Below are 56,034 nucleotides of genomic sequence, written 5' to 3' on the forward strand. Positions count from 1 at the left end.
GGTACTGCAGGGGGGACCCTGTGGGAGAGTAGGACGCCGCCGAACAATCATTCCAAAGAACCCCCACCCGATTTCGGGTGGGGGTTCTTTGCGTTCCAGGGCGATGAAAGAGGCCCTTTGCAGGGCCCTTTCCCTGCGGGCTATTCCTCCGGCTCCGTCGTCGCCTGGCCCGAAGGCGCCGGCTCCGTCGCCGCCGGGGCAGCGGGCGAAGGATCCGAAGGCGCGGACTCCGACGGCGCAGGCTCCGACGGCGTGGGCGACGAAGGTGCTGCGGGTGCCGCAGGCATCGCGGCCGCCGTGGGTGTCGCGGGCGCGGTGGGCGTTGCGGGGTCCGCCGGCGAGGTCGGAGCCGCCCTGCCCCAGGCGGGGCGGCTCTCCCAGCGGTCGGGGGTGTTGGTGAGAGGAGTGACGTTACTGCCGTCGCTCCCCATGACGTAGAGGTCGGCGTTCCCGTCCGCGGGGGCCTGGGCGAAGACGATGGACCTGCCGTCCGGTGCGTACGAGGCGAGGCCGTAGAAGACGCCGGACGGGCCGGGGGTGAGCGCGCCGATGGCGGTGCCGTCGGCGTGCATGGTGTAGATGCCGCCGCCGGGGGTGAACTCGGGCCCCGCCGGGAAGGTGGTGAAAACGATCTGGGTGCCGTCCGGTGACCAGCCGGCGCGCTCGCCGGCGCGGAGCTCCCAGGGGGTGAGCTGGCGCAGACCGGTGCCGTCGGCGTTGACCGTGAAGATGGCCCGGCCGTTGGCGGGCTGGCCGCTGGCGCTGGTGCGGTACTCGAAGGCCAGCTGCTTGCCGTCGGGGGACCAGCTGGGGCTGGTGACCTGGCCGGAGTAGGGCTTGTCGTTGGTGAGGAAGGTGAGTCGCTGGACGCTGGTGCCGTCCGGGCCCATCACGTAGATGTCGGAGTACTGCGCCTGCCCGGTCGCGGGGTCGAGCGAGCCCCAGGAGCGGTTGAAGGCGAGCAGCTTGCCGTCGGGCGAGAACGCGGGGTGGCTCTCCTGCTCGTTGACGCAGTCGGCGGCGCCCTCCTCGCAGAGCGGGCCGAGCTGGTGGGCGCCCTCGCCGTCCGGGCCGGCGAGCCAGACCCGTGCCGAGGCGGTGCCGGCGGTGGACCGGTCGAAGGCGATGGTGGCGCCGTCGGGGGACCAGTCGGGGTTGTCGTCGCGCGCGCCCTGGGGAGGCTGGGTGAGCTGGTGCTCGTTGGTGCCGTCGGGCCCGATCGTGAGGATGGCGCTGGCGTTGCGCCGGGTGTCGAGGAAGATCCGACTGGCGATCGACCCGTTGCGGGCGGTGGTGGCTGCGGCATCACCGGCCGGGGCGCTCGGCGCGGAGGCCGGGGCGATCACGGCTTCGGGGGTGGGGGTCGCCGTGGGCGGGTCCGCCCGGATCTCGCTGAGCGGGATCTCGCCGGGCTCGGCGCCGCACCCGCTCAGCAGCGATCCTGCGATCAGCGCGCCCGCACAGGCGCAGGCACGGGCAGCGGTCGTGAGCGTCAGCCGTTTGCCGGTCATCCGCGTGTCAACTCCGTATCCGACTCAGGAGGCCCCCGGGGAAGCTGTCACTGTGTCAGATCGGAAGCGCGGGTGACCGGGCGACACGCGACGGTGCGCGGTCGCTCGGTCACACGGAGTACGGCGTGTCGGCGGGCGCCGGCTACTTGCCGGCGGCGCGGCGCTCGGCCTTCGCGGCGTTCTCCGCCTCGTCCTCGGCCTCGGCCACCTCCAGGGTGGGGGCCGTGCCGCCGAGCTGGGCGGGCAGCCACCAGCTGTCCTCCGGCCCGGAGGGCTTGCCGGGGTAGTCGCGCTGGGCGCGGTCGAGCATCTCGCTCATCGCGGCCCGCAGCCGGCGGGTGACCATCACGGGCTTGTCGGTGGGGGCCAGCTCGATCGGCTCGCCGATCATGATGGTGACGGGGACGTGGCGCTTGGTCAGGGTCTTGGGGCGGCCCTTGGTCCAGAGCTGCTGGGTGCCCCAGAGGATGACGGGCAGCAGGGGCGCGCCGGCGTCGGCGGCCATCCGGGCGGCGCCGGTCTTGAACTTCTTCAGCATGAAGGAGCGGCTGATGGTCGCCTCGGGGAACACCCCGACCACCTCGCCGGCCCGCAGGGCGGCCACGGCGGCCTCGTAGGCGGGCTGGCCGTCGGCGCGGTCGACCGGGATGTGCTTCATGCCGCGCATCAGCGGGCCGGAGACACCGTGCTTGAAGACGTCGTCCTTGGCCATGAACCGGGTCTTGCGCTTGCCGCCGCGGTAGGCGCCGAGGCCGGCGAAGAGGAAGTCGAGGTAGCTGATGTGATTGCTCACCAGCACCGCTCCGCCCTTGGCGGGGATGTTCTCGGCGCCGACGATCTTGATCCGCACGTCGAGCGCGCGGAAGACGGTCAGCGCTGCACCGATCACCGGCGGGTACACGAACTCTGCCACGGTCAGTCCTGACTTCCACGGGCGGGTGGGCCCGGTACGGCGGGACCCGTGCCGTACGTGGGGGCCGACCGAAGGCGCGGCACGCCGCGGCGGCCACGGGTGATACACGGAGATGATCCCCCGAACGAGTGCCCGCTGTCACCTGAGGCGGGCCGTCAAGCGAAATATCAGCCGGTGATCATGTGATGAACGCGGTGGGTGCCGGCGGGGTCGCTCAGGTGGTCGCGTCCAGCCGGCCCCGGGCGCGGCGGAGCAGCAGGTACGTCTCGCAGCCGAGGCAGTAGCCGAAGGCGGCGTTGAGGAAGGCCGCGGCGAGGGCGACGGCGGTGGCGAGCAGGCCAAGCCAGGTCACCCCGGCGACGTAGCCGAGCGTGCCGACGGCGGCGAAGACCAGGCCCACGCCCTGGGCGAAGCGGGGCGGGCGCTCGTCCTCGGTCTCGGTCGGCGGCGCGAGACGGGGGCGGATCAGTCGGCGGTACAGCAGTCCGTACGGGGAGTAGCGCAGCCCGGCGATGGCACCGAGGGCGAAGACGGCGGCCTGCAGGGCGAGCAGGACGCCGCTGCCGCTGATCAGGGCGGCGGCGAGGACGAGGGTGGTGAGCACGGCGGCGAAACGCGGGCCGCGGGGGTCGATCTGCACGGGGGCTCCGGAGGTGGGGGCGCGGCGGGGCGGGCGGCGGGGCGCGTCAGCGACAGCGCGAGGCCGTGGCCCGGCACAGGTCGACCACCAGGCGGGCGGTCAGCAGCGGCTGTGCGGGGCGGTCGGAGTCCACCCGGCGATGCTACGCGGCCCGGGCCCGGTGGTCGACCTTCCGGTCGGGGCCGGGCTGCTTGTCGGTGGCCGGTGGGGCTGGCGCAGACTGGTGGGCATGACCGGGTTGGTGGTGTGCGCTGCCGTGCTCGCGGTGGCGAGTGCGTTCGGGCTGCTGCGGGCCCGGCGTGACGGGAGGATGAGGGTGCGGACGAAGGACGGGGCGGTACGGCTGTCGGAGGCCGAGCTCGGTACGGGACTGGGCGAGCGGGCCACGCTGGTGCAGTTCTCGACCGCCTTCTGCCAGCCCTGCCGGGCCACCCGCCGGGTGCTGGGCGAGGTCGCGGGCATGGTCGACGGTGTGGTGCACGTCGAGCTGGACGCCGAGGCGCAGCTGGAGCTGGTCCGCCGGCTGGAGATCCTGCGGACGCCGACCGTGCTGGTGCTGGACGCGGGCGGCCGGGTGGTGCGGCGGGCGGCCGGTCTGCCGCGGCGGGCGGATGTGATCGCGGCCCTGGGCGAGGCGGTCTGACCCGGACCCCGCGCCGGGTGCGTGGGGGGCGGCTCGCGACGGCCGGGTCCCGGCCGGGCAGCGGTGGCGGCAAATCTCACAGGGGATGTGCCGCGCAGTCAGGGGGTAGCGGCAGCGGGCTGGGGCAGGATGGGCGGGGACGGCAGTGCAGCCGTCCCGCCGCTCCCGCCCGGCCCGGGCCCCCTGGTCGTCGCGGGTGCCGTGCGGGGCGTTCGGACGGGCCCGGCAGCGTAAGCTACTGGCCAGTAGTGACCCTTGGAATACTGGCGAGTATGCTGCCAGGAAGTTCCGGACCGGCACGGGAACACGCTGCCCGGAGCGGGTGCGTGCCGAGTTCGCGCCCGCTTGCACAGCCGCAGCCGCCGGACGAGACCAGTACAGGAGACAAGGCCGTGAGCTTGAGGATCGTTGTCTGTGTGAAGCACGTGCCGGACGCGACGGGTGACCGTCGTTTCGCGGACGATCTCACCACTGACCGGGAGGGTGTGGACGGCCTTCTGTCGGAGCTGGACGAGTACGGCGTGGAGCAGGCGCTGCGGATCGCGGAGGCGAACGAGGGCGCCGAGGTCACGGTGCTGACGGTCGGCCCGGACGATGCGAAGGACGCGCTGCGCAAGGCGCTGTCGATGGGCGCGGACAAGGCGGTGCACGTCAACGACGACGACATCCACGGCAGTGATGTGATCGGGACGTCGGCGGTGCTGGCGAAGGCGCTGGAGCAGACCGGGTTCGACCTGGTGATCGGCGGGATGGCGTCGACGGACGGCACGATGGGTGTGCTGCCGGCGCTGCTGGCGGAGCGGCTGGGTGTGCCGCAGGTGACGCTGCTGTCCGAGGTGTCGGTGGAGGGCGGTGTGGTCCGCGGTCGCCGGGACGGCGACGCGGCGACCGAGCTGGTGGAGGCCGCGCTGCCGGCGGTGGTCTCGGTGACGGACCAGTCGGGTGAGGCCCGGTACCCGTCGTTCAAGGGGATCATGGCGGCGAAGAAGAAGCCGGTCGTGTCGCTGGACCTGGACGACCTGGGGATCGAGGCGGACGAGGTCGGCCTGGCGGGTGCGTGGACGGCGGTGGAGTCGGCGACGGCGCGCCCGGCGCGTACCGCGGGCACGGTCGTCAAGGACGAGGGCGAGGGCGGCCGACAGCTCGCCGCGTACCTCGCCGAGCAGAAGTTCATCTAATCCCACCCGTACGGGCATCCAACGATCGATCAGGAGCAACGAATCATGGCTGAGATCCTGGTTCTCGTGGACCACGCCGACGGTGTGGTCCGCAAGCCGGCCCTCGAACTGCTGACCCTGGCCCGCCGGATCGGCGAGCCCTCGGCCGTCGTCCTGGGCGCCGGTTCGGCCGCCGCCGACATCGCCGCCAAGGCCGCCGAGTTCGGCGCGGCCAAGGTCTACGTCGCCGACGGCGCCGAGTTCACCGACCAGCTGGTCGTCCCCAAGGTCGACGCGCTGACCCAGATCGCCAAGGCCGCCGACACCGGCGCCGTCCTGGTCACCTCCTCCGGCGAGGGCAAGGAGATCGCGGCCCGCGTCGCGCTGCGCCTGGGCTCCGGCATCATCACCGACGCCGTCGACCTGGAGGCCGGCGACGGCGGCCCGGTCGCCACCCAGTCGGTGTTCGCCGCGTCCTTCCAGGTGAAGTCCAAGGTCTCGCGCGGTGTGCCGGTCATCACGGTCAAGCCGAACGCCGTCGCCCCCGAGGCCGCCGCGGCCGCCGGTGCGGTGGAGAACGTCGCCGTGGCCTTCACCGGCAACGCCGCCACCGTCACCTCCCGCACCCCGCGCGTCTCCAGCGGCCGCCCCGAGCTGACCGAGGCCGCCATCGTGGTCTCCGGCGGCCGCGGCGTCGGTGCCGCCGAGGGCTTCGGCGTGGTCGAGGACCTCGCGGACGCGCTCGGCGCGGCCGTCGGCGCCTCGCGTGCCGCCGTGGACGCCGGCTGGTACCCGCACAGCAACCAGGTCGGCCAGACCGGCAAGCAGGTCTCCCCGCAGCTCTACGTCGCGGCGGGCATCTCCGGTGCCATCCAGCACCGGGCCGGCATGCAGACCTCGAAGACCATCGTGGCCGTCAACAAGGACCCGGAGGCCCCGATCTTCGAGCTGGTCGACTACGGCGTGGTCGGCGACCTGTTCGCCGTCCTGCCGCAGCTCACCGACGAGGTGAAGAGCCGCAAGGGCTGAGTGTGAGCGCATAGCGCCGACGCGCAGCGAGGAGGGCGTGGCACCGGGTACCCGGTGCCACGCCCTTCGGCGTCTGCCGGTGCCGCCGGGGAGGCCTCGCCGTGGCTGCCCGGACGGCGTCCGCGGGGGCGCCGCCGGTGGTGCGCGGCCGCCTCGGGCGGGGTCGGGGCTGGCCGTAGAGTCGGCCGCAGACCGGATATCGCAAGCGACGGTGAGGGCAGAGGGCATGACACTGTTGACGGCACTTCAGGGCGGCTTCGGGGACTCCGGTGACGCGCTGCGGATCGATGGAAGGGCGCTGTCACGCGAAGGGCTGCTCGGCGCGGCGACCGCCGTGGCCGACCGGGTGGCCGGCGCCCCCGCGCTGGCCGTACTCGCCCGGCCCACCGCGGAGACCGTGGTCGCCGTGGTCGGCGGGCTGCTGGCCGGCGTGCCCGTGGTGCCGCTGCCGCCCGACTCCGGGCCCAAGGAGCGCGCCCACATCCTGCGGGACTCGGGCGCGGCCCTGCTCGCCCACGCGGCGACGGACCCGCAGGCGCCGGACGCCGGGCTGCCGGCCCTCCCGGTCGACCTGGCGGAGCGCTCCGCCACCACGTACGGCGAGCCCGATCCGGACGCCACCGCCTTCGTGCTCTACACCTCGGGCACCACCGGCGCGCCCAAGGGGGCGGTGATCCGCCGTGCCGCCGTCGCCGCGGACCTGGACGCGCTGGCCGCCGCCTGGCAGTGGACCGCCGAGGACACCCTCGCGCACGGACTGCCGCTGTTCCACGTCCACGGCCTGGTGCTCGGCGTGCTCGGCGCCCTGCGCACCGGCAGCCGACTGGTGCACACCGGCCGCCCCACCCCGGCCGGGTACGCGGCCGCCGGGGGGAGCCTGTACTTCGGGGTGCCGACGGTCTGGTCCCGGCTGGCCGCCGACCCGGAGGCCGCCGGACGGCTGTCCGCCGCCCGGCTGCTGGTGTCCGGCAGCGCCCCGCTGCCCGTCCCCGTCTTCGAGAAGCTGGCCGCGCTGACCGGACACGCGCCGATCGAGCGGTACGGGATGACCGAGTCGCTGATCACCGTCAGCACCCGGGCGGCGGGGGAGCGCCGCCCCGGCAGCGTCGGACTGCCGCTGGACGGGGTGCGGACCAGGCTGGTCGGCGAGGACGGCGGGCCCGTTCCGCACGACGGGGAGAGCGTCGGCGAACTCCAGGTCTCCGGGCCCACCCTGTTCACCGGCTACCTCAACCGGCCGGACGCCGACGCCGAGTGCTGGACGGCGGACGGCTGGTTCCGGACCGGGGACGTCGCGGTGATCGGGGAGGACGGCTTCCACCGGATCGTCGGCCGGGCCTCGGTCGACCTGATCAAGAGCGGCGGGTACCGGATCGGCGCCGGCGAGGTGGAGGCCGCGCTGCGTGACCACCCGTCGGTCGCGGACGCCGCCGTGGTCGGCGTGCCCGACGAGGACCTCGGGCAGGCGGTCGTGGCGTACGTCGTCCCCGACGGCCCGGTGACGGGGGAACAGCTGACGGTCTTTGTGGCGGAGCGGCTCTCCGTCCACAAGCGGCCGCGCCGGGTGGTGCTGGTCGCCGAACTGCCCAGGAACGCCATGGGGAAGGTGCTGAAGAAGCAGTTGCCGGCGGAGTCGGCGCAGGGGTGACGAGGGGTCATCCGGTGATGGTCGCTCACCTTCCGTGAACCCTTCCTTTGGCGCACTCCACTGCGCGCCGTGAGCGGACGCGTGCCTAACGTGACACGCAGGCAGAACCGAACCCCTGGGTGAGTTGCCGCGGCTTCCGGTCGCAGGACCGGAAGCCGCGGCATGTCGGCCGGGGAACGTGTGCCTTTCCCGTTCAGCGTTCCGTGGCATGACTGCGGCGCCGCCAGACCCGGCGGAGTCCGCAGGGCCCGCGGAGTCAGCAAAGGAAGACAGCAGGATGACGACCGTCAACACCGGCGCACCGAGTGCCGCCGACGACCCGACCGGGCAGACCGCCGCCACCACCGACGGGCCGGCGAAGCCCGTCCGCAGCTCCCGGGCGGCGCGGGTCCGCCGGGGGATAGGCATGGTGGCCGTGATCGTGGCCGGAGCCGGCGTGATCGGCCTCGGCACCGGCGTGGGCAGTGCGGCCGCCGAGCCCGCGCCGGCCCACGCCGGCTGGGACGGTTCGCGGTACTGGTTCCAGAACAGCCAGGGGCAGTGGCGCTGGACCACGCACTACGACGTCTACCAGGCCCGGACGGGGGGCGGCTCCTCCTCGTCCACCGCCGTCTCCACCGCCCCCGCCTCCTCCAGGGGCATCACGCAGGGCTGGGACGGTTCGCGGTACTGGTTCCAGAACAGCCAGGGGCAGTGGCGCTGGACCACGCACTACGACGTCTACCTGGACCGGACCGGGGGCGGGTCCTCCTCCGGTTCCTCGTCCAGCTCCTCCTCCGGCTCGTCCGCGGGCTCCGACGCGTCCTCGGACTCGGCGCCGGCGGCCGACGGCGACGTCGAGACGGCCGTGCAGTTCGCGCTCGCCCAGCTCGGCAAGCCGTTCAGGACGGCCGGCAACGGTCCGGACGGCTACGACTGCTCGGGCCTGGTCCAGCAGTCGTTCCGGCGCGGCGGCATCGACCTGCCGCGGGTGGCGAACGACCAGTACGCGGCCACCACCCCGGTCCGCGCCAGCCAGCTGGAGCGCGGCGACCTGCTCTTCTGGTCGGACGACGGCAGCGCGCGGGGCATCCACCACGTGGCGATCTACCTCGGCGACAACCAGTACGTGGAGGCCGCCCGGCCCGGTACCAACATCCGGGTCTCGCGGATCAGCAGCGGGTACTACCCCACGCACATGGGGCGGCCCTGACCGCGTCCTCGGGTTGTGCTGCGGTCCCGCACGGGGTGTCGGTCACCCTGTGCGGGACCGGCCGCGTTGTGGGGTGGGCGAGGGTGCGGGATGGTCAGGGGGTGCGCGGGTGCCGGACGTCGGCGGGGGTGGGCAGCGCGCCTCGGGCGCCCAGGGCGGTGACGGCGAAGGCGCCGGCTCCCACGGCGGTGGCGACCGCCTCGGCCAGGGGGACGCCGCGGGCGAGTTCGGCGGCCAGCGCGCCGCAGAAGACGTCGCCGGCGCCGGTCGTGTCGACCACGGTCACGCGCGGGGCGGGGACGCGGCTCGTCCGACCCCCGCGGCCGCCCTCGGCGACGAGGGCGCCCTCGCCGCCGAGCGTGACCACGGCGCCGTCGCCGAGCGCGGCCAGGGCCTCGGCGACGGCCGTACCGGTCGTACCGCCAGCGGCTGCTGCGGTGTTCGCGCCGGTCAGCTGGTGTGCCTCGACGGTGTTGGCGACGATCAGAGGGCGGCGGCCCACCAGGGTGGGGAGCGTTCCGGCCGGGGCGGCGTTGTGGACCCAGCGGGTGCCGGCGGGCAGTGCCGCGGCGGCGGCCCGGACGCAGTCCGCAGGCACCTCACCGCTGGTGAGCAGCACGTCGGCGGGGGTCAGCCGGAGGGCGGCGAGGGCCTCGGTGACCTCCGCCGGGCTCAGACGGGCGTTCGCCCCCGGGACGACGACGATGCTGTTCTCGCCGTGGGGGTCGACCATGACGACGGCCTGGCCGGTGGGTGCCGCCGGATCGGTGAGCACCGTGTCGGCGCCGACCCGGGCGTTCCGCAGGTCGGCGAGCGCCTCGGCCCCGTCGGTGTCCGCGCCGACCTTCGCCACCAGGTGGGTGGGCGCTCCCATGGTGGCGGCTGCGACGGCCTGATTGGCGCCCTTGCCCCCGAATCCCCGGGTGGCGGAGACGGCCAGCACGGTTTCGCCGGGGGCGGGCAGGACGGGGCAGCGCAGGATCCGGTCGGTGTTCACGGAGCCGATGGCCACGACTCGGCCCTGGTCACGGGGGGAAGGTGGGTTCACCTCTCCTGTCTATACGGTGCGACCCGCGTGGTGCGACCCGTGCGGGAACGGGGTGGCGCGTGGGAAGTCGGCCGGTCCGACTTCCCACGCGCGCGGCTCGGCGAGGTCACTCGGTGCGGGTGGGTGCGGGCCGGAGGGCGGTGACGAACCGCAGGAGGCGTTCGTTGACCAGCTCGGGACGTTCGAGGTTGAGGCCGTGGCCGGCCCGCCGGACGATCTCGGCCTGGACGTCCGGGATCAGCGCGGTGACGCGCTTCAGCGCGTGGTGCGGCCGGAGGAGGGCGCTGCGGCGTCCGAGCAGGACGAGGACGGGCAGCCGGATCGAGCCCAGTTCCTCGTCGGTGAACGGCCTGGCCGCCGGGCGGGAGTTCGGCTTGTAGGTCCGCATGCCCAGCATCAGCGGGGCGATCATCTCGGGCGGTGAGCTGAGGGCGGGGTTGGCGAGCAGGCGTCCCAGTGCGGGTCGCAGCGCGCGCGGGGCGAGCATGGCGAACAGCCCGCCGATCATGTGGGCGTAGAACCGTGCGGGGACCTTCTCGACCCCGCCCGGGTCCAGCGGTGCGATCGACGCGAGGCGCTCGGGTGCGTGGACGGCCTGGTTGAGGGCCAGCCATCCGCCGTAGGACACGCCGACCAGGTGGACGCGCTCCAGCCCGAGCCCGGCGAGGACCTCGCCGAGCCAGGCCGCGTTCTCCGCTGAGCCGGCCGCGACGGCGCGCTGCACGCTGCGGCCGGGGTCGTCGAGGGTGTCGATCGCGTAGACCGGGTGGTTCTCGCCGAGGGCGGCGACCTGCGGGTACCAGTTGGAGGCATGGCCGGCGTGGCCGTGCAGGAGCACCACCGGCTCACCGGTTCGGGCCCCGTAGCGGTGGACGTGGACGGTGCCGTAGGCGGTCTCGACGTCCAGTTCCTCGCGCGGGTCCGGCCACAGCTCCATGGCACGGTCGTACGCCGCGAGGAACTTCCCGCGGGCTTCCTCGCTGACGAAACGTCCGACGCTCGTCCTGGTCATGGGCCCCTCCTGACACGCGAAACAGCAGGACTTGATGGTATGTTTGTACCATAAAAACGTTCGGAGGGAACCTGATGCCGAAGCTGGTGGACCACGAGGAGCGGCGGGCCCAGATCATCGACGCCCTGCTCCGCGCGGCGGCGGACACCGGGCTGCACGCCGTCACCATGCGGTCCGTCGCCGTCGAGGCGGGCGTCTCGGTGCGGCTCGTGCAGTACTACTTCGACACCAAGGAGCAGCTGCTGCTCGCCGCGATGAACCGCCTGACGGCGCGCATGGGCGAGCGGGTCCGCGACCGGGCGAGGAGGGCCGGCTCCGCACCCACGCCGCGCGACATCGTCGAAGCGGTCCTGCTCGAAGCCGTGCCCACCGACGAGGAGAGCCGGACCTTCCACCTCGTCCACACCGAGTACGCGGTGCTCTCCGTCACCGATCCCGCCCTCGGCGGCCAGGCGTTCCTCGCGGCGCCCGACGAGATGGAGGGGTTCCTCGCCGACCGGCTCGCCGCCGCCCAGCAGGCCGGGGACGCCGATCCGCGAATGGACGCCCGCCGGGAGGCCGCCGTCCTCCTGTCCGTCTCGGCCGGCCTCGGCCTGAGCGTCCTGCTCGGCCAACGCGGAGCGGACGACGCGACCGCCACCCTGCACTACCACCTCGGCCGGCTCTTCCCCGGCTCGTAGGCCTCCTCGCCGGGGTGGGTCCGCAACTCCTCACCCGGTACGGGGAGGGCCTCGCGGTCGGAGTACGGGCGCAGCCGGCCCGCCGGTCCGTGTTTCGCAGACTCGGCAGGATTCGAACCTGCGCGCCCCGACGCGCAGCCGGGAGCCCTGGCCAACCGGGCTTACGAGCCGACCGCCCCGCTCCGGGCTGTCGCCCTGGTCGACCGCGGCCAACTGCGATCCGAGGCAGGTCGCGTGCGCCGGTCCTGGGAGACGACCGGCGTGCTGGTCGACGGGTTTTGCGGTCGAGCAGACCGGCCGCCACATCCGCCGCGCGACGCGATCCCCGCTGCCCGACCAGTCGCCGGGGCTCCCCGGCGTTCTCGGGCTTGCCCGGGTGGCGCACCCGGGCAAGCCCGGAGGCCACTGGCGAACGGGGATGTGCCGGTCGGAGGGGAGTGCCCGGGGATGCCGGCGCGGGAGTGTCGTCAGCCTGCGGGTGCGGGCTGCCGTGCCAAGAGCGGCCGGAACCTGCAGGGTGAGTCGAACTGCGGAACCTACTGGGTGTCAGGCTGGCGGTGTGCGAAGAGAATTCCCCCGAGCGGGCTCTCCGCCGAGCTGAGAGTCATCTGTGCCTCGACGGTGAAGCCGGCGTCGTTGAGCCGGGCTGCGACTTGGTCAGGCCGGCGGCGATGGACGTAGATCTTCATGGGGTGACCGCCGTACCCCTGCGTCTTCAACCGCGACTCATCGCCGACGTGGAAGCCGAGCAGCAGCGGGCCGCCGGGCCGCAACACCCGCCGGAAGTGCGTGAAGACCGGGCCGATCTCGTCGTCGGGGACGTGGATCAGCGAGTACCAGGCGACCAGGCCGGCCATCGAGGCGTCGGCGAGGTCGAGGTCCGTCATGGAACCGACCTCGAACCGTAGACCGGGGTGATCGCGCCGGGCCACCTCGATCATCGCGGGCGACAGGTCGATCCCGAACGTGTCCACGCCCAGCTCGCGCAGGTGGGCCGTGATCCTCCCCGACCCGCATCCCACGTCCGCAACCGGCCCGCCGCCGGTGGTCTGCACGCGATCGGCGAACAGCTTCAGGGCCGCGCGTTCGTAGGGCGTTTGGTCCAGGAGGTCGCGCACCTGGTCCGCATAGCTGGTGGCGACGGTGTCGTAGGACGTGCGGGTGTCTGCCAACCAGCCTTCGGTGTTCACAGCCTGACACCGTAGTCCATGACCAAGGTGCGCCCACCGCGACCACGGCCCGGGAGAGCCGCCGTCCGGCGTCGGCCTCTGGGCCCGGCTCATGCCGGGAGCGAGCACACCTCACCGATCGCGGCGAGCAGTTCGAACGGGAACTCGCGATCCGCCTGGCCGATGGTCAGTGCGAGCCATCGGTCGGAGGGCGGCGGCTGCCACAGCCGCATGCCGACAGCGACGTTGCACAGGAGTCCGAGCGGCTTGGGAGCCGTGAACTCGGGGTCTGGATTGTCGAACCCGAGATACGGCCACAGATCGACCACCGTGGGGCTGCCCCGACGGGCGGTCAGAACGGCAGCCAGCGCATCAAGATCGGCCTCCAGCCCCTTCTCGGCCGCCTCGACGATCTCATTGCCGCGGATGCCCTATCACCTCCAGGCCATCTGTAGACCGGTCTACATATTCTACCGGGAGGCGACTCCTCGTGGTGTAGCCGGGTGACTGCGGCTTGAGCGGGGCTCCGGTGCGGCTCCGGGGTCACTGCTCGTGGGGGAGGGGGAGCCGGTCGGGACGGTGGCCTGCTCGGGTGGGGGATCGGTGGGTGGGGGTCTGATCTGGGCACATGCCGCTGTCAAGGGGCGGGGTGAGGTCCGGCGGGTGGGGGCCATGGGAAGGTATGGGGACCGGCGCGGCGGGGGTACCACCTCGGGTGGCGCTGGTTCGACTGACGGGGGCGCCGCCCGGTGCGAACGGCATCGGGGGAGTCGAGGACAGGGGACGTTGTGATCGTTTGGGTCAATGGCACGTTCGGGGCGGGCAAGACGAGTGCCTGTCGCGAGTTGGTGGAACTGCTGCCCGGGAGCATGCTGTTCGACCCCGAGCTGGTGGGCTTCGGGTTGCGCGGGATGTTGCCCGCCGACCGGTTGGCCGCGGTGTCCGACTTCCAGGACCTGCCGGCCTGGCGCAGGCTCGTCCCCGAGACGGCGGCCGCCCTGCTCGGCGAAGTCCCGGGGCCGCTGGTCGTCCCGATGACCCTGCTCCGGGAGGACTACCGGGACGAGATCTTCGGTTCGCTCGCCTCCCAGGGCATCGCGGTGCATCACCTCGTCCTGGACCCTGGAGAAACGATCCTGCGCGAGCGGATAGCCCAGCGCGACGAGTGCCCGGACGATCCGGAGCGCAGTGAGAGAGTCCGGCAGTGGTGCCTGGAGCACCTCCCCCGCTACCGGGCCGCCCGGCGCTGGCTCGGGCGGGACGCGCGGCTGCTCGACACCGGGGGCCTCACCCCGCACGAGACGGCCGTCCGGATCGCGGAGCTGGTCCGGGACGGATCCGCCCGCTGCCCCATCGTCCAGACCCCCGATCCCACCGGTGACACCGTCGCCGCCGCGGTCCTGTTCTTCGACGAGCAGGACCGGGTGCTGCTGGTCGACCCGGTGTACAAACCGGACTGGGAGTTCCCCGGCGGGGTGGTCGAGCGCGGCGAGGCACCCACCGACGCCGCCCTGCGGGAGACCGCCGAGGAGCTGGGCCTGCGGCTGGAGCCGACCGCGCTGCGCCTGCTCGCCGTCGACTGGGAGCCGCGGACCGGCCCGCGCCGCGGCGGCCTGAGGCTGGTCTACGACGGCGGTCTGCTGGACACGACCGCCCGGCAGGGCCTGCTGCTCCAGCAGGAGGAGCTGCGCGGCTGGCGCTTCGTCGACCTGGACGAGGCCGCGGGGCTGCTGCCGCCCGGCCGGTACCGCCGACTGGCGGCCGCCCTGGAGGCCCGGCGGTCCGGCGAGCTGCGGTACCTGGAGGCGGGCCGCCGGGTCGCCCTCGGGCTGACCCGGGCGGCGGACGCGGCGTAGGGGCAGGCGGCGCACGGGCGCTGGACGGCGCACCGGGCACGGCCTACCGGGCGGCGGCGGCCTCGGGCGGCTGGGGCAGGATAAGGGCATGCCCTTCACCTTCAGCCACCCGGCCGCCGTCCTGCCCCTGCTGCGCCTGGCCGGGGAGCGCGGGCCGCTGGTGGCCTCGGCGCTGGTCGCCGGGTCGATGGCGCCGGACGTGCCGTTCTTCGCCGAGTCGCTGCTGCCCGGGGCCTACGGGCACGGCGGGCTGACCCACCGTTGGTGGGCGGTCCCGACGGTGGACGTGGCGATCGCCGGTGCACTGGTGGCCGGCTGGCACGGACTGCTGCGCGGGCCGCTGGTCGCCCTGCTCCCCGAGCGGTGGGCGGGGCCGGCCGAGGCGTTGACCGCCCCGCGCGGCGGTGGCGGTGGCGGCGCGGCCTGGTTCGCGGCGTCCGCCGCCGTCGGCGCGGCCACCCACGTCGGCTGGGACGCCTTCACTCATGAGGGCCGGCTCGGGGTCTCCCTACTGCCCGTCCTGGAGCACGAGGTGGCCGGGCTGCCGCTCTACACCGCACTGCAGTACGGCAGTTCGGCGCTGGCCCTGGCGGCGCTGGCCGGGTACGCCGGGCGGGTGGTCCGGGCCACCGAGCCCGTGCGGCCCGAGCTGCGGCTTCCGCCCCGGGTGCGGCGGGCCGCCGTCGCGGCGCGGGGCGCGGCGCCGGCGGCCGGGGTGGTGCACCGGCTGGTGCCCCTGAAGCGCAACCTGATCCCGGAGTTCTGCTTCGGGGCCGGCGCGGGCCTCGCGGTCGGCGCGGCGGCCTATGCGGTGGCCGCGCAGGTCTGGCGGCGCGGTGGCCGCCGGACCGAGGGGGCGGTGCCGGTCGGGAAGGCGGCTCGGAAGGCGGTTCAGACCGAGCGGAGCTCCGCGTAGCGGCGCAGGAACAGCGCCTCGGTCAGGGCCATCCGCTCCAGCTCCTGCGGGTCCACGCTCTCGTTGACCGCGTGGATCTGGGTGGTCGGGTCCTCGACGCCGATCAGGACGATCTCGGCCTGCGGGTAGAGCGAGCGCAGCGTGTTGCAGAGCGGGATCGAGCCGCCCTCGCCGGAGGCGACCATCGGGGTGCCGAAGGCCTGTTCCATGGCCTCGCCCATCGCCTCGTAGGCCGGTCCGGAGGTGTCGGCGCTGAACGGGGCGCCGTTGCCCTGCCGCTCGATCCGGATCTGCGCGCCGAACGGCACCTGGGCCTCCAGGTGCGCGACCAGCGCCTCCTGGGCGGCCGCGGTGTCGGTGCCCGGCGGCACCCGCAGGCTGACCAGCGCCTTGGCGGAGGCCTGGACGGAGGAGGTGGCGCCGATCACCGGCGGGGCGTCGATGCCGAGGACGGTGACGGCCGGGCGGGCCCAGAGCCGGTCGGCGATGGTGCCGGTGCCGGTGAGCCGGACGCCGTCCAGCACCTTGGCGTCGGCGCGGAACTGCTCGTCGGTGTACTGCACACCGGTCCAGCTCTGGTCGTTCACCAGCCCGGCCACCGCGACGTCCCCGTGCTCGTCGTGCAGCGAGGCCAGCACCTTGACCAGGGCCTGCAGGGCGTCCGGGGCGGCGCCGCCGAACGCGCCGGAGTGCAGGTTCCCGGCGAGCGTGGTGATCGTCACCTCGACCGTCGTCATGCCGCGCAGCGAGGCGGTGACGGTCGGCAGGCCGGGGGCGAAGTTGCCGGTGTCGCCGATGATGATCGCATCGGCGGTGAGCAGCTCGGGGTGCGCCTCGGCGTACTGCTCCAGGCCGCCGGTGCCCTGCTCCTCCGAGCCCTCCACGATGATCTTCAGGCTGACGGGGTAGGCGTCCCCGTACACCTGGCGCAGCGCCCGAAGGGCCGTCAGGTGCATCAGGATGTTGCCCTTGCAGTCGGCGGCGCCGCGGCCGTACCAGCGGCCGTCGCGCTCGGTCAGCTCGAAGGCGGGGCTCAGCCAGCCCTTCTCGTCGAGCGGCGGCTGGACGTCGTAGTGGGAGTAGAGCAGCACGGTCGGCGCGCCCTCGGGGCCGGCCAGTTCGGCGTAGACGGACTGCGTGCCGTCGGGGGTGTCCAGCAGCTGCACGTTGGTCAGGCCCTCGGCGGTGAAGGCGTCGGCGACCCAGTGGGCGGCCTTGCGGCACTCCTCGACCGGGAACTGGCGCGGGTCGGCGACCGAGGGGAAGGCGACCAGTTCGGCGAGGTCGGTGCGGGCACGGTCCATCAGGGACCGGACGGCGTCGGCCAGGGGCTGCTGTGGCATCAGGGCGCTCCGAGGGGGCTGGTTCGTCCGAGCAGGATGGTTCGGCCGAACGGGACTGCGGGGTTGCCCACGATCATAGGCCGAGTCGAACGGGTGGACCGGGGAGTCGGCCGGGAGTTCGGGGGTGGTGCTGCGGCGGGCAGCCGGGTGGGGCGCATAGGATTGCTCGACGTGACTGACTCCGGTAGCTCCGATTCCCGTAGCCCGCTCGACGCCGAGGCGTCCGGAAGCCCGTCCGAGCCGCAGGGCGGGCCGCAGCACGAGCCGCAGCCCGGGTCCGACCGGCTCGACGGTGTCTGGGACGTCGTCGTGGTCGGCGCCGGGCCGGCGGGGGCCTCGGCCGCGTACGCCGCCGCCGCGCAGGGCAGACGCGTCCTGCTCCTCGACAAGGCCGAACACCCCCGCTACAAGACCTGCGGCGGCGGCATCATCGGCCCGTCCCGGGACAGCCTGCCGCCGGACTTCCGGCTTCCCCTGCAGGACCGCGTGCATGCCGTCACCTTCGCGTACCGCGGGCGGTTCACCCGTACGCGGCGCTCGAAGCGGATGCTGTTCGGTCTGGTCAACCGGGACGAGTTCGACCTGCGCCTGGTGCAGGCGGCCAAGCAGGCGGGTGCGGTGCTGGTCACCGGAGTGACCGTCACCGGGGTGGAGCAGCAGGGCGGCGAGCACCGGACGGCCGTCGTCACCGCCGCCGACGGGCGCACCTTCGAGGCGCGCGCGGTGGTCGGCGCGGACGGCAGTGCCAGCCGGATCGGCCGGCACGTCGGGGTCTCCTTCGACCAGATCGACCTCGGCCTGGAGGCCGAGATCCCGGTGCCGCCGCAGGTCGCCGCGGACTGGGCGGGCCGGATCCACCTGGACTGGGGCCCGCTGCCCGGCAGTTACGGCTGGGTGTTCCCGAAGACCGAGTCCGCGAGCCTGACCGTCGGCGTCATCTCGGCGCGCGGCGACGGCGAGCGGACCAAGCAGTACCTGGCCGACTACATCCGCCGCCTGGGCCTGTCCGGGTTCACGCCGAGCGTGGAGTCCGGGCACCTGACCCGTTGCCGGGCCGAGGACTCGCCGCTCTCCCGTGGCCGGGTGCTGGTGGCCGGCGACGCGGCCGGCCTGCTGGAGCCGTGGACCCGCGAGGGCATCTCGTACGCGCTGCGCTCGGGCCGGCTGGCCGGCGAGTGGGCGGTCAAGGTGGCCGAGGCGGGCAACGCGGCCGGGGTGCGGCGCGAGGCGCTGAACTACGCCTTCGCGATCAAGGCCGGGCTGGGCGTGGAGATGCGGGCCGGCAAGCAGATGCTGGCGGCCTTCGAGCGCCGGCCGTACCTGTTCCACGCCGCCGTCTGCCTGGTCGACCCGGCCTGGCGGGCCTTCGCCCGCACCACCCAGGGCCACACCACCTTCGCGCAGGTGCTGCGCCAGTACCGGGCCGCCCGCCGACTGGCGGCGATCGCCTCGCGGTAGCGGTAGCGGCTGCCGCGGTCCGCGGAGAGGCCCCGAACGGTCAGGTCCGGACAGGACCTGACCGTTCGGGGCCTCGGTGTCGGGTGCGCCCGCGTGGTGCTCGGGTGGCTCGGGCGGCTGTGGGCCGGCGCTCGCGCCCGGCCGCTTCCGGGTTGTGCGGGCGGCTACTTCAGACCGGCGTCGAGCGCGGTGATCAGGGTGCCGGTCGGGGTGTCGCCGGACATCTCCCAGATCATCGAGCCGAGCAGGTTCTTCGACTTGAGGTAGGCCGTCTTCTGGGCGATCGACCAGGTGTCGTCGAAGGTCCACCACTGGCCGCCGGCGCCGGTGTAGCCGTAGGTGGAGATGGACTGGGTGTCGTGGCGGACGGTCAGGTTGGGGAAGGTGGTGATGAGGTTGTTGTACCCGCGGGTGCCGGCCTCCTCGGCGAACTGGCCGGGGGCCGCCCCGGTCGCCGACTGCCACTCGCCCGACGCGCCGCCGTCGGCGACGCCCTGCCAGCCGCGGCCGTAGAACGGGAAGCCGATGGTGAGCTTGCGCGGGTTGACCCCGGCGCCCAGGTAGGCCTGGACGGCGGCGTCCACGCTGAAGTGGAAGTTGTACGGGTCCTGGGTGTCGGCGTAGAGGTTGGCCTGGTGGCCGGTCTTGTTGGGCTCCCACGAGTTGTCGCTGCCGGCGCCGTGGAAGTCGTAGCCCTGGACGTTGGCGATGTCCAGGTAGTTGAAGATCCTGGAGAGGTCCCAGCCCTGGTTGATCTTGACCGGGTCGGCCGGGGTGAAGGCGGTCAGCAGCTTGTGCGAGCCGCCGAGGGCGTCCAACTGCTTGCGGAACTCGGCGAGCAGGGCGGTCAGGTTGGCCTTGTCGTTGGCGCTGTAGTGGTTGCCGGCGTGGCCGTCGCCGGAGCCGGGCCACTCCCAGTCGAGGTCGATGCCGTCGAAGATGCCGGCCGCCACGCCGTCGCCGCCGGCGCCGTTGTACAGCGGCAGGTTGCCCTTGATCCAGACGTCGATGCAGGACTTGACGAGCTTCTGCCGGGAGGCGTCGGTGGCGGCGGCGTCGGAGAAGTACTTGGAGTACGTCCAGCCGCCGAGCGAGACGACCACCTTCAGGTTCGGGTACTTGGCCTTGAGCTTCTTCAACTGGTTGAGGTTGCCGCGCAGTTTGCCCCAGCCGTCGTCGGCCACGCCGTCCACGGACTGGGCGGCGCTCATCGGGCGGGCGTAGTCGGCGTCGGCGTCGCCCGCGCCGGTGCCCTGGTCCGGGTCCTGAGGGTCGGCGGTGGTGCCCTTGGTGACGCCGGCCAGGCAGGTCAGGTTGACCGGATCGATGTTCTCGAAGGCGTAGTTGATGACGTCGAGCTTGGCGGCGCTGCCCGAGGTGTCGAGGTTCTTGACGAAGTACTGGCGGCCGTAGATGCCCCACTGGGTGAAGTACCCGACCCGGGCGTACTTGCCGGCGCCGACCAGGTCGGAGGTGGTCACGGCGAGCGGCGCGGAGGCGGGCGAGGCGTTGTCGGCGCCGTCCCTGGCCTTCACGGTGAAGGTGTAGGACGTCGACGGCGAGAGGCCGTTGACGGCCGCGGTCAGGGTGGAGCCGGTGACCGTCCGGACCAGGGCGGCGCCCTGGTAGACGTCGTAGGCGGCGACCTTGAGGTTGTCGGTGGCGGCGTTCCAGGCCAGCGTCACGTCGGAGGAACCGACCGCCGTGGTGCGGAGGTTGGTGGGTGCGGTGGGCGGGACGGGGTCGGTGGCCGGGTCGAAGGTCGAGGCGGTCACCGGCGCGCTCGCCGGGCCGGCGTTGCCCCGGGTGTCCTTGGCGCGCACGGTCAGGGTGTAGGAGGTGGCGGATGCGAGCCCGGTGACCAGCACGTCGGTGGTCGCGCTGGTGGCCACCACGGTCGAGCCGTTCAGCACCTCGTAGGAGGCGACCGGGAAGTCCCCGCCGGTGGCGGCCGACCACTTCAGGGCGAGGCTGTGCGCGGTCGAGTCGGTCACCGCCGGGGTGCCGGGCGCGGACGGCAGGACGTCCGAACTCCCGTCGCACTTGTCCCCGTTGATCCGGCAGCCGGTGGGGGTGGCGATCGGGCCGTTGGCGACGAACCAGAAGCTGTACGGCTCGGTGCTGCCGTGGGCGGGGACGTTCGCGTTGTAGAAGGCGTTGGCGGCGGTGACGTGCCGGCCGCTGACCGTCGCGGTGCCGTTGTAGCTGCTGGCGATGGTGACGCCGGTCGGCAGGTCGAACTCCAGGGTCCAGCCGGAGACGGCCGCGGCGTTGTCGTTGTGGACGATGAAGGTGCCCTTCCACCAGGAGCCGTTGTCGGCGGTGGTGAAGGTGGCGGTGAGCTTGCCGGCCGCGTTCGCCGGGGTGGCCAGCACGGTGAGCGCGGCCAGCGGCAGGAGCAGGACGGAGAGCAGCGCCAGCAGTCTGCTGCGCATGCGCGGGCGGTGGGCCCGCGGACGGGCGGCCCTGGTACGGGCGGCCCCGGATCGAACGGACATGGTTCTCCCTGTGACGTGGGGGTGGAACAGGGCGACGTAGAACCGTACGGGTGGTGCGTGGCCGATCGGTGCCCGCGCCGTGGGGAGACGGGGGCATGGGCACTGTAGGAGGACTGGACCAATGCGTCAACAGGTCTGTACCACTGGGGAGTTGGGGGGCGAGCCCCGCGGGGGTGCTTCGCGGCCCCGGCGCGGGCCGCTGTTCAGCCCCGGCGCGGGCCGCCGCTGAGCTCGTCGCCCAGCGGGCTGCGGGTGTACAGCACCGAGCGGCCGTGCCGGGCCCGGGTGACCAGGCCGGTGGTGAACAGGACCGCGAGGTGCTGGCTGACGGCGCCCGGCGTGACGCCCAGGCGGTAGGCCAGGTCGGTGGTCGAAGCGGGCTCGGCGAGCAGGGTGAGCAGCCGGGCCTTGGGGGCGCCGAGCAGCAGCTCCAGCGCGCGCGGCGTCACCGGAGCGGCCGGCCGGGCCATCCCGGCCTGGCCGCGGGCCGGGTAACTGATCTGCGGCGGCCGATCGTTGCCGATCATCGTGACCGCGCCGCGGGCGAAGAAGGTCGGCGTGAGGACCAGCCCGCGACCGTCCACGGTGACGTCCTGGTCCCACTCGGTCCAGCGGCGGTTGATCGACAGGACGCCGTCCTCCCAGCGCAGCCGGGCGTCCAGGTCGGCGAAGAGCGCCGCTGCGCCGTGCTGGGCCAGCAGCCGCGCCCGGTAGACCAGGTCGGCCTCCAGCACCGCGCGGGCCCGCGGCCACCAGGCGGGGGCCAGGCAGACCTCCCAGTACTCCTCCAGGGCGTCGGTGATCCGGGCCAGCAGCCGGGCCGGGTCGGTCAGTCCGGCCGCCAGCGGGGCGGGCAGCGGGCGGCCGTGTGGGAGGAAGGTCTGCTCCAGCTCGGGGCGCAGCCGCTCCGGCGGCAGGGCGCGGACCACGGCCAGCTCGGTGCGGAAGTCCGGACCGGGGGTGCCGGGCCTGGGGGTCAGGAAGTCCGGGACCCAGCGGTTCTCGGCGACCAGCGAGCGCAGCAGTACCGAGTCGACGCGTTCGAAGGCGGGGCGCAGCCGTTCGAAGGCCGGCGCCTGCAGGGCGTAGTGGCCGGGGTGGGTCCACATCCGAAGGCTGAGCGTGGCCTCCTGGATCGGCGAGATGGCGAACGAGGTGGTGGCGAGGTCGGATAGCCCCAGCATGAACCGGTGCATAGTGGGCGTTCCTTCCTGGAGCTTTCAGGCAGAGCCTAAATCAGTACTGCTCGGGGTCTGCGACGCGGTGTGATCAGTGGCATGACCAGCTCACCGGCGGCCACCACCGCACCGACCCCGGACCAGCCCCCGCCCGGGGCGTCCAGGCTTCTGCACCCCGACCCGACGGTGCGTCGGCTCGCCGGGGTCACCCTCGTCAACACGGTCGGCAACGGGCTCTCGTTGGCCGTCGGGGTGCTCTTCTTCACCCGCGTCCTCGGGCTCAGCGCCACCCAGCTCGGCCTCGGGCTGACCGCCGCCGGCCTGTGCGGGGTCGCCGCCAGCGTGCCGGCCGGGCGGGCCGCCGACCGCTGGGGCGCCCGGCGGGTGCTGGTGGTGCTGGTCTCGGTGGACGCGGTGGGCACCGCGGGCTATGCGCTGGTGCACAGCTACCCGGCCTTCGTGGGGCTGGCCTGCGTGGTGGCCGCCGTCGACCGGGGCTCGGCCGCGGTGCGCGCCGCGCTCTACGCCGAGCTGCTGCCCGCCGACCGGCGGGTGGCGGGCCGGGCGTACCTGCGGGTGGTGACCAACGTCGGCATGTGCCTGGGCACCGCGGTCGGGGCGATCGCCCTCCAGTTGGACACCAGGTCGGCGTACCTGACGGCGATCCTCGCCGACGCCGTCTCCTACCTGGTGGTCGCGGTGCTGTACGCCCGGCTGCCGGTCCCGATGCGGGAGCGGGCGGCCGGGCCGGGGGCCGTGGAGGAGGCCGTCCGGCGGCGCAACCCCGCGCTGCGGGACGGGCCGTTCCTGGTGGTGACGGCGCTGAACTCGCTGCTCTGCCTGCAGTTCGCGATGCTGGAGGTCGGGGTGCCGCTGTGGATCGTCAAGGAGACCGACGCGCCCCGGATCACCGTCGCCGGCACCCTGATCGTCAACACCGTGCTGGTGATCGCCCTGCAGGTGCGGGCCACCCGGGGCACCGAGGACCCGGCCACGGCCGCCCGGGTGTGCGGCCGGGCCGGGCTGATCCTCGGGGCCTCCTGCCTGGTGCTGGCCGTCGCCCACGGGCTGCCCGCCGCGGTGGCGGCCCTGGTGGTGCTCGCCGGGGTCGCCCTGCAGGCCCTCGGCGAGGTGCTGAGCCAGGCCGGCGGCTGGGCGCTCAGCTACGACCTGGCGGGCGAGCGCGATCACGGCGCCTACCAGGGCGTGTTCAACGCGGGCAGCTCGGCGGCGCTGATGATCGGGCCGGCCCTGGTCAGCACCGCCGTGATCGGGTACGGGCTGCTCGGGTGGACCGCCCTCGGCGTCCTGCTGGCCGCGGCCGGGCTGGCCATGGGCCCGACGGTGCGCTGGGCCCGCCGGCGCGGCCACGTTCTCGCGCAGCCGGCTTAGGTCCTGGGCCGGCGGCGCGGCCGCCACGCGGGGACGGCTGTCACGGGGGTGCGGCCGTCACGCGGGGACGGCTGTCACGGGGGTGCGGCCGTCACGCGGGTGGAGCGTCCTGGTCCTCGGGGGTGGCGCCCTCGGGGACCAGGGCGAACGCCTCGACCTCCAGCAGGAGTTCGGGCATGAACAGCGCGGACACCTGGACCGCGCTGCTGGCGGGCAGCCGGGCGGGGTCCATGACGGTGTCCCGGGCCGCCCGCACCGCGGGCAGGTGCGCGATGTCGGTGACGAAGTAGGTGAGTTTCACGACGTCCTGGAAGCCGGCGCCGGCGGCGGCCAGGCAGCGGCGCAGGTTCTCGAAGACCTGCTTGGCCTGTGCCTCGGGATCACCGGCTCCGACCAGCTCGCGGTGCTCGTCCAGGGCGACCTGGCCGGAGACCATGACCAGTCGGCCGGTGCCGGTGACGACGTTGGTGTAGCCGCGGCCCGGGGAGACGCCCGGTGGTTCGGCGATATACGTCAGGTGCTGCGCCGTGGCGGTGGTGCCGGAGGCGTCGGGGGAGCCGGTGATCGTCATGGGGCCCATCGTGACGGGTCGGCGATCACGGCACCACCGCATTCGCGCGCGAAGCGGGCCGGGGCGCCTGGCCGTTGGCGCAGGCCCCGACCCTTCGAAGCCACCGGGCGGGCGGCCTCAGCCGACGACCTCGGGCAGCTCGCGGCAGTACGGGCGGTCGGCCGGCGCCAGCGCGGCGGCCGGACCGGCAGCGCGCAGCACGACGTCCAGGACGGCGGCCGCATCGCAGGCGTAACCGCCGCTGGCCCAGGCCGCGTTGGCCTCCACCACCGCCCACCCGGGCTGCCCGTCCGGCCCGTCCGGCCCGTCCGACCCGCTCGGCCCGTCCGGCCCGTCGCCGAGCAGCCCGACGTCCACCACCACCGCGCTCGGCAGCGACCCGGCGGAGGAGGCCAGCACCTCGGCACCGAAGCGGAGCACCGCGGCCCGGTACGGGTCCCCGTCCAGCGGGGCGACGCTCAGCTCGCCGTCCAGCGCATAGCGCGAGGCGGTGCGCACCACCCCGTCCAGGACGAACAGCCGGTACTCGCGGCGGAACCGCACCACATCGCTGACCAGGACGGGTATCGCGTCGTCCAGGGCGTCCGGGCCGGGCAGACCGCTGCCGTCCGGGTACACCCGGGCCGGGAAGAACTTGTCGGCGGGCGGCTTGAGGAACGCCGGGCGGCGCAGCCGCCGGGCCTCGGCCAGCGGCACGCACGCCACCCGCCGCCGGGTCAGCTCGAACGGCAGACCGGTCAGCCACCCGTCCGGCGGCTCCAACAGGGCCAGGCCGAGCGCCCCGCCGACCGCGTCGCCGAACAGCGGCCCGCCGTAGAGGTGCACGGACGGTGCCTGCCCGGCCTGGTCGTCGAGGCCGTGCGGGCCGAGCAGCCCCTCCGGTACGCGCCAGGCGGCCGCGGTGTGCGCCCGCAGGCCCCGGCGGCGGGCGGCGGTGAGCAGCTGCAGCCCCGTCTCGTTGATCCGGGGTGCGAGCAGCAGCAGGACGTCGGTGGTCATATCCCGGATGGTGCCGTGGCCGGCGACCGCCCCACCACCGGTTTTCCGCCCCGGTGGCTCTGGCCGAGGAGCGGGTGGGCATGTCAGAGTCGTCCGGGCGCCGCCCCCAGCACCACGGGCGCCGCGCAGCAATCCGACCCACCCTCAGCCGGAAAGCAGGCCCGCACCGATGACCCGCGAAGTGCCCTTCGTCCGCGTCACCACCGCCGACGCCGTCACCACCCTGACCCTCGACTCGCCGCACAACCGCAACGCCCTCTCCACCCGGCTGATGGCCGAGCTGACCGCCGGCCTGGCGGCCGCGGCGGCCGACCCGGCGGTGCGCGCGGTGGTCCTCGGCCACACCGGCAAGGTGTTCTGCGCGGGCGCCGACCTCTCCGAGGCCACCGGCACGGACCCGACGGTCGGCCCGCGCGGCCTGGTCGACCTCCAGCGGGCCATCGTGGACTGCGCCAAGCCCGTGATCGCCGTCATCGACGGGCACGTCCGGGCCGGCGGCCTCGGCCTGGTCGGCGCGGCGGACCTCGCCCTCGCCGGACCGGCGGCCACCTTCGCGTTCACCGAGGTCCGGCTCGGCCTGGCGCCCGCCGTGATCTCGCTGCCGCTGCGCCCCAAGCTGGACCCGCGCGCCGCCTCCCGCTACTACCTGACCGGTGAGGTCTTCGACGCCGCCGAGGCCGCCCGGATCGGCCTGATCACCCAGGCCACGGACTCCGCCGAGGACACCGGCACCGCGCTGAAGGGCCTGCTGGACGCCCTGCGGCTGGGGGCGCCGCAGGGCCTGGCCGAGTCCAAGCGGCTGGCCAACGCCGAGGTGCTGCGCTCCTTCGAGCGCGACGCGGACGAGCTGGTCACCCTGTCGGCCCGGCTGTTCGGCTCGGAGCAGGCGCAGGAGGGGATGCGGGCGTTCCTGGAGAAGCGGCCCGCGCCATGGGCGGTGTGAGCCCACGGCGCCGGGCCGGGCCCGTCGCGAACCAGGACAGGGCCTAGCTCCAGCGGACGACCGCCGTCTCCCGCCAGAGGTCCAGCAGCGACAGGTCGCCCTCCGCGTGGGCGCGGTCGAGCGCGAGGCGGTTCCAGAGCAGTGGGTACAGCTCGTGCGCCGGGCCGGTGAGCGTGAGCTCGGCCGGACCGTCGACGGCCTCGACGACCAGCGGGTCCGGGCTGATGGTCAGCAGCCAGGAGCCCGGCTCGTCGGTGGTCCGGACGAGTACCGTGCGCGGGCGCTCGCTGCGCACCCGGGCGTGGCGGCGGACCATGAAGCAGCGCAGCAGCTCGTCCACCCCGTCCAGGGCCAGCGCGGTGGACACCCGGGGGCCTTCGGCGCCGGCGGCCGCGTCGGCGTCGAAGCGGTGCACGGTCGTCTCGTGCGCCTGTCGGCGGGCCCAGAAGGCGAGCGGGCTCGGCGCGGGGAGGAAGCTCCAGCAGTCCAGGTCCTCCGGGGCCGCGTCGAGCGCGTCCACCAGGGCGGCGTGGCCCTCGCGGAACCAGTCGACCAGTGCCGCGTCGGACGGCTCCGGCCCCCAGGCGGCGCGCGCGCCGTCGTCGTCGAGCGGCGCCCGGTGGCCGTGTGCCACGTAGGCGGTGGCCCAGCGGTGGACCTGGCCGGTGTGCAGGACCAGATCGCGCAGCCGCCAGTCCGGGCAGGTGGGAACGGGGGCGGCGGGGTCCGTGCGGCCGGCGGCGTCGGCGAGCAGGCCGCCCTCGCGGCGAAGTGCCTCGATGTGTTCGGAGATCTTCATGATCGGTGAGTCTGGCACCGATCGCGGTTTTCGGACACGGGTGTTGTGCGGCAGCCCGCGCCGGCGGCTCCGAAGGCCCGGACGGCCGTGCTCCGGCCGGGATCCGGCGGTGCCCCGGCGCGGCTCCGGCCGGGCTCGCCGGGGGATGTGATGTTGGCCGCCTCACCGGTCGGCGGCGCTCTACGGGCCGGTAACGTGAGCGCATGCCGATCACCCGTTCCCTGTTCCCCTCCGCCCGGGCCGGTGGCCGACGCGCCATGGGCCGCCTCGTCCACCGGGGTTGGCGGTGGGTGCAGCGGGTCGGCTCGGTGTCCAACGAGAACCCCGGCCCGTACCGGTTCGCGGAGCTGGGCGACGGGACGAAGCTGGCGTTCCCGCTCGGCGCCGTCTTCAACGAGCAGTGGATCACCATCGGTCCGTTCTCGATCATCGGCGAGCGCGTCACCATCAGCGCGGGCTTCCTGCCCGGCCTCGACCTCGGGCCCGACCCGATAGTCCGGATCGGCGGCGGCTGCGTGATCGGCCGGGACAGCCACATCGTCGGCCACCAGTCGATCGTGCTCGGCGACGACGTCTGGACCGGCCCCGGCGTCTACATATCCGACCAGGCCCACGAGTACCGGGCCACCGACCTGCCGATCGGCAAGCAGTGGCCGCGCAACGAGCCGATCGAGATCGGCGCGGGCAGCTGGATCGGCACCGGCGCGGTGATCCTCCCCGGCGCCCGGCTCGGCCGCAACGTGGTGGTCGCGGCCGGCTCGGTGGTCCGCGGCGAGATCCCCGACCACAGCGTGGTCGCCGGGGCGCCGGCGAAGGTCGTCCGCCGCTGGACCGAGGCCGAGGGCTGGCAGCCGCCGCTGCGCCACGAGCCGCCGATGCCGATACCGGACGGCGTCACCGCCGAGCAGCTGCGCGCCCTGGTCGGCTGGGACCTGCGGCTGCCGGGCGAGGAGTCCTGAGAACCGTCGTCAGGGCCGTCAGCTCGCGGCCGAGGCGCGTTCCGCGTCCCGGGCGGCGATCGCGGCGGTGATCCTCAGCAGGTCGGCCGGACGGGCCGGGTCGAGACCGGTGAGGGCGGCGATCCGGCGCAGGCGGTAGTCGACGGTGTTCGGGTGCAGGTGCAGGGCGCCGGCGGTGTGCCGGCGGTTGAGTCCGCCGGCCAGGTGGGTGCGCAGGGTGGCGAGCAGTTCGCCGCCGTCCTCCAGGGGTTCGAGGAGTGCGGCGAGCCGGGACCGGGCGTGGCTGGGCCGGGTGAGCTGGTACTCCACCAGTACGTCGTCCAGGCGGTGCAGACCGGGGGGTCGGCCGAACGCCTGGGCCACTTCCAGGACTTCGTAGGCCAGGCCAGCCGCGACGGCCACCCCGGCCGGTCCGGCGGCCGAGGCTCCGGCCAGGACGGGGACGCCGGCCGCCCGCGCCGTCCGGTCGACGGTGTCGGCGAGGCGGCGCCACTCGGCGGCGGGGACGGCGTCCGGGCGGTGGTCCAGCGGGACGAGTACCAGGCCGCCCGAGGAGGAGAGTGTCGAGAGCGCCGACTGCCGGGTGCGATGGTCGAGTTCGGTGCGGAGCCGGCGCAGCTTGCGGTGGCCGGCCACCGCCCGGTCGACGCCGGGGGCCTGTTCGTCGGGGTGGTCGGCGACGGCGAGGCAGAGCACGGCGTACGCGGCCGGCAGCCGGACCCCGGCTCTGGTGGCGGCCTCCTCGGCGGGTGTGCCGTCCAACAGGGCGGTGAGCAGGGCGTGTCGGGCCGCGTGCCGTTCGTCGGCCAGGGTGCGGCGCTCCTCGAAGTAGCCGGCGCCGGCCGCGGCGGTGGCCTGGCGGAGCTGGTCGAGCAACAGCCGGTTGAGGACCAGCAGGTCGGCGGCGTCGCTGTCGAGGGCGTCGCGGGTGACCAGCTCCCAGCAGACCTCCATGCCGAGGTGGTGGGCGAGCAGCACCGCGTCCAGTGGCAGCCCCTCCTCGGCGCGGCGGGCGGCGGCCTCCCGGACGGCGGTGAACTCCTCGTCGGGGGCGGGCAGTCCGGTGCGGACGGCCTGGGCGAGGGCGCGGATCCGGCGCTCGGTGACCCGGGTGAGTTCGCCGCTCACCTGCTCGCGCGGCAGCCGGCGGTACGTCGGCACCCGCTCCAGCAGGGCGGCGATGACGGCCTCGACCAACTCCGGGACGGTGCCGAGCAGCCGCCGGTCGGCGGGCACCCCGCCGATCACCGGGATCCGCCAGTCGGAGGCGCGGTCGGAGGCCCGGTCGGCGGGACGGCCGGCTGAACGGCTGGTCGAGCGGCCGGTGTTGTGGCCGGCGGTGCGGTCGGGCGGGCAGTCGGGTGAATTGTGAGCAGTCACAGAAAACACCGTCCAGATCTGGGGGACACCCAAGGGCCGGGTCGGAGGGGCGACCGCATCATGGAGGCACTCGAGTTACCTGTTGGTAACAAACTTCCGCTGTGGAGGCAACAGTTGAGAACCCCACTTCTCCGCTTCGCCGCAAGACCTTTGCGACGCAGGCTCCTCGGGGCGCTCGGTCCGGCCCTGCTGGCCGGTGCGCTGCTCGCCGGCGGCCCCGCCACCGCGGCGCAGGCCGCGGACGCGTCCCCCAGCGCGTCCGCCGCCCCGGCGGCCCAGGCGGCCGAACTGCCGCCCGACGGTGACACGGTGGCCTCGCCGCCGGGTGCCAACGACTGGTCCTGCAGGCCCTCGGCGGCGCACCCCAACCCGGTGGTCCTGGTGCACGGCACCTTCGCCAACCGGTACGAGAACTGGCTGGCGCTCTCGCCCGAGCTGAAGCTCCGGGGCTACTGCGTCTTCGCCCTGGACTACGGCATGATCCCCGGGATCACCTCCTCCGGCAGCGGCCTGCTGCTGCCGGTCGGAGGCCTCGGCCCGGTCGCCGACTCCGCGGCCCAACTCGGCCGCTTCGTGGACCTGGTACGCGGTGCGACCGGCGCCGCCAAGGTCGACATCGTCGGCCACTCGCAGGGCGGCATGCTCCCCAACTACTACGTGAAGTTCCTCGGCGGCGCCGCCAAGGTGGACAAGGTGATCGGGCTGGCGCCGTCCAACCACGGGACGACCCTCTCCGGCATCGCCAACCTGGCGCCCTACCTGCCCAGGGTCACCGAGCTCATCTACACCGCCTGCGCCGCCTGTCGGGACCAGGTGGTGGACTCCGCCTTCAACCGGAGGATGGCCACGGTGGCGGACACCGTGCCCGGCGTCTCCTACACGGTGATCTCGACCGTGTACGACGAGGTCGTCACGCCGTACCGCACCCAGTTCCTCAGCGGTCCGAACGTGCACAACGTCGTGCTGCAGGAGCACTGCCCCGTCTCGCTCGCCGAGCACGTGGCGATCGCCTTCTCGCCGACGGCCCTGCACCTGGTCGCCAACGCGCTCGATCCGGCGCACGCGACCCCGGTGTTCTGCGCCTGACGCACCTGAACGCCGGTGCACGGGAAGGCCGGTGCGCCTGAACGCCGCTGCACGGGAAGTCGGACCGGCCAACTTCCCGCGCAGCGGCGTTTGCGCGTCCACGCGTTCAGGGGGTCAGGTGTTCAGGCGTTTCGGCCGGCCGGGCGGAAGGCGATGACGGCGGTCACGCCCTCGGGGCGCAGCCCGTACGCGCCGGAGCCGGGCAGCAGCACGGCGTCGAAGCGGGTGAGCGCCACGGTGTCGGAAGCCTCGGGGGCCTCGGGGGCCTCGGCGGTGACGGTCGCGGTGCCGGCGAGGCAGACCAGCAGGACGACATTGTCCGGCGCGACGTCCACGGTGCGCGGCGCGTCGGCGAGGGCGAGGTCGGCGGTGGTGCGCCCGCGGCGGGTCATCACATTGAAGTCGACCACCGGGCCGCCGAGCAGTCGGCAGCCGGTGGTGGCGTCGCCCGCGAAGGCGAAGGGCCGGAAGGGGGCGTCGACCACGTGCTCGGCGCCGTCCACGGTGAGGGCCATGCCCGGCCCCTCGACCAGGGTGATCACCCGGTCGATGTCCGGGAAGGCCGAGAACGGCCCGGCCGAGTCGACGTCCGCGAGGCTGACCCGCCAGTCGAACTCCGCCGGCCCGGCCCCCGCCGGGAAGCCCGCCACCTCCCTGGTCACCCCGCCCCCGTTGAGCCACGCCGTCGCGGGGCGCTCGGCGGCCCGCAGTACCTTGATCCGTTCTGCCGTCATGGCGTGATCCTCGCACGGCGCCCGCCGGGCGGACCGGCAGGCGGACGATGGCCTAGCGGGGACGAGGAGAGGAGGGAGCGTCAGCGTCGGCGCACGGTCAGGGGGAGGAAGGCGGCGACGGTGGCCGCGGCGGCGACGGTGGTGAGGGCGAGCGGGAGGCTCGCGGCGTCGGCCAGGAAGCCGATGACCGGCGGGCCGACCAGCATCCCCGCGTAGCCGAGGGTGGAGGCGAGGGCGACGCCCTGCGGGCCGCCCGTCGCACCGGCCTGGGCGATGGCCAGCGGGAAGATGTTGGCCAGGCCGAGGCCGACCAGGACGAAGCCCGCGAGGGCGAGCGGCACCGCGGGCGCGAGCGCGGCGAGCAGCATGCCGGCCGCGGCGGTGAGGCCGCCGAGGAGCAGCACCCGGGTCTGGCCGAGCCTGATGGAGAGCCAGGTACCGCTGACCCGGCCGGTCGTCATCGCGAGGGCGTACGCCGCGTACCCGGCGGCCGCAGTCCCGGCGGTCGCGTGCACGTCGTCGGTGAGGTGCAGGGTGGCCCAGTCGGCGATGGCGCCCTCGCCGTACGCGCAGCAGAGCGCGGTGAAGCCGAGCAGCAGCACCAGCAGCCGGACCTTCGGCGCGCCCGGCGAGGAGTCGGTGGAGGCCGGCCGGGCGGGTGCGACCAGCGGTGCGGCCGGGCTGCGCAGCAGGACGGCGCCCGCCGCCGCCGTGACGGCCAGTCCGAGCAGACCGGACAGCCCGAGGGCCCAGGCGGTGGTGAGGGTGCCGGCGAGCAGGCCGCCGATGCCCGCGCCGAGCAGGCCGCCGAGGCTGTACCCGGCGTGGAAGCTGGGCATGACCGGGCGCCGCAACTCGGCCACCAGGTCGACGGCGGCGCTGTTCATCGCGACGTTGGCCGCGCCGTACCCCGCGCCGAACAGCAGCAGGACGCCGCCGAGGGCGGCCACCGTGTGGGCGTGCGCGGGCAGCGGGACGGCCGCGCCGAGCAGGGCGAGCGAGCCGACGGTGACCGGTCGCGAGCCGTACCGCAGGCAGAGCCGGCCGACCAGCGGCATGGTGGCGACGGCGCCGGCCGAGACGCAGAGCAGGGCGAGTCCGAGGGCGCTGTGCGAGGCGTTGACCTGGCTGCGGACGTCCGGGATGCGGACCACCCAGGCGGCGAAGAGGAAGCCGTCGACGGCGAAGAACGCGGTGAGTGCGAGCCGCGCGGCACCCCAGGGGGTGTCGGGGGAGGGGGGTGTGCTGCGAGACTGGAGGGGCGATCGGTCGGATCGGGAGTGGGCGCGGATTTTGTTTAGAAGCGGCACAAAGTCACAATAGGCGGGTGCAGCTCACACCTTCAAGTCCGCAGCCCGGCCACGCGGCCGACCCCGACGCGCAGCGCGACGCCCACCGCCGTGCGGCCCCCGACCGCGGCCGGACGCTGCTCGGCCCGGCGCTCTCCCTCATCCACACCGGCCAGGCCCCCACCCGCTCGGCGCTCACCCGCGCGCTGGACGTCACCCGGGCCACCGCCGGCGCCGTCACCGCCGAGCTGGAGGCACTCGGCCTGATCACCGTCGACTCCCGCCCGGCCGGCGGCGGCCGCGGCCGGCCCTCCCACCGGCTGGCCATCGACCCCGAGGGGCCGTTCGTCATCGCCGGGCAGATCCACGCCGACGGGCTGAGCGTCACCCTGGCCGGGCTCGGCGGCCTGCTGGACCCGCCGGTCCACCTGCCGCTGCCCGCCGCCACCGACCCGGTCCGGATGCTGCGCGCCGTCGCCCAGGCCGGCGCCGAACTCGCCCGGGCCACCACCCGTCGCTGCCTCGGCGCCGCGCTCGCGCTGCCCAACCCGGTCACCGAACCGGACGGCACCGCGCTCGCCGCACTGCACTTCGCCTGGCCCAGCGGCACCCCGGTCGCCGACCTGTACGACGTCGAGGTGGGCCGCGCCGACCACGGGCCGGGCGCGCTCGACCCGCTGCCCAGCTCCGTCGCCAACGACGCCAACCTCGGTGCGCTCGCCGAGTACCGGCACGGCGCCGGGCGCGGGGCGCGCCACCTGCTGCTGGTCACCTCCGGGCACCGCGGCGTCGGTGGCGCGCTGGTGATCGACGGCCGACTGCACACCGGGAGTGCCGGGCTCGCCCTGGAGGTCGGCCATCTGACCGTCGACCCGCAGGGCCGCCCGTGCCAGTGCGGCAACCGGGGCTGCCTCAACTCCGAGACCGACCCGGACGCGCTGTTCGCCGCCGCCGGGCTCACCCCCGCGCCGGACCGTCCGCTGCTCGACCAGGCCCGCGAGCTGTGCCGGTCCGCCGCGACCGACCCGCGGGCCCGGGAGGCCGTCGAGCACGTCATCGACCGGCTCGGCCTCGGGCTGGCCGGCGTGGCCAACATCCTCAACCCCGACCGGGTGGTGCTCAGCGGTCTCCACCTCGACCTGCTGGAGGCGGCGCCCGAGCGGCTGCGCGCGGTGGTCGCGGAGCGCTGCCTGTGGGGGCGCAGCGGGCGGGTGCCGATCGTCGGCGCGGAGCTCGCGCACGGTGCGCTGGCGGGTGCGGCCGAACTGGCCTGGCGGCCGTACCTGGCGGACCCGCAGTCGGTGCTCCCGGGGTAGCCCGGTCGGGCGGGCTACCTCCCCGGGTAAGCCCTCTCAGGGCGGGATAAGCGGAAGCTGGGGCTACGAAAACGGTCACTTATCGTGACTCTCGTACACTCGTTGTGAGCAAGAGGGGTCGCAGTGGGGGGCCGCAACGAGGAGAGTCACCATGACCAGCACCGAGCCGACCGTCGACGTGGACCGCTCCGACGCGGCCTACCGCAGTTGGCTGAAGGAGGCGGTGCGCAAGGTCCACGCGGACGCCAACCGCTCCGCCGACACCCACCTGCTGCGCTTCCCGCTGCCCGCGGAGTGGGGCATCGACCTCTACCTCAAGGACGAGTCCACCCACCCGACCGGAAGCCTCAAGCACCGGCTGGCCCGCTCGCTGTTCCTCTACGGGCTCTGCAACGGCTGGATCCGCCCCGACAAGCCGGTGATCGAGGCGTCCAGCGGCTCCACCGCCGTCTCCGAGGCCTACTTCGCCCAGCTCATCGGCGTGCCGTTCATCGCCGTGATGGCCAAGTCCACCAGCCAGGCCAAGATCGACCTGATCGAGTTCCACGGCGGCGAGTGCCACCTGGTCGAGCGCTCCGACGAGGTGTACGAGGCCTCCGCCCGGCTCGCCGAGGAGACCGGCGGCCACTACATGGACCAGTTCACCTATGCCGAGCGGGCCACCGACTGGCGCGGCAACAACAACATCGCCGAGTCGGTCTTCGCCCAGCTGCGCCTGGAGCCGCACCCCGAGCCCGCCTGGATCGTGGCCACCGCCGGGACGGGCGGCACCTCGGCGACCATCGCCCGCTACGTGCACTACATGCAGTACGACACCCGGATCTGCGTCGCGGACCCCGAGAACTCGTGCTTCTTCGAGGGCTGGGTCAACCACGACCCGGATGCGACCTGCGGGAACGGGTCGCGGATCGAGGGGATCGGCCGGCCCCGGATGGAGCCGAGCTTCGTGCCGGGCGCGGTGGACCGGATGATGAAGGTGCCGGACGCCGCCTCGATCGCCGCCGTCCGGGTGCTGGAGCAGGTGCTCGGCAAGAAGGCGGGGGCCTCCACCGGGACGGGGCTGTGGAGCGCGCTGCGGATCGTCGCCCAGATGCGGGCGGCGGGGGAGCGCGGCAGCGTGGTCACCCTGATCTGCGACCCGGGTGACCGCTACCTCGACAAGTACTACTCGGACGACTGGCTGGCCGGCGAGCGGATCGACATCGCGCCCTACCGGGACCGGCTGGAGTCCTTCCTGGCCGGCGGCGCCTGGACGGGCTGACCCGCTCCGGGCCGCTGGGGCCGGCGCACCGGGCCCCGGCGGCCGGGCGTGGCCGCGCCCCGGCGGTCGGGCGGTTCCGGGAGGTCGGGCGGTTCCGGCAGCTCGGGTGGTTCCGGCAGGTCAGGCCGTCCGGCGCTCGGTCAGGAGCAGGGCGCCGGTGAGCGCGACCACGACCGCTGTCGCACCGTGGATGCCGAGGGCGGCGGCGGTCGAGCCGTGGTGGCCCAGCACGGTGAGGCAGTCGCCGAGCGGGATCAGCGCCTCGACCGACATCAGCCAGCCGAGGGCCCGGCGGTGGCCGGTGACGAGCAGGGTGAGCGGGGCGAGGCCGGTGGCGATGTCGCGGACGCCCTTGATGCCGAGGAACTCGGCGGCCTCGCCGTGCGGCCACTCGGGCATGCCGAACCCGGAGGCGGTGGCCTCCGGCGCGAACAGGTAGCTGATCCCGACGTAGCTGATCCCCAGGGCGACCAGGATGGTCAGCGCGGTGGCGATCCGCTCGCGGACGGTGTCGGCGGTGCGGATGGTGACGGTGACGGCGGTGCGGGCTGTGCGGGCGGTGTCGGACATGGTGATCCCCCTTGGATGCAGATGGGTTCGGAGCCTTGCACTGCGCCGTTTTCTAGCGCCGCTAGGAACTGAAACGACGTTAGCGCGGTCGGCGCTCCCTTGTCTAGCGCTGCTAGAATCCATGGCATGTCAATTCACGAGCGCCGGGAGCGCGAGCGCGCCGAGCGGCACCAGCTGATCATCCGAACCGCCCGCGAACTGGCCGAGGCCGAGGGCTGGGAGGCGGTGACAACCCGGCGGCTGGCCGAGCGGATCGAGTACAGCCAGCCCGTCCTGTACAGCCACTTCGCGGGGAAGGACGCCATCGTGGCGGCCGTCGCGCTGGAGGGCTTCTCGGTGCTGGCCGCCGAGTTGAGGCTCGCGGTGGGGAAAGTGGACGGCCCGGCCGAGGAGTTCGCCGCGGTGGCGCGCACCTACCTGGGGTTCGCGGCGGCCAACCCCGCGCTCTACGACGCCATGTTCACCCTGGCGACGGACCTGCCGTTCGGCGGGCCCGACACGCCTGCCCCGATGAAGGAGGGCTTCGCCGCGCTGGCCGGCCCGGTCGCGCGGGTGGCGGGCACCCGGGACCCGGAGACCTTCACCGAGGTGGCCTGGGCGGCCCTGCACGGGCTGGTCACGCTGAGCAGGGTCGGCCGGCTGCGGCCGGGGCTGACGGAGCAGCGGCTGGAGCTGCTGGTCGAGCGGCTGTTGGGGGAGGCCGTGGACGGCGGGTGACGGACGGCGGCCGGTGGAGGGCGGGTCCCGCCCTCCACCATCACCCGAAGTGGCCCGGGCCGCCGGGCGGTTACGGCGTCCGCGGCCCCGGAAGGTCGGCGGGGACGAGGAGTTGGAGCTCCTCCGTGGACGGGTCGGCCAGGTGGGCGACCCGCATCGCGTGCCGCTCGACCATGGTCTCGAACACCTGCCGGGCGGTGCGCCCGTTGCCGAAGTTCGGTCCGCGCTCCAGCGCGGCGAAGTGGTCGAGCAGGGCGCCCTCGGTGGCCTCGGCGAGCGCGTACTCGTGCTCGGCGCACTGCGAGCGGGCGATCTCCAGCAGTTCGTCCGCCGAATAGTCGGGGAAGGTGATGGTCCGTGAGAACCGGGAGGAGACACCGGGGTTGGCGGAGAGGAAGCGCTCCATCTCGGCGGTGTAGCCGGCCACGATGACGACCACCTCGTCCCGGTGGTCCTCCATCAGCTTGACCAGGGTGTCGATCGCCTCCCGGCCGAAGTCGCGGGCGCCGTCCTCGGGCGCGAGCGCGTACGCCTCGTCGATGAAGAGCACCCCGCCGCGGGCCCGGTCGAAGGCGGCGGCGGTGCGGATCGCGGTGGATCCGATGTGCTCGCCGACCAGGTCGACCCGGGCCACCTCGACCAGGTGGCCGCGCTGGAGGACCCCGAGCGAGGCCAGGATCTCGCCGTACAGCCGGGCCACCGTGGTCTTTCCGGTACCGGGGGCGCCGGTGAAGACCAGGTGGCGGCGGAGCGAGGGCGCCTTGAGCCCGGCCTGGCGGCGGCGCCGGCCGACCGAGATCAGGTCGATCAGGGTGCGCACCTCCTGCTTGACCGTGGCCAGGCCGACCAGTGTGTCCAGTTCGGCCAGCGCCTCGTCGGCGGGCCGGCAGTCGGGGATCGGGCCGATCGCGGCCGGCGCCGTCAGCGGGGCGGCGGTGGTCGCGGTCAGCCGGGTGGTCCGGGGGGCGGGCACCTCGGCGGGGGCGGCCGGTGCGACGTCGTCCGAGGTGCAGGCCTCGACCACCGGGCCGGGCTCGGAGAACTCGAAGCCGGCCCGCTCGTTCTGCTCGGCCCGGCAGCGGGTCAGCACGGTGCGGCAGCCGTCGATGATGTGGAAGCCGAAGCCCTTGCCGTGCGAGACCCGGCAGTCCTCGAAGGTGCCCCGGCCCTGGGCGGAGACGTACACGCCGGCGTCCGAGCTGGCCCGGACGTGGCAGTCGCGCAGGACCGGGTCGGCGCCCTTGGTGACGATCACGCCGGTGGCGACGTCGGAGATCTCGCAGTCGGTGAGCAGTCCGCCGCTGCCGTGGTCGCGGAACCACAGCCCGGTGCCGGCCTCCTGGACCCGGCAGCCGGTCAGCGTGACCCCGGCGCCGCCGCTGACCGAGACCGCCGAGCTGCGGATCCGGCTGAACGAGCAGCCCTCGGCGGTGGCGGCGGAGTCGCGGTCCAGGACGAACAGCGCGTCGGGCAGGTCGTGCAGCGAGCAGTCGGTGAGGGTGAGCCGGGCGCCGTCGCTGACCCACAGGGCCGGGTACTCGCCGGTGGAGCCGTGGATCTCGCTGGACTCCGCGGTGGCCTCGGTGCCCTGGTCCCAGACCGACAGCGCGCCGCGCCCGAAGTCCCGGACGGTGCTGTTCACCAGGGTGAGCCGGGCCCGTCCGCGCAGGTCGGCGCCGTTCTCCGGCAGGTCGTGAACCCGGCAGCCGGTCAGCGTCAGCTCGGCCTCGCCGTCCAGCGTGACGCCGTTGCCGGTGACCCGGTGGATCTCGCAGTCCACCAGCCGGCCGCCGGCCTGCGCCTCGGCCTGCACGCCGCTGCCGCGGATCTCGTAGATCTCGCAGCCGGTCAGCTCGGCGGCGCTGCCCGGGTCGCTGAGCAGCACCCCGGCGCCGGCGGCGTGGTGCACCCGGCAGCGGTCCAGGGCGGCGCTCGCGCCGCCGAGGACGGCCAGCCCGGCCTGCCCGGCGGCGGCCACCTCGCAGTCCTCGAAGGCGGCCGCGGTGTCCTCGCCGCGCAGCCGCAGACCGAGGCCGGCCGGATTGGAGACCACGCAGCCGCGCAGGGTCGGCCGGGCGCCGCCGGTGACCTCCACGCCGGTGGCCGAGCGGGTCTCCACCCGGCAGCCGGCCAGGGCGGGGGTGGCGTCCGGGCCGGTGACCAGGACGGCGGGGACGGAGCTGTCGCTGCCCTCGATCACCAGGTCGCGGACGGTGGCGGCGGCGGTGACGGTCAGCGGCACCCCGGCCGAGGGGTCGATCCGGACCGTGCCGGGGCCCTCGGCGCAGACCAGGGTGACCGGTTTGTCGAGCACCAGGTTCTCCCGGTAGGTGCCCGGCCGGACGCTCACGGTGTCGCCCGGTTCGGCGGCCGCCAGGGCCTCCGTGAGCGTGTCGTACTCGCCGGCGCGACGACGCCAGCGGGATGCGCTGTCCTGGGTGACCCGGACCCTGTGCTCAGCCATGACGGTCTGTCGTCCCCACCTTCATCGAGCCTTCATCGAACCGGCGGTGAACGGGCCGGCGATCAACGGGCCGTACGCGCGGGGACGCACGGGGCCGTCCGCACACCGTAGCGCGCCTGCGCGGATGGTCCGGCCGCCCGCTGCCGCAGCGGCCCGAGGGGAGCGTCCGGTCCGACACATGTTTCAACGAACGCGCACAGTTCGGGTTCCGCATGGCGGTGGAGCCATCCGCCCGTGCGGGCGGCCTGGCTCCGGGGCGGCGCGGTGCCGGCGCACGGGCTCAGAGCAGGGCGTTCTGAGGCCACTGCGCGCCGTCCTCCAGCACCTCGACCGGGTCGCCGAGCCGCAGCGTGCCGAGGATGTCGCCCTCGGTGCCGGCCGGGCGCTCGGGGATCAGGTTCTGCCCGAACGCCGCCTTCTTCAGCAGCCGGTGGTGCCGGGCCAGGGTGCGCAGCGGCTCGGGGCCGCGCCGCTCGCCGCTCTCCTGGTCGGTGGTGGTGATCACGCACCGGCCGCAGGGCTTGACCACCCGGAAGGTCAGCTCGCCGATCCGGATCCGGCGCCAGCCGTCCTCGGCCCACGGCTCGGAGCCGCAGACCACGACATTGGGGCGGAACCGGTCCATCGGGAGGGTCTCGTGCCCCTCGGGGTGCTCGGCGGAGATCAGCGCGTTGAGCGCGTCCAGCGAGGCGGTGGCGGTGAGCAGCAGGGGGAAGCCGTCGGCCATCGAGACGGTGTCGCCGGGGCGGGCGAAGTCCGGGTCGACGGGCCGGGCGCGCGGGTCGTCCAGGTGGACCAGGCGGTACTCGCCGAGGTGTTCGGCGATCCACTCGTGGGCCTCCTTGACCGCCTCGGCGGCGCGGAAGCGGGTGCCCCAGACCTCGACCTCGGCGATCGGGTCGCCGGCCGCGACGGAGGGGGCGGGGATCTCGATCCGCGAGCCGCCGGGGGCGGTGAGGGTGAGGGCGCCGTCGTCGCCGAGCCCGGTGCGGATCCGGCCGAGGGCGGCGTTCTCGCGCTGGCTGACGAAGCGTCCGGTGGCGTCGGCGAGCATCCAGCGGCGGTCACCGGCCAGGCCCCACGGCTGCACCCGGGCGCTGTCGGGGCTCAGTCGGTACATCGACTTGACGGGGTGGACGTGGAGTCCGGTGAGCTGCATTCCCCCATCCTGCCAGGCGGATGGCGGTGCTGCGCGGCCCTGGTACGCGCACGGACCGCCCGGGCGCGGTGAGGCGTCCGGGCGGTCCGTGGATGACCCGATTCTCCGTACGCCCGACGCGCGGTGGCGCGCCGGGTGGTGCTCAGGTGGTGCGGGTGCGGGCCGGTCGGAGCCGGCCCCGAGGTGTCAGTAGCCCTGCCCCTGCTGCTGGTAGCCGCCCTGCTGGAACTGGCCGGGCTCGCCGTACGGCCCCGGGCGCTGCGGCTGCATCGGGCGGACCGGGGCGACCGGCGAGACGGCCGGGCGCAGCTGGGCGCCGCCGAAGCCCTGGTCGCCGCCGTGGCCCTGGAAGCCGGAGCCACCGGGGTTCGGCGCGCCGAAGGACTGCTGGCCGCCGAAGCTCTGCGGGCCGCCCTGGGGCTGTCCGGTGAAGCTCTGCTGCCCGCCGAAGCTCTGGCCGCCGAGCGGCTGGGCGCCGAAGGTCTGCTGCCCGCCCTGTCCGGCGCCGACGAAGGTGTTCTGGCCGCCGAAGCTCTGGCCGCCGGACGGCTGGTAGCCGCCGGTGGTGGCCTGCGAGAAGCCGGGGGCGGGGGCCTGCGGGCGCTGTCCGGGCAGGTACGGCTGGGGGGCGCCGTAACCGGGGACGGACGGCTGGGGCGCCGAGGCGTACGCCGGCGCGGGCTGCGCGGGGACGTACGCCGTGGCGGGGCCGGAGGAGGGGGCGCTGCTCGGCCCGGGGCCGAGTGCGAGGCGGGCGGGCGGCAGCGCGGGGAGGTTGCTGCCGGCACTCTCGTACCCGTTGCCGTACCGGTTCTCGTAGGACTGGCCGAGGCCTGATCCGTAACCGGGGGACAGCGCCGGCGGCAGGGCGGCCGGCACGTTGATGGGTGCGATCTGGGGGACACCGCGCTCTGCGACGAGGCTGTCGTAGATGGGCGTGCCGGAGGAGAAGGACGGAGAGGGGTAGCCGACTCCGTCGTAGGAGCGGGGCGAGGTCATGGGGCATACGGTAAGCCCACAATGCGCCTGCTGAGGAGAGTGGGAGGGCGAGCAGTTCGAGTGTTTACACAGTCTTCGCCCGCACAAAGGTTTCGAAAGTAGGAAGAACAGACATTTCGGCATCGAGTTCAGGCCAGCCTGATTCGGCCGTGCGCGGTCGAACGCGGCCCGGACGCGGGCCGGGAAGGCCGGTGGGGTGACTGCCCGGTGGAGCCTTCGTGGCCGTCCGAAGAAACTTCTGCGGCCAGGGCGTGCGCTGGCGCATTCGAGCCCCCGTCGTCCGCGCGGCGGGGGCTCGTGAATGTTTGGGGAATAAATTTCCCGTGAGCTGCCGAGCGGCCGCTGGGCGGGCTCGTGCGCTGGTCAGCGGGCTGCCGGGTCGACCGGCGGCCGGGCCGCGCGCTCATCGGGCCGGCCGCCCGCCCGCGCGGTCGGCCGCCGGGGCCGGCGGCTCAGCGGGTCGGCAGGGCCTGGGCCGGAAAGCCCGGGTGGCCGGCCACCTCGGAGGTGCAGAAGGAGCAGCGCACCGCCGCCACCGGGATCGGGCTCAGGCACTCCGGGCAGTCCGCCTTGGCCACCGGCGCCGGCTTGGCGCCGTCCAGCCGGGCCTGCAGCTTGCCGACCGGCACCACCACGATGAAGTAGATCACCGCGGCGACCAGGACGAAGCTGATCAGGGCGTTGATGAACACGCCGTAGGGGAACCGGGTGCCGGCGACCGCGAAGGTCTTCTGGGTGAAGTCGCCGACGGCGCCGGTCGCCACCCCGATGAGCGGGGTGAGGAAGGCCGTGACGAACCCGGTGACGACGGCGGTGAAGGCCGCGCCGATCACGATGCCGACCGCCAGGTCCACCACGTTGCCGCGCAGCAGGAAGCTGCGGAATCCCTTGAACACCGGGTGACTCCAAATCCGTACGGGGAGGGGTGAGATGGGACCGCGGGCCCCGGCCGGACATCCTGCCGACCTGGCACGCCCGCGGTCCAACCGGGTTCACCCGATCCGCCTAACGGGACCGCTCCGGCTCAGGCGGCGCGCAGGCGCTCCGCGTACGGCTGGATCCGGGCCACCGCGGCGCCGATCCGGCGCACCGTGGCCGCGTCCATCTGCGACCAGAGCGGCACGGTCAGCACCGCGTCCGCCAGCCGGTCGGTGACCGGCAGCGCCTCGGCCTGGCCGAGGTGGGCGTACGCGCGCTGGCGCTGCACCGGGGGGTGGAAGTAGCGGCGCGAGTCGATGCCCTCGGCCCGCAGTGCGGCGGCGAGTTGACGGGAGGTGAGCCCGAAGCCGGCCGCGTCCAGGATCAGCGTGAGGTCCTTGAAGGTGGAGACGTCGCCCTCCTCCGGCAGGGCGAGCCGCAGTCCGGGCAGGCCGGCCGTCTCGGCGGCGAACTCCGCGACCAGCGCGCCCCGGTGGGCCACCCGCTCGGGCAGTCCGGCCAGCCAGTTGAGGCCGACGGCGGCGTGCAGCTCGCTCATCCGGGCGTTCAGTCCGGGGAACAGCGTGTCGTAGTCGCCCGGGTTGCCGTAGTCGCGGGCGGTGCGCAGCCGCCGGGCGAGGTCGCCGTCCCGGGTGGCGACCAGGCCGCCCTCACCGGCCACCGCGACCTTGGTCGGGCTCATCGAGAACACCTCGGCCCAGCCGAAGTTGCCGATCGGCACGCCCCGGCGGCGGCTGCCGAAGCCGTGCGCGGAGTCGTACACCAGCGGGACCCCGGCCGCGTCGGCGACCTCCTGCAGCCGCTCGACCTGGCAGGGTGTGCCGTAGACGTGGGTGGCCATCAGCGCGGCCGGGCGGTCGGCGGCGGCGAGCCGGGCGGCGGCGTCCCCGGGGTCGAGGGTGATGTCGCGCTCCCGGGCCTCGGCGAACACCGGGGTGCCGCCGGCCCAGTGCGCGGCGTGCGCGGTGGCGGAGAAGGTGAAGCCGGGCATCACCACCGGCCGCCCGCCCTCGACCCCGGCGGCCTGCAGGACCAGCATCAGCCCGGCGGTGCAGTTGGAGACGGCCACCACGTGCGGCACGTCGAGCAGCTTGGCGGCGCTCTCCTCCAGTTCGGCGACGGTCGGCCCGTTGGTCAGCTGCCCGCTGTCCAGTACGGCGGCGAGCCGCTCCAGCACGGCGGCGCGGTCCGGGACCTCGACCCGGGTGAGCGGCAGCCCGTCGGGGAAGGCGGGCGTGCCGCCGAGGGCGGCGGGCAGGGCAAGGGTGTCGATGGTCATGGCGTGCTTGATCCCCCCTGGGAAGGCGACTGGGTCGGTGACGCTCCATCGGGCCCCGGCCCGCCGATGCGGACGGGGTGGACTTCGGGTGGCCGCCGGCGCTCGCCCCACTGGCCCGGCGCGACCCGCCAGACCGGCGGCGGCCGGCGCTTGACGGGGCCGCGCGTGGTGGCGGCGGCCGGGACGACCAGCAGGACCAGCACCAGCGGCAGCACCTGGACGCGTTCGCGCGACAGGATGCCCATGTTGTTGATGGTCGAGAAGGCCCAGCAGAACAGCAGGGTGTAGACGGCGGTGAAGGCGATGTACGAGCGCTGGACGAACAGCCGGGGCAGCCGTTTGAGCCGTGGCCAGCCGCGGATGAACATCACCAGCAGCGCGAAGCACTCCACCGACTGGATCAGGTTCTGGATGTTGGAGGCCTCGAACGGGAAGGGCCGGAACAGGACGCTGATCACCGCGACCGGCAGCCCGGCCGGGTTCAGGCTGAACCGGGGTGCGGCGTCCTCCGGGGCGGTGGCGTTGATCATCGAGTTGCCCTGGCTGGTGCGCCGCGAGGTCTCCGACAGCACCTGGTTGACGGCGTCGCCGCCGGTCCCCTCGGTGCCGAAGAAGGCGGAGACCTGCTGCAGCATCAGCACCGCCATGGCGGCCAGCACCACGGCGGTCAGGATGGTGCGCAGCGGGCCGAGCGCGCTCACCTGCCGCGGCCGCTTGCGCAGCACGTACGCGACCAGCAGGCCGGCCCCGGCGAGCGCGGTGACGTGCGGGCGGACCATCGCGGTGCCCACCGAGCCGAGCGCGATGCAGGCGAAGGCGCCGAAGCGGCGGTCCAGCAGCCGCGCGGTGCCGTAGGTGGTCAGGCCCAGGCAGAACATCATCCAGGCGTCCTTGCCGATGCTGGAGGGCCAGAACAGCAGCGAGGGCAGGAAGAAGACCAGCTTGGCGTACTTGCGGGTGTCGGCCTCGGGGAAGGCGATCTGCAGGGCGCGCCAGAACAGCAGCAGGCCCCAGAAGCCCATCCAGGAGAAGACCAGGAAGCCGCCGATCAGCGAGGGCCCGGTGATCGCGTAGACCACGCCGGTGAGGATGATGATGAAGCCGGTGCCGGCGACCTTCATCCCGAGGTCGTAGTGGACGCCGGAGAGCAGGTCCGCCTGGTCGAGGTAGGCGGCGAGCTCCCCGCCCTTCTGGTGGTACATCTTGGCGTCGGCCGCGCCGCCGTACAGCACGAAGGCCATCAGGTAGCGGGGGAAGGCGCAGAGCAGTTTGGCGGTCATCGCCAGCAGCAGCAGGCGGAAGACGTCCCGCTCGGGGTTGGCGGCGGCGATCCGGGCCAGGATCGGGGTGCCGATCGCCATCAGCGCGGGGAGGATCAGCAGCGCCCCCCAGGTGTCGTACGAGGTGTGCACCATGGCGAGGACGAAGAGCGTGACGTAGGCCGTCACCAGGGCGGCCGCGACGGCGGACGGCCAGGGGATGCGCTGCAGCGCGGCCCGGGCCGGGAGGACCGCCGGCATCAGAAGACCTCCAGGTCACCGAGGGTGAACCGCCAGGATTCCAGGGTGAGTTCGGTGCGGCCGGCGGGAGTGCGGGCGGCCAGGGTCAGGCCGGTGCGCGGGGCGCGCAGATAGCCGGCGCGCAGGGCGGCCCCGGCGGCCTCGGTGCCGGGGGAGAGGTGGCCGGCCACGTGGTCGCAGCCGGACTCCCGGGCGGCGGCGCGCAGCAGCCGGGCGGCGCTGTCCCGGTCGCCGGGGCGGACCAGCACGTCGGCGAGGGTGAACTCGGCGAGCGGGCCGCGCCGTCGGGGCCGGCCGACGGCCAGTCCGGTGAGCTCGCCGCCGCGGTGGCAGGTGAGCACCCGGTAGTCCAGGCCGGGCGCGTCGCCGTAGCGCCAGCGCAGGAACTCCGGGGTGCGTACGGTGGCCAGCCGCGGGTCGGCGGCGTCGGCGGCGGCCCGTTCACGCAGCAGCTCGGCCAGCGGGCCGTCGCCGTGGTGGTCGGCGAACCAGTCGGCGGCGGTGGGCAGTCGGCAGTGCGGCGGGGCGGCCGGGCCGGCCGGGCGGCGGGCCAGTGCGGCGCGCACCCCGCGGACGAAGGCCGCCGGCCGGACCGGCCGCAGGGCCACGGGGACGGCCCCGAGCTCCTGCCAGCCCATCTTCCGGTAGCCGGGCAGGCTGCTGCCGTTGGGTGTGTTGAACACCAACTCGGCCTCGCCCTTGATCTGTTCGAGGAGGTCGAGGGTCAGCCGGCGGAAGATGCCGCGGCCCTGGAAGTCCGGGTGGGTGGCGGTGTCCACCGGACGGACGGCGGCGACGGTACGGCCGCTCGCGCCGTCGTACCACTGCCAGCGCAGGAACAGCCGGACGCCCACGAGCCGCCCGTCCGGGGCCTCGGCGAGCAGTCCGGGGCTGGCGCCGAAGGGGTTCAGCCGGTGCTTCCAGCGGAAGAAGTCGGCGGTGCGGGTGCCGGTCGGACCGCCCGCGAGGGAGGCGGTCAGCAGGTCGAGCACCGCCGGGAGGTCGGCCTCCGCGAGCGGTCGGAAGGTCGGCTCGGCGGGGGCGGGCAGGGCGCTCACGTCCGGACTCGCTCTCCTTCGGTGGTGAGGTTCGGTGGTGAGGGGGGGCCTACGGCGGGTGTGCGGGCGCACGGGATTTCAGTGCTGCAGGACCTGCTCGTACACCGCCTCGACGGCCTGCTGGGCGCCCGCCACGTCGAAGCGCCCGGACCGCTGCCGGGCCGCCGCGCCGAGCCGGGTCCGCAGCTCCGGGTCGGCGGCCAGCCGGCCGAGGGCGTCGGCCAGGGCGGCCGGGTCGCCCGGCGCCACCAGGAAGCCCTGCCCGCCGTCGTCCAGCACCTCCGGCATGCCGCCGACCCGGGTGACCACGGACGGCAGGCCGCTGGTCATCGCCTCCATCAGGGCCACCGGCAGACCCTCCTGGTGGGAGCTGAGGGTGAACACGTCCAGGGCGGGCAGCAGGGCGGGCACGTCCGGGCGGGAGCCCGCGAACAGGACGCTGCCGGTGAGGCCCAGCTCGGCCGCGCGGGCGCGCAGTCGGGCGTCCAGCGGTCCGGCGCCGATCAGCACCAGGCGGGCGCCGGGGTGGCGGCGGCGCAGCGCGGCGTGCGCGGCCAGCAGGGTGGCCTGGTCCTTCTTCGGGGTCAGGTTGCCGACCGTGCCGACCACGAACGCGTCCTGCGGCAGTCCGAGTTCGGCGCGGGCCGCGGTGCGGGCGGCCGGGCCCTGCGGGGCGCCGCCGAGGTCCGGGCCGTGGTGGACGACGTGCACCCAGGCGCCGGGGCGGCGGCGGGCGGGCGGGATGGTCCGCTCGACGGCGTGCGAGACGGCGATCACCGCGTCGTTGCGCCGGTAGGTGAGCGCGTTGGCCCAGCGGGTGACCGGGCGGTAGCGGTCCCAGACGTTGTGCTCGGTGTGCACCAGGCGCGGCGTGCCGCCGGCGCCGAGCCCGAACGCCAACAGGCGGGCTGCGGCGGCCGGTACGGGCATGTGGGTGTGCACCAGTCCGTAGCGGCGGGCGGCCAGCAGCCGTCGCAGCCGCAGCGGCCAACGCGGGTCGGCCCGGCCGGGGGTGCCCGGGACGCCGCCCAGGCAGTGCACCCGGACCCCGGCCTCGGTGAGGGCGGGCGCCAGTGCGTCCTTCCACGGCAGCACGTACGCGACCTCGATCTCGTAGCGCTCGGTGTCCGCGTGACGTGCGCAGTTGACCAGCAGTTGCTCGGCACCGCCGCGGCCCAGTCCCTTGGCCAGCCAGAGCACCCGGGTGCGTCCGCTCACCGCTCCTCCGCCTCGCGCAGCAGGGCCGGTTCGTCGTGGTCGCCGCCGCCGGCACCGCCGTGGCCGCCGGACGCGCCCTGGCCGCCGGCTGCGTGGTGGCCGCCCTGCCAGCTCGGCCCGCTCAGCCCTTTCTGTCCGCCCGGCCCGCCGCGGCCGTTGGCGCCGCCGCCGGCGCTGCGCCGGGCCCAGCTCGGCCCGGACCGGTCGGTCGACGGGGCCGGGGTCGTGGCGCGCGGCAGGGCGGGCTGCACGGACCGGGCGCCGAGCGGGCCCGGGCCGCCGCCGCCCGTGGTGCGCCGCCGCCGCCCGGACGCGCCGTAGGTGCCGAGCAGTGCCACCCCGGCCACCGGCACCCCGGTACGGGAGAGCAACTCCGCGACCCGGTCGGCCTGTTCCGGCGTGACATTGCCGCTTCGCACCGCGACCAGCACCGCGTCGGCGTGCTGGACGAGGTCGTACGCGTCGTTGGCGTGCAGCAGCGGGGAGGTGTCCACCAGGATGACGTCCGCCTGCAGACGGGCCCGGCGCAGCACCTCGCCGGCCCGCAGGACCAGCGCGGCGGGGTAGGCGGTGGTGTTGCCGCCGGTGATCAGGAAGACCCCCTCGACATTGGTCGGGCGGATCAACTCGTCCAGTTCACCGAGCTGTTCGCCGCTGAGCAGCTCGGCCATCCCCGGGCCGCCGCCCACCCCGAGGTGGGCGTGCGCCTGCGGGTGGCGGAAGTCGCAGTCCAGGACGAGGACCTTGCGCCCGGTCTCGGCGAGCGCGGCGGCCAGGTTGGCCACCGTGGTGGTCCGCCCGTCGCCGCTGCGGCCGGAGGCGACCAGCACCACCGGGGCGGGGTTGGCCAGTCGGCGGGAGACCGACTCGGCGCCCTCCCGGCCGGTGTGCCCGGCGGGCAGTGCGAGCGTGTCCGGGCCGGTCAGCAGCAGGGTGGAGCGCAGCGAGCGGTACGCCTCGGCGGCCGGGTCGGAGGGCCTGGCCCGGACCAGCGGCTCGCGCAACCGCCGCAGCCGGCGGGAGAGTTGCGGCACCTCGCCGATCACCGGCAGGTTGAACGCCTCCTCGACGGCGTTGCGGGTGCGCAGCCGGGTGTCCATCCGGCTGAGCATCAGCGCGGCGACGGTGCCGAGGGCCAGGCCGAGGGACACCGCGAGGCCCAGGCGCAGGCTGCGGCTGGGCGAGGTGAGCAGGTTCCCGGCGCCCTGCCGGGCGTCGATGCTGCCCCACTGCTGGATGGCGTCGGTCTGGGCGCCGTTCTGCAGCTTGCTGATCGCGGTGAGGGTGGCGGTCAGCGAGGTGGAGGCGGCGGTCAGCTTCGGCAGGAGTTTGGGCTGGTCGGCCAACGAGGAGCGGCTGTACTGCTGCTGGATGTCGTCGAGTTGCTTCTGCTGCCCGTCCGCCTGGGCCTGCAGCTTCCTGATGGTCTCGGCGGCGCTCTTGGCGGACTCCTCGCTGAAGCCCTTGATGATCGCGGCCGAGTACGCGGAGGCCAGGTCGGAGCAGGACTGCTGGGTCGGTCCGGTGGTGGCGATCGACAGCATCTGGGCGCTGTCGGCGGTCACGGTGCGGCGGGCGATCACCGCGGCCGCGTCGGCGATGCCGAGCTGCCTGGCCGCCGCCGTCGCGACGTCCGAGCCCTGCGCGTACGAGAGCACCTGGTCGGCCCGCACGGTGTCGCCGGCCCCCGCGACCGGCGTGATGGCGACCTTGCACTTCCATTTGGCGTTGTCCACCGTGTCCCCGGCCGGGGTGAGCACCCAGCCGACGACCAGCGCGGCGAGCGTGCAGCCGACGAGCAGTCGCCAGTACCGCCGCAGGACGGTGAAGTGGTTTGCCGGTTCCACCGGTTGGATCCCCTCGCGTTCGTGGTGCGGTGGTGCTGTGGAACTCCCACCCGGGGGCGGCCCGTGGGGGAGCGCGGCGGTCCGGGTGCTGCCAACCGTCCCTGTACCGTCAACCGTCCCTGTGCCGTTAGCCGCCCCTGTGCCGTGACGCAGGCACGGTGGAATCCCTCGGCTGATGTCGCAACTCGCCCCCTGACGACGCGCTCCCCCGCGGCGGCGCGCGTACCGGGCCCGCCCTCGGCCCGCCGCTCCCGCCGGTCCCCCTGCGATGCTTGCCGAGCCGCGACGTGCGGCGCAACCATTTTGGCGATACTGGGCGCCGTTGGAGGCCGACCGGGAGCCGGCAGGGGCCGAATCCGGTCAGATCGGGCGCAGTCGCAGTGAGCGCTCGTAGAACTCGACCATCTGCACCGACACCTGGTGCAGGGTGAACGACGTCAGGAACCGGGCCCGGGCCGACTTCGCCCGCACCCGTGCCGCCGCCCGGTCGTCCAGGGTGTCGACCAGCGCCGCCGCCAGCTCGGCGGGCCGCTCCGGCGGCACCAGCCGGGCGTAGTCCTCCGAGCCGACCGTCTCGCGCAGCGCCGGGACGTCCGCGCAGACCAGCGGCACACCGACGCCCATCGCCTCCATCGCCGCGCTGCCCAGCCCCTCCCAGCGGGACGGCACCGCGAACGCGTCGGCGGCGGCCATCAGGTCGAAGACGTCGCCGCGCGGCCCGAGGAACCGCACCTGGCCGGCCGCCCCGGCGAGCGCCTCCAGCCGGGCCGTCTCGCCGCCCTCGCTGCCCGCCAGCAGCAGCACCGCCTCCGGCTCGGCCCGGAGCACCGCAGGCCAGGACTCCAGCAGCACGTCCAGGCCCTTCTGGTACTGCTGGCGCGCCGCCGCCAGCACCACCGGCACGTCCTGCGGCAGACCGAGCGCCGTCCGGACGGCGGCCCGCCGGGCCGGGGTGACGGTGCCCAGCAGCTCCGGGTCGCGCCCGCGCGGCACCACGTCGATCCGATCCGAGGACACCCGCAGCCGGCGGGCCATCGCCCCGGCCACATGCCTGGTCAGCGCATGGAAGCGGCGGGTGCCCTGGGCGGTCGCCGCGTCCACCGCCTGCGCGGCGCGGACCTTCCACGGGCTGAGCCCGCGCGCGTGCCGGTGCTCCGGACCGTACGAGGAGTTGACCAGGCTGGACACCACCGGGGTCCGGGCCGACAGCGCGGCCGCCCGGCCGAGCACGTCCGACTCGTACAGGGTGGTGTGGACGAGCTCCGGACGGCGCTCGCGGATCAGCCGGTGCAGCGCGGTGGCCGTCCGCCCCCGGGTGGCCCGGCCGACGCCGAACACGTCGACGCCCGCCGCGGTCAGCTCCGGCTGGAACCCGCCGGGCGAGTCCTTGAGGTACGCGACGTCCAGTTTCACGCCGGCCCGAACCAGTTGGGGGGCCATCGCCACCAGCCCCTGCTCGGCCCCGCCGACCCGGCTGACGCTGTCGATCACGTAGAGCACATGCACCGGCCAACCCCCGCCCTGATGGGCGCGGCCGGTCTCCCATGCCGGCCGGCACCCTGACTGCCGATCAGCATCGCAGGTGGCGGGTGCGGCCCGCCAGGGAATCGGTGAGCCGGGCCGTCCGGTGTGGGGCAGGCGGGGGGCGGTCGAGAGCGGCCAAGGGTGCGAAACAGGGCGCACAAGCACCCGCACCGGCGTACGACCGCACGAAAACGGCGCCCGTCGGGGCAGGCGCGCCGGTGCACGGGCCACCACCGGCTGGCGCGAAGGGGCTGTACCGCGCCGGGGCCTGTGCCAAGGTCGTCCCCATGCCCGACGCTACGTCGGCCAAGACGGCCGGAACCCGCCCCCGCATCCTGCACCTGATCACCGACCCGCGCCGCCGCGGCGCCCAGAACCTCGCCCGGGACCTCCACCGGGAGCTGCGCCGCCGGGGCCAGGCCTCCGCCCTGCGCGCCCTCGCCCCGCACCCCGACGCCCACCCCGACGCGCCCGACACCCTCGCCACCACCGTGCTCGGCCCCGGCCGACTGCACCCCGCCACCCTGCTCGCCCTGCGCTCCGCCGCCCGCACCGCCGACCTCGTCCTCGCCCACGGCTCCAGCACCCTGCCCGCCTGCGCCCTCGCCCTGGCCGGCACCCGCACCCCGTTCGCCTACGTCTCCATCGGCGACCCCCGGCACTGGACCGCGGGCCCCGTCCGCCGGCTGCGCACCGGCACCCTGCTGCACCGCGCAGCCGCCGTCACCGCCCTCGCCGACGAGGCCCGCGCCGTCCTGCTGGAGCGCTTCCGGCTGCCCGCCGCCAAGGTCCGCACCATCCCCAACGCCCGCGCCGCCGACCGCTACCCGCCCGCCGCCGACGAGGACGAGCGCCGCGCAGCCCGGCAGGCGCTCGGCCTGCCGGGCGACGCGCTGCTGGTCGCCTGGGTCGGCGCGATCGCCCCGGAGAAGCGGCTCGACCTGGCGCTCGACGCCCTCGACCGGCTGCCGGACGTCCGCCTCGCGGTGGCCGGCGACGGTCCGCTGCGGGCCGCCCTCGAACAGCACCCGGCCGCCGCCCGCACCCACTTCCTCGGCACCCTCGCCGACCCGGCCCCGCTCTACCGGGCCGCGGACGCGCTGCTGCTCACCAGCGACAGCGAGGGCGTGCCCGGCGTCCTGATCGAGGCCGCGCTGGCCGGGGTGCCCGCCGTCGCGACCGACGTCGGCTGGGTCTCGACGGTCGTCCGGGACGGTGCGACGGGTGCGCTGGTCGCTCCCGGCGACCCGCTCGCCCTCGCCGAGGCGCTCGCCAAGGTGCTGGCCGGCGACCGCGCCGGGTACGGGGCCGCGGCCCGCGAGCACGCGCTGGCGCACTTCGAGCTCGGCGTGGTGGCGGACGCCTGGCAGCGGCTGTTCGCGGAGGTGGCGCGCTGATCCGGGTGCGCTGACGGGATGCGTCGGGTCGGGTCGTACCGTGCCGGGTCGGGCTGTCGGCGGGGCCGCCGGCCGGCCTGCGCCGAACGGGCGAATCCCGGCCCGGCGGCACCGGCCGAACCTGCCGGTAACGAAACGTCACCGCCACACTTCGCGGTGTGAAATCACTACTGAGGTCCACCATTCTGCTCGCCGTCGCCACCGGGATCGCCGCATCCCCCGTCCAGGCCGGCGCCGTCACCCAGGAGCCGCCCCGCGAGGGCGCCCAGTACGCCCGGCTCGACCACCCCCAGCCGGTGCGCGAGAGCGCCCGCACCGAGGCGATCGAGTTCTTCTGGTACGACTGCGGACACTCCCAGAAGCTGGAGAAGCCGCTCCAGGCCTGGACCGAGAAGCACCGCGCCGACGTCAACCTGCGCCGGGTTCCCGCGATCTGGCAGGGCAGCCCCGAGGAGAGCGCGCAGCGCGGTCACGCGCGCCTGTACTACACGCTGGAGCGCCTCGGCCTGGTCGAGCGGCTGCAGGTCAGCGCCTTCCGCGCCGTCCACGACAACGAGCAGGACGTCATCACCGAGGACTCGGCCGCCTCCTGGGCGGTGAGTCAGGGCGTGGACGCGCAGCAGTTCCGGAACGCCTACCGCTCCACCGAGGTCCAGCAGGCCACCGAAGAGGCCGCCGCACTGTTCGTCCGCTACGAGATCAACGAGCTGCCGACCGTCGTCGTCCAGGGCGAGTACCGCACTTCGCCGACCAGGGCCGGCGGTGTCGAGGCGATGCCCGACGTCCTCGACCAGCTCGTCCAGCAGGAGCAGTCCCAGCGCCGGCACTGACCCCGGACCGACTCGGGACCGGCTCGGCACGGCCCCGGGACCGGCCCGGGACCAGCCCGGATCCGGCTGGTGCCGACCCGATCACCTTCACTGAACCGACCCCCCACAACCACACTCTGTGCCAGAGTGGACGCCGGGCCGCACCGCTGCGGCGCGCAGCCGTGTGAGCGCGGAACTGCCGTGGCGGCGGGCCCACTTCTCGATACCGGCGGTACCGGAGAGAGCAGGGGTCCGTGGGGGGACAACGCGCGCAGCTCGTCGGCGAGCACGAACGCCGGACGGCGGCCGGACCGGGGCGGCCCGCGGTCGCCGACGGGCCGCCGCCCGAACTCGTCTTCAAACGCCGGTTGCGCCCCGTGCAGGTGGCCCGGGAGCTCTGGGGGGCGCGGGAGCTGGTCCGCGCCCTGGCGGAGCGCGATCTGCGGGCGCGGTACAAGCAGGCGGTACTCGGCTTCGCCTGGGCGGTGCTGACCCCGCTCGCGCTCTGCGCCATCTTCACGCTGGTGTTCCGCCGGGCCGTGCACGTCGACACCGAGGGCGCGGCGTACCCGCTGTTCGCCTATGTCGGCCTGATCGTCTGGCAGTTCTTCTCCAACACCATGAACCAGGGTGCGCTGAGCCTGGCCAACAACCTCAGCCTGCTCAACAAGGTGTACTGCCCGCGGGAGGTCTTCCCGCTGGCGACCATGCTCGTCGCCACCGTGGACATGCTGATCGGCACCGCCGTCCTCGGCGTGCTCTTCCTACTGTTCTGGACGGCCCCCTCCGCCACCCTCCTGTGGGTACTGCCGCTGCTGGCCGTCCAGTTCGCCTTCACCTACGGCGTCGCGCTGGTCCTCTCGGTGGCCGTGGTCTATCTGCGCGACGTGCGCCACCTGCTGCCGATCATCACGCAGATGGGCGTCTTCGCCACCCCGGTCGCCTACCCGCTGGGGCAGATCCCGCCGGGCCTGCAGGAGCTGTACGTCGGCCTCAACCCGCTCGGCGCCGTGATCGAGGGCTACCGCAACGCGCTGCTGTACGACAGCGCACCGGACTTCACACTCACCGCGATCGCAGCCGCCTCCTCGGTGGTGTTCCTGGTCGGCGGCTATCTGCTGTTCAAGAAGCTGGAGACGGGGATCGCCGATGTCGCCTGACCAGACCCTCCCGTTGGGCACCATCCGCACCGAGCAGGTGTGGAAGCGCTTCAAGGCCGACCAGCAGCGGATGCTGCTGCGCGACAAGGTCGAGTCGATGGCCCGCCGGCTGCGCGGCGAGAAGGGCGAGGACTGGCGTTGGGCGCTGCGCGACATCAGCATGCACATCGAGCCGGGGGAGTCGGTCGGCCTGATCGGCTCCAACGGCTCGGGCAAGTCCACCCTGTTGAAGATGCTGACGAGGGTCATGTACCCGTACGGCGGCATCATCGACGTGCGCGGGCGGATCGGCGCCCTGATCGAGATCCGGGCGGGCATCCACCCCGACCTGACGGGTCGTGAGAACATCTATCTCTTCGGCGCGTTGCTCGGCCTGCGGCGCCGCGAGGTGGCCACCCGCTTCGACGACATCGTCGAGTTCGCCCGGCTCGGCGGCGCCATCGACCGGCAGGTGAAGTTCTACTCCTCCGGTATGCAGATGCGCCTGGGCTTCGCCGTGGCCGCCTACCTGGAGCCCCATGTGCTGCTGGTGGACGAGGTGTTGGCGGTCGGCGACGCCGTCTTCCAGCAGCGCTGCCTGGACCGGATGCGCGAGGTCGCCGAACAGGGCACCACCATCGTCTTCGTCTCGCACGACCTGCCCGCCGTGGAGTCCATCTGCCGGCGCGGCATCTGGCTGGAGCAGGGCTCGGTGCGGGTGGACGCCGGCATCAAGGAGGCCATGTCCGGTTACCGGGACAGCATCGAGGCGCAGTCCGAGGCCGGCGCCCGGACGGGCGAGCCGCTGCAGCTGCTCAAGCACGAGGTCCGGGGGGAGGGCCGCGACAGCCTCACCACCGACGAGCCGATGACCGTCGAGCTGACCCTCGGCGGCGACTACCGGGGCGACGCGACCCTGCACCTGGGTGTCAGCGAGGGCACCTCCAGCCCGATCTTCCAGATCAGCCACGAAGTCCGGCTCACCGGCGAGGACCACCAGGTGGCCTGTGTGATACCCAGGTTGCCGGTGCCCCGCGGCAGGTACACGCTCTGGGCGGGCGTCTACGGCATCGGCCGCACCGATGGCGGGACGCTGATGAGCTGGCACTCGGTCGGCCAGTTCGACGTGTTCGGCCCGATGTTGGACACCCCGCCGCGCGCCGTCGTGCTGGCCGCGCCGGTGTTCGTCCCGCACCGCTGGGAGGAGTGACCTTGAGACCTGTCCGGGTGCTGGTCCATCTCAACAACCTCGCCCTGGGCGGGGCCCAGCTCAACGCGGTCGACATCGCCCGCACCCTGCGCGAGCGCGGGCACGACCCGGTGCTGTTCGCGCAGGGGGTGGCCGGCCCCGCCCCGCTGGTGGAGGTCGCCGCCGGGCACGGTCTGGAGGTGGTCGTCGCGGGCGGGCCCGACAGCCCGCACGGCGAGGTCCGCCGCCGGCTCGGCCGGCTGGCCGCCGAGCACGGCAGCCAGCTGCTGCACGCCTGGGAGGTCCGGGCCGCCCGCAACTCCTACTTCGGGCCCGGGCGTTACGGTCGGCTGCCGGTGGTCTCCACGTTCTACGGCATCCGGATGCTGCGTGGCCTGCCTCGCCACCAGCCGCTGGTCCTCGGCCTGGGCGCGCTGTTGGGGGACGGCCGGGCCTTCGGCCACCGGGACGTCAGCCTGATCGAACCGCCCGTGAACACCGCGGCGGACGCGCCCGGCCAGGTGGACGGTGCCGCGTTCCGCCGCGAACACGGCATCGCCGACGACGAGTTGCTGCTTGCCATCGTGACCAGGCTGGTGCCGGCGCTGGAGAAGGACGCCGGCGCCGAACTCACCGTGGAGGCCGTCCGCCGGCTCGCCGACCCGCGGGTGCGGCTCGTCGTCGTCGGCACCGGGCCCAGCCTGGCCGCCCTGCGCGCGCGGGCCGCCGCGGTGAACGCCGAGCTCGGGCGCCAGGCGGTGCTCGTCCCGGGCCCGTTGGCCGACCCGCGCCCCGCCTACCAGGCCGCCGACATCGTCCTCGGGATGGGCGGCTCGGCCCTGCGCGGCCTGGCCTTCGCCAAGCCCGTGGTCGTCCACGGCGCGGCCGGGTACACCGCGGTCCATGAACCGGGCCCGCTGGTCGAGCCGCACGCCTCGCGCTGCATGTACGGCTTCGGGAGCGGCGAGCGCTCGCCGGACGCGCTCGCCGGGCAGCTGCGCCCGCTGCTCGACGACCCGGACCGGCGGGCCCGGCTCGGCGCCTGGGGCCGGGAGTGGGTGGTCGGGCGGTTCTCGCTGGACAGCGTCACCACCGCGTTCGAGGAGTTGTACGCCCGGGTGCTCGACCACCCGGCGGGGGCGGCCGGTTGGCTGCGCGACCTGGAGCAGATGGTCCGGTACGAGTTCACCAAGCCGGCCGTGCTGCGGCTGTTGGGGCGGTGACCCGGGCGGCGTGCGTGGCGGTCTGAGTGGCGGCCTGAGCGGTCAGCTAACGCCAACTGGAGACATTTAACGTTATCCGTGGTTGGATGTGCGGTATGACAGAGCTGACGATCCCGCACATCCGGCACCGCTACACCGACGTCGACGGGCTGCGGATCTTCTACCGGGAGACCGGCCCGGCCGATGCGCCGGTCCTCCTGCTGTTGCACGGATTCCCGTCCGCCTCGCACCAGTTCCGGCGGCTCTTCGACGTGCTCGGCACCCGCTACCGCCTGATCGCCCCGGACTACCCCGGCTTCGGCCACAGCGACAGCCCGGCGCCGGCGGACTTCCGCTACCGGTTCGACACGCTGGCGGACGTGG

Annotated in this window: 49 protein-coding genes and 1 tRNA gene (1 of these 50 only partly in view); 22 read left to right on the plus strand and 28 right to left on the minus strand. The window is 74.3% G+C overall.

The annotated features are described in order from the left end of the window. Window positions 1-140: 140 nt before the first annotated feature. From ACIGZJ_RS28600 to ACIGZJ_RS28610, 3 genes are all read right to left on the minus strand, one after another. Window positions 141-1,511, minus strand: a complete 1,371-nt coding sequence (locus ACIGZJ_RS28600; protein ID WP_396459949.1) for a hypothetical protein — start codon at window positions 1,509-1,511, stop codon at window positions 141-143. 142 nt (window positions 1,512-1,653) lie between these two features. Continuing rightward, window positions 1,654-2,424 (minus strand): lysophospholipid acyltransferase family protein, encoded by a 771-nt coding sequence (locus ACIGZJ_RS28605; RefSeq protein ID WP_396459950.1) that lies wholly within the window; start codon window positions 2,422-2,424, stop codon window positions 1,654-1,656. Between the two features lie 214 nt (window positions 2,425-2,638). Then, window positions 2,639-3,064, minus strand: coding sequence for a DUF4395 domain-containing protein (locus ACIGZJ_RS28610; protein WP_396459951.1), 426 nt, complete (start codon window positions 3,062-3,064; stop codon window positions 2,639-2,641). A gap of 229 nt (window positions 3,065-3,293) precedes the next feature. Here ACIGZJ_RS28610 and ACIGZJ_RS28615 point away from each other — a divergent pair, with 229 nt between their 5' ends. The 5 genes from ACIGZJ_RS28615 to ACIGZJ_RS28635 all read left to right on the plus strand — a co-directional run bounded on the left by ACIGZJ_RS28615 (window position 3,294) and on the right by ACIGZJ_RS28635 (window position 8,733). Next, window positions 3,294-3,707 carry a thioredoxin family protein gene (locus ACIGZJ_RS28615; protein ID WP_396459952.1) on the plus strand — a complete coding sequence of 138 codons (414 nt, stop codon included), beginning with the start codon at window positions 3,294-3,296 and terminating at the stop codon, window positions 3,705-3,707. 392 nt (window positions 3,708-4,099) lie between these two features. Continuing rightward, entirely contained in the window at window positions 4,100-4,885 is a 786-nt protein-coding gene (locus tag ACIGZJ_RS28620) for an electron transfer flavoprotein subunit beta/FixA family protein (RefSeq protein ID WP_396458414.1), read from the plus strand. Between the two features lie 45 nt (window positions 4,886-4,930). After that, on the plus strand, window positions 4,931-5,893 hold the full coding sequence (locus ACIGZJ_RS28625) for an electron transfer flavoprotein subunit alpha/FixB family protein (RefSeq protein ID WP_396459953.1): 963 nt from the start codon (window positions 4,931-4,933) through the stop codon (window positions 5,891-5,893). Window positions 5,894-6,119: 226 nt separating this feature from the next. Then, a complete protein-coding gene (locus ACIGZJ_RS28630; RefSeq protein ID WP_396459954.1) occupies window positions 6,120-7,541 on the plus strand; it encodes an acyl-CoA synthetase in 1,422 nt (473 codons plus the stop codon). Between the two features lie 277 nt (window positions 7,542-7,818). Then, complete coding sequence (locus tag ACIGZJ_RS28635) at window positions 7,819-8,733, plus strand: C40 family peptidase (RefSeq protein WP_396459955.1); 915 nt, start codon at window positions 7,819-7,821, stop codon at window positions 8,731-8,733. A 94-nt stretch (window positions 8,734-8,827) separates the two neighbouring features. Here ACIGZJ_RS28635 and ACIGZJ_RS28640 read toward each other — a convergent pair whose 3' ends face one another. Together ACIGZJ_RS28640 and ACIGZJ_RS28645 are read right to left on the minus strand one after the other, a co-directional pair. Next, on the minus strand, window positions 8,828-9,745 hold the full coding sequence (locus ACIGZJ_RS28640; protein ID WP_396459956.1) for a ribokinase: 918 nt from the start codon (window positions 9,743-9,745) through the stop codon (window positions 8,828-8,830). Window positions 9,746-9,887: 142 nt separating this feature from the next. Next, window positions 9,888-10,793, minus strand: coding sequence for an alpha/beta fold hydrolase (locus tag ACIGZJ_RS28645; RefSeq protein WP_396459957.1), 906 nt, complete (start codon window positions 10,791-10,793; stop codon window positions 9,888-9,890). 74 nt (window positions 10,794-10,867) lie between these two features. Between ACIGZJ_RS28645 and ACIGZJ_RS28650 the strand changes: the two genes are divergently transcribed. Continuing rightward, window positions 10,868-11,473, plus strand: coding sequence for a TetR/AcrR family transcriptional regulator (locus tag ACIGZJ_RS28650; protein WP_396459958.1), 606 nt, complete (start codon window positions 10,868-10,870; stop codon window positions 11,471-11,473). Between the two features lie 97 nt (window positions 11,474-11,570). On the opposite strand, the gene ACIGZJ_RS28655 is transcribed toward ACIGZJ_RS28650, so the two are convergent. The 3 genes from ACIGZJ_RS28655 to ACIGZJ_RS28665 form a co-directional block, all read right to left on the minus strand. Beyond that, window positions 11,571-11,644: transfer RNA gene (locus ACIGZJ_RS28655), tRNA-Arg, on the minus strand. A gap of 365 nt (window positions 11,645-12,009) precedes the next feature. Continuing rightward, a complete protein-coding gene (locus tag ACIGZJ_RS28660; RefSeq protein WP_396459959.1) occupies window positions 12,010-12,663 on the minus strand; it encodes a class I SAM-dependent DNA methyltransferase in 654 nt (217 codons plus the stop codon). Window positions 12,664-12,752: 89 nt separating this feature from the next. After that, on the minus strand, window positions 12,753-12,971 hold the full coding sequence (locus ACIGZJ_RS28665) for a hypothetical protein (protein WP_396459960.1): 219 nt from the start codon (window positions 12,969-12,971) through the stop codon (window positions 12,753-12,755). Window positions 12,972-13,430: 459 nt separating this feature from the next. Here ACIGZJ_RS28665 and ACIGZJ_RS28670 point away from each other — a divergent pair, with 459 nt between their 5' ends. Next, window positions 13,431-14,498 carry an NUDIX domain-containing protein gene (locus ACIGZJ_RS28670; RefSeq protein ID WP_396459961.1) on the plus strand — a complete coding sequence of 356 codons (1,068 nt, stop codon included), beginning with the start codon at window positions 13,431-13,433 and terminating at the stop codon, window positions 14,496-14,498. An 88-nt stretch (window positions 14,499-14,586) separates the two neighbouring features. After that, window positions 14,587-15,414, plus strand: coding sequence for a DUF4184 family protein (locus tag ACIGZJ_RS28675; protein ID WP_396459963.1), 828 nt, complete (start codon window positions 14,587-14,589; stop codon window positions 15,412-15,414). Here the strand turns inward: ACIGZJ_RS28675 and ACIGZJ_RS28680 are convergent. Next, window positions 15,390-16,757 carry a dipeptidase gene (locus tag ACIGZJ_RS28680; RefSeq protein WP_396459964.1) on the minus strand — a complete coding sequence of 456 codons (1,368 nt, stop codon included), beginning with the start codon at window positions 16,755-16,757 and terminating at the stop codon, window positions 15,390-15,392. The two genes, ACIGZJ_RS28675 and ACIGZJ_RS28680, sit on opposite strands and share 25 nt — an antisense overlap. 171 nt (window positions 16,758-16,928) lie before the next feature. Between ACIGZJ_RS28680 and ACIGZJ_RS28685 the strand changes: the two genes are divergently transcribed. Beyond that, window positions 16,929-18,215, plus strand: a complete 1,287-nt coding sequence (locus ACIGZJ_RS28685) for a geranylgeranyl reductase family protein (RefSeq protein ID WP_396459965.1) — start codon at window positions 16,929-16,931, stop codon at window positions 18,213-18,215. A gap of 164 nt (window positions 18,216-18,379) precedes the next feature. On the opposite strand, the gene ACIGZJ_RS28690 is transcribed toward ACIGZJ_RS28685, so the two are convergent. Both ACIGZJ_RS28690 and ACIGZJ_RS28695 read right to left on the minus strand, forming a co-directional pair. Next, entirely contained in the window at window positions 18,380-20,650 is a 2,271-nt protein-coding gene (locus ACIGZJ_RS28690) for a glycosyl hydrolase family 18 protein (RefSeq protein WP_396459966.1), read from the minus strand. Between the two features lie 266 nt (window positions 20,651-20,916). Beyond that, window positions 20,917-21,897 carry an ArsR/SmtB family transcription factor gene (locus tag ACIGZJ_RS28695; protein ID WP_396459967.1) on the minus strand — a complete coding sequence of 327 codons (981 nt, stop codon included), beginning with the start codon at window positions 21,895-21,897 and terminating at the stop codon, window positions 20,917-20,919. Between the two features lie 93 nt (window positions 21,898-21,990). Between ACIGZJ_RS28695 and ACIGZJ_RS28700 the strand changes: the two genes are divergently transcribed. Beyond that, window positions 21,991-23,283 carry an MFS transporter gene (locus tag ACIGZJ_RS28700; protein WP_396459968.1) on the plus strand — a complete coding sequence of 431 codons (1,293 nt, stop codon included), beginning with the start codon at window positions 21,991-21,993 and terminating at the stop codon, window positions 23,281-23,283. Window positions 23,284-23,374: 91 nt separating this feature from the next. Here ACIGZJ_RS28700 and ACIGZJ_RS28705 read toward each other — a convergent pair whose 3' ends face one another. Then, complete coding sequence (locus tag ACIGZJ_RS28705; protein WP_396459969.1) at window positions 23,375-23,854, minus strand: RidA family protein; 480 nt, start codon at window positions 23,852-23,854, stop codon at window positions 23,375-23,377. 117 nt (window positions 23,855-23,971) lie between these two features. Next, entirely contained in the window at window positions 23,972-24,853 is an 882-nt protein-coding gene (locus ACIGZJ_RS28710) for an ATP-grasp domain-containing protein (RefSeq protein ID WP_396459970.1), read from the minus strand. A 169-nt stretch (window positions 24,854-25,022) separates the two neighbouring features. Between ACIGZJ_RS28710 and ACIGZJ_RS28715 the strand changes: the two genes are divergently transcribed. Next, window positions 25,023-25,796, plus strand: a complete 774-nt coding sequence (locus ACIGZJ_RS28715; protein WP_396459971.1) for an enoyl-CoA hydratase family protein — start codon at window positions 25,023-25,025, stop codon at window positions 25,794-25,796. A 43-nt stretch (window positions 25,797-25,839) separates the two neighbouring features. On the opposite strand, the gene ACIGZJ_RS28720 is transcribed toward ACIGZJ_RS28715, so the two are convergent. Then, entirely contained in the window at window positions 25,840-26,595 is a 756-nt protein-coding gene (locus tag ACIGZJ_RS28720) for a maleylpyruvate isomerase family mycothiol-dependent enzyme (RefSeq protein WP_396459972.1), read from the minus strand. Window positions 26,596-26,798: 203 nt separating this feature from the next. On the opposite strand from ACIGZJ_RS28720, the gene ACIGZJ_RS28725 reads away from it, so the two are divergent. After that, window positions 26,799-27,554 (plus strand): acyltransferase, encoded by a 756-nt coding sequence (locus ACIGZJ_RS28725; protein WP_396459973.1) that lies wholly within the window; start codon window positions 26,799-26,801, stop codon window positions 27,552-27,554. Between the two features lie 18 nt (window positions 27,555-27,572). On the opposite strand, the gene ACIGZJ_RS28730 is transcribed toward ACIGZJ_RS28725, so the two are convergent. Then, window positions 27,573-28,934, minus strand: a complete 1,362-nt coding sequence (locus ACIGZJ_RS28730) for a PucR family transcriptional regulator (RefSeq protein WP_396459974.1) — start codon at window positions 28,932-28,934, stop codon at window positions 27,573-27,575. A gap of 150 nt (window positions 28,935-29,084) precedes the next feature. Here ACIGZJ_RS28730 and ACIGZJ_RS28735 point away from each other — a divergent pair, with 150 nt between their 5' ends. Further along, entirely contained in the window at window positions 29,085-30,020 is a 936-nt protein-coding gene (locus ACIGZJ_RS28735) for an esterase/lipase family protein (protein WP_396459975.1), read from the plus strand. A 122-nt stretch (window positions 30,021-30,142) separates the two neighbouring features. Here the strand turns inward: ACIGZJ_RS28735 and ACIGZJ_RS28740 are convergent, their stop codons facing one another. Further along, a complete protein-coding gene (locus ACIGZJ_RS28740) occupies window positions 30,143-30,754 on the minus strand; it encodes a HutD family protein (protein WP_396459976.1) in 612 nt (203 codons plus the stop codon). 80 nt (window positions 30,755-30,834) lie between these two features. Continuing rightward, window positions 30,835-32,064 (minus strand): MFS transporter, encoded by a 1,230-nt coding sequence (locus ACIGZJ_RS28745; RefSeq protein ID WP_396459977.1) that lies wholly within the window; start codon window positions 32,062-32,064, stop codon window positions 30,835-30,837. A 116-nt stretch (window positions 32,065-32,180) separates the two neighbouring features. Here ACIGZJ_RS28745 and ACIGZJ_RS28750 point away from each other — a divergent pair, with 116 nt between their 5' ends. Together ACIGZJ_RS28750 and ACIGZJ_RS28755 are read left to right on the plus strand one after the other, a co-directional pair. Next, window positions 32,181-33,359: an ROK family protein gene (locus ACIGZJ_RS28750; RefSeq protein WP_392941298.1), complete on the plus strand. Its 1,179-nt coding sequence runs from the start codon at window positions 32,181-32,183 to the stop codon at window positions 33,357-33,359. A 151-nt stretch (window positions 33,360-33,510) separates the two neighbouring features. Then, the gene (locus ACIGZJ_RS28755) at window positions 33,511-34,620 is read left to right on the plus strand and encodes a PLP-dependent cysteine synthase family protein (protein WP_396459978.1); all 1,110 of its coding nucleotides are present in this window, start codon (window positions 33,511-33,513) and stop codon (window positions 34,618-34,620) included. Window positions 34,621-34,740: 120 nt separating this feature from the next. Here the strand turns inward: ACIGZJ_RS28755 and ACIGZJ_RS28760 are convergent, their stop codons facing one another. Next, window positions 34,741-35,190, minus strand: a complete 450-nt coding sequence (locus ACIGZJ_RS28760) for a DUF4267 domain-containing protein (protein WP_396459979.1) — start codon at window positions 35,188-35,190, stop codon at window positions 34,741-34,743. Between the two features lie 126 nt (window positions 35,191-35,316). On the opposite strand from ACIGZJ_RS28760, the gene ACIGZJ_RS28765 reads away from it, so the two are divergent. Next, window positions 35,317-35,907, plus strand: a complete 591-nt coding sequence (locus ACIGZJ_RS28765) for a TetR/AcrR family transcriptional regulator (RefSeq protein WP_396459980.1) — start codon at window positions 35,317-35,319, stop codon at window positions 35,905-35,907. Window positions 35,908-35,977: 70 nt separating this feature from the next. On the opposite strand, the gene ACIGZJ_RS28770 is transcribed toward ACIGZJ_RS28765, so the two are convergent. From ACIGZJ_RS28770 to ACIGZJ_RS28815, 10 genes are all read right to left on the minus strand, one after another. After that, window positions 35,978-38,371, minus strand: a complete 2,394-nt coding sequence (locus ACIGZJ_RS28770; protein ID WP_396459981.1) for a right-handed parallel beta-helix repeat-containing protein — start codon at window positions 38,369-38,371, stop codon at window positions 35,978-35,980. Between the two features lie 280 nt (window positions 38,372-38,651). Continuing rightward, window positions 38,652-39,530, minus strand: a complete 879-nt coding sequence (locus ACIGZJ_RS28775; protein WP_396459982.1) for an MOSC domain-containing protein — start codon at window positions 39,528-39,530, stop codon at window positions 38,652-38,654. Window positions 39,531-39,716: 186 nt separating this feature from the next. Then, entirely contained in the window at window positions 39,717-40,529 is an 813-nt protein-coding gene (locus tag ACIGZJ_RS28780) for a DUF6643 family protein (protein WP_396459983.1), read from the minus strand. A 452-nt stretch (window positions 40,530-40,981) separates the two neighbouring features. Continuing rightward, the gene (gene mscL / locus ACIGZJ_RS28785; RefSeq protein ID WP_396459984.1) at window positions 40,982-41,425 is read right to left on the minus strand and encodes a large conductance mechanosensitive channel protein MscL; all 444 of its coding nucleotides are present in this window, start codon (window positions 41,423-41,425) and stop codon (window positions 40,982-40,984) included. 128 nt (window positions 41,426-41,553) lie between these two features. Continuing rightward, entirely contained in the window at window positions 41,554-42,747 is a 1,194-nt protein-coding gene (locus ACIGZJ_RS28790) for a DegT/DnrJ/EryC1/StrS family aminotransferase (RefSeq protein ID WP_396459985.1), read from the minus strand. Continuing rightward, window positions 42,744-44,267, minus strand: coding sequence for a hypothetical protein (locus tag ACIGZJ_RS28795; protein ID WP_396459986.1), 1,524 nt, complete (start codon window positions 44,265-44,267; stop codon window positions 42,744-42,746). The genes ACIGZJ_RS28790 and ACIGZJ_RS28795 overlap by 4 nt, the downstream gene beginning before the upstream one ends. Further along, entirely contained in the window at window positions 44,267-45,325 is a 1,059-nt protein-coding gene (locus tag ACIGZJ_RS28800; RefSeq protein WP_396459987.1) for a GNAT family N-acetyltransferase, read from the minus strand. Before ACIGZJ_RS28800 ends, ACIGZJ_RS28795 begins: the two co-directional genes overlap by 1 nt. Window positions 45,326-45,403: 78 nt before the next feature. Further along, complete coding sequence (locus tag ACIGZJ_RS28805) at window positions 45,404-46,543, minus strand: glycosyltransferase (protein ID WP_396459988.1); 1,140 nt, start codon at window positions 46,541-46,543, stop codon at window positions 45,404-45,406. After that, window positions 46,540-48,390 (minus strand): tyrosine-protein kinase family protein, encoded by a 1,851-nt coding sequence (locus ACIGZJ_RS28810; RefSeq protein ID WP_396459989.1) that lies wholly within the window; start codon window positions 48,388-48,390, stop codon window positions 46,540-46,542. The genes ACIGZJ_RS28805 and ACIGZJ_RS28810 overlap by 4 nt, the downstream gene beginning before the upstream one ends. Window positions 48,391-48,750: 360 nt before the next feature. Next, window positions 48,751-49,896, minus strand: coding sequence for a glycosyltransferase family 4 protein (locus tag ACIGZJ_RS28815; protein WP_396459990.1), 1,146 nt, complete (start codon window positions 49,894-49,896; stop codon window positions 48,751-48,753). Window positions 49,897-50,201: 305 nt separating this feature from the next. On the opposite strand from ACIGZJ_RS28815, the gene ACIGZJ_RS28820 reads away from it, so the two are divergent. The 6 genes from ACIGZJ_RS28820 to ACIGZJ_RS28845 form a co-directional block, all read left to right on the plus strand. Continuing rightward, window positions 50,202-51,311: a glycosyltransferase family 4 protein gene (locus ACIGZJ_RS28820; RefSeq protein WP_396459991.1), complete on the plus strand. Its 1,110-nt coding sequence runs from the start codon at window positions 50,202-50,204 to the stop codon at window positions 51,309-51,311. A 158-nt stretch (window positions 51,312-51,469) separates the two neighbouring features. Continuing rightward, window positions 51,470-52,141 (plus strand): thiol:disulfide interchange protein DsbA/DsbL, encoded by a 672-nt coding sequence (locus ACIGZJ_RS28825; RefSeq protein WP_396459992.1) that lies wholly within the window; start codon window positions 51,470-51,472, stop codon window positions 52,139-52,141. A 233-nt stretch (window positions 52,142-52,374) separates the two neighbouring features. After that, on the plus strand, window positions 52,375-53,280 hold the full coding sequence (locus ACIGZJ_RS28830; protein WP_396459993.1) for an ABC transporter permease: 906 nt from the start codon (window positions 52,375-52,377) through the stop codon (window positions 53,278-53,280). Continuing rightward, window positions 53,270-54,469 carry an ABC transporter ATP-binding protein gene (locus ACIGZJ_RS28835; protein ID WP_396459994.1) on the plus strand — a complete coding sequence of 400 codons (1,200 nt, stop codon included), beginning with the start codon at window positions 53,270-53,272 and terminating at the stop codon, window positions 54,467-54,469. Before ACIGZJ_RS28830 ends, ACIGZJ_RS28835 begins: the two co-directional genes overlap by 11 nt. A 2-nt stretch (window positions 54,470-54,471) precedes the next feature. Further along, window positions 54,472-55,671: a glycosyltransferase family 4 protein gene (locus ACIGZJ_RS28840; protein WP_396459995.1), complete on the plus strand. Its 1,200-nt coding sequence runs from the start codon at window positions 54,472-54,474 to the stop codon at window positions 55,669-55,671. A 95-nt stretch (window positions 55,672-55,766) separates the two neighbouring features. Further along, window positions 55,767-56,034 carry the 5' end (the start) of an alpha/beta fold hydrolase gene (locus tag ACIGZJ_RS28845; RefSeq protein ID WP_396459996.1) on the plus strand. 611 nt of this gene lie beyond the right edge of the window, so 268 of the gene's 879 nt are visible here — the first part of the coding sequence; its start codon is at window positions 55,767-55,769; its stop codon lies beyond the right edge, outside the window.

It is taken from the genome of Kitasatospora sp. NPDC052868 (assembly GCF_044547105.1).
Classification (GTDB): domain Bacteria; phylum Actinomycetota; class Actinomycetes; order Streptomycetales; family Streptomycetaceae; genus Kitasatospora.

Bases quoted from the DNA above. Each gene is read 5' to 3' on its own strand.
- ACIGZJ_RS28600 (WP_396459949.1), bottom strand. From the start codon at position 1,511: ATGACCGGCAAACGGCTGACGCTCACGACCGCTGCCCGTGCCTGCGCC.
- ACIGZJ_RS28615 (WP_396459952.1), top strand. From the start codon at position 3,294: ATGACCGGGTTGGTGGTGTGCGCTGCCGTGCTCGCGGTGGCGAGTGCG.
- ACIGZJ_RS28625 (WP_396459953.1), top strand. From the start codon at position 4,931: ATGGCTGAGATCCTGGTTCTCGTGGACCACGCCGACGGTGTGGTCCGC.
- ACIGZJ_RS28630 (WP_396459954.1), top strand. From the start codon at position 6,120: ATGACACTGTTGACGGCACTTCAGGGCGGCTTCGGGGACTCCGGTGAC.
- ACIGZJ_RS28635 (WP_396459955.1), top strand. From the start codon at position 7,819: ATGACGACCGTCAACACCGGCGCACCGAGTGCCGCCGACGACCCGACC.
- ACIGZJ_RS28645 (WP_396459957.1), bottom strand. From the start codon at position 10,793: ATGACCAGGACGAGCGTCGGACGTTTCGTCAGCGAGGAAGCCCGCGGG.
- ACIGZJ_RS28650 (WP_396459958.1), top strand. From the start codon at position 10,868: ATGCCGAAGCTGGTGGACCACGAGGAGCGGCGGGCCCAGATCATCGAC.
- ACIGZJ_RS28675 (WP_396459963.1), top strand. From the start codon at position 14,587: ATGCCCTTCACCTTCAGCCACCCGGCCGCCGTCCTGCCCCTGCTGCGC.
- ACIGZJ_RS28680 (WP_396459964.1), bottom strand. From the start codon at position 16,757: ATGCCACAGCAGCCCCTGGCCGACGCCGTCCGGTCCCTGATGGACCGT.
- ACIGZJ_RS28690 (WP_396459966.1), bottom strand. From the start codon at position 20,650: ATGCGCAGCAGACTGCTGGCGCTGCTCTCCGTCCTGCTCCTGCCGCTG.
- ACIGZJ_RS28695 (WP_396459967.1), bottom strand. From the start codon at position 21,897: ATGCTGGGGCTATCCGACCTCGCCACCACCTCGTTCGCCATCTCGCCG.
- ACIGZJ_RS28700 (WP_396459968.1), top strand. From the start codon at position 21,991: ATGACCAGCTCACCGGCGGCCACCACCGCACCGACCCCGGACCAGCCC.
- ACIGZJ_RS28705 (WP_396459969.1), bottom strand. From the start codon at position 23,854: ATGACGATCACCGGCTCCCCCGACGCCTCCGGCACCACCGCCACGGCG.
- ACIGZJ_RS28710 (WP_396459970.1), bottom strand. From the start codon at position 24,853: ATGACCACCGACGTCCTGCTGCTGCTCGCACCCCGGATCAACGAGACG.
- ACIGZJ_RS28715 (WP_396459971.1), top strand. From the start codon at position 25,023: ATGACCCGCGAAGTGCCCTTCGTCCGCGTCACCACCGCCGACGCCGTC.
- ACIGZJ_RS28720 (WP_396459972.1), bottom strand. From the start codon at position 26,595: ATGAAGATCTCCGAACACATCGAGGCACTTCGCCGCGAGGGCGGCCTG.
- ACIGZJ_RS28725 (WP_396459973.1), top strand. From the start codon at position 26,799: ATGCCGATCACCCGTTCCCTGTTCCCCTCCGCCCGGGCCGGTGGCCGA.
- ACIGZJ_RS28740 (WP_396459976.1), bottom strand. From the start codon at position 30,754: ATGACGGCAGAACGGATCAAGGTACTGCGGGCCGCCGAGCGCCCCGCG.
- ACIGZJ_RS28755 (WP_396459978.1), top strand. From the start codon at position 33,511: ATGACCAGCACCGAGCCGACCGTCGACGTGGACCGCTCCGACGCGGCC.
- ACIGZJ_RS28760 (WP_396459979.1), bottom strand. From the start codon at position 35,190: ATGTCCGACACCGCCCGCACAGCCCGCACCGCCGTCACCGTCACCATC.
- ACIGZJ_RS28765 (WP_396459980.1), top strand. From the start codon at position 35,317: ATGTCAATTCACGAGCGCCGGGAGCGCGAGCGCGCCGAGCGGCACCAG.
- ACIGZJ_RS28770 (WP_396459981.1), bottom strand. From the start codon at position 38,371: ATGGCTGAGCACAGGGTCCGGGTCACCCAGGACAGCGCATCCCGCTGG.
- ACIGZJ_RS28775 (WP_396459982.1), bottom strand. From the start codon at position 39,530: ATGCAGCTCACCGGACTCCACGTCCACCCCGTCAAGTCGATGTACCGA.
- ACIGZJ_RS28780 (WP_396459983.1), bottom strand. From the start codon at position 40,529: ATGACCTCGCCCCGCTCCTACGACGGAGTCGGCTACCCCTCTCCGTCC.
- ACIGZJ_RS28790 (WP_396459985.1), bottom strand. From the start codon at position 42,747: ATGACCATCGACACCCTTGCCCTGCCCGCCGCCCTCGGCGGCACGCCC.
- ACIGZJ_RS28795 (WP_396459986.1), bottom strand. From the start codon at position 44,267: ATGCCGGCGGTCCTCCCGGCCCGGGCCGCGCTGCAGCGCATCCCCTGG.
- ACIGZJ_RS28820 (WP_396459991.1), top strand. From the start codon at position 50,202: ATGCCCGACGCTACGTCGGCCAAGACGGCCGGAACCCGCCCCCGCATC.
- ACIGZJ_RS28835 (WP_396459994.1), top strand. From the start codon at position 53,270: ATGTCGCCTGACCAGACCCTCCCGTTGGGCACCATCCGCACCGAGCAG.